Origin of the sequence: Clostridium sp. (genome assembly GCF_036569345.1) — a bacterium.
Taxonomy (GTDB): domain Bacteria; phylum Bacillota; class Clostridia; order Clostridiales; family Clostridiaceae; genus Clostridium_AD.
Genome location: NZ_DATCQT010000104.1, coordinates 1 through 57,671, shown reverse-complemented (window position 1 = coordinate 57,671; position 57,671 = coordinate 1). Strand labels below are relative to the sequence as shown.

Annotated in this window: 69 protein-coding genes and 1 pseudogene (1 of these 70 running past the window's edge); 17 read left to right on the top strand and 53 right to left on the bottom strand. The window is 30.6% G+C overall.

Going from position 1 to position 57,671, the window contains the following annotated elements:
* The 5 genes and pseudogenes from VIM70_RS10465 to VIM70_RS10445 all read right to left on the bottom strand — a co-directional run.
* Positions 1-267 carry the 5' end (the start) of a nitroreductase family protein gene (locus VIM70_RS10465; protein WP_331945698.1) on the bottom strand. It extends 333 nt beyond the left edge of the window, so only the first 267 of its 600 coding nucleotides appear in the window; it begins with the start codon at positions 265-267; its stop codon lies beyond the left edge, outside the window.
* Positions 268-358: 91 nt separating this feature from the next.
* Positions 359-805, bottom strand: coding sequence for a MarR family transcriptional regulator (locus VIM70_RS10460; RefSeq protein WP_331945697.1), 447 nt, complete (start codon positions 803-805; stop codon positions 359-361).
* A gap of 202 nt (positions 806-1,007) precedes the next feature.
* Entirely contained in the window at positions 1,008-1,436 is a 429-nt protein-coding gene (locus tag VIM70_RS10455) for a VOC family protein (RefSeq protein WP_331945696.1), read from the bottom strand.
* 110 nt (positions 1,437-1,546) lie between these two features.
* A complete protein-coding gene (locus VIM70_RS10450) occupies positions 1,547-2,944 on the bottom strand; it encodes a PocR ligand-binding domain-containing protein (protein ID WP_331945695.1) in 1,398 nt (465 codons plus the stop codon).
* A gap of 145 nt (positions 2,945-3,089) precedes the next feature.
* A pseudogene (locus VIM70_RS10445) lies at positions 3,090-3,692 on the bottom strand (4Fe-4S binding protein); the annotation flags it as partial.
* 129 nt (positions 3,693-3,821) lie between these two features.
* Here VIM70_RS10445 and VIM70_RS10440 point away from each other — a divergent pair.
* Both VIM70_RS10440 and VIM70_RS10435 read left to right on the top strand, forming a co-directional pair.
* Complete coding sequence (locus VIM70_RS10440) at positions 3,822-4,730, top strand: AEC family transporter (RefSeq protein WP_331945694.1); 909 nt, start codon at positions 3,822-3,824, stop codon at positions 4,728-4,730.
* Positions 4,731-4,744: 14 nt separating this feature from the next.
* Positions 4,745-4,882, top strand: a complete 138-nt coding sequence (locus VIM70_RS10435; RefSeq protein ID WP_331945693.1) for a hypothetical protein — start codon at positions 4,745-4,747, stop codon at positions 4,880-4,882.
* Between the two features lie 281 nt (positions 4,883-5,163).
* Here VIM70_RS10435 and VIM70_RS10430 read toward each other — a convergent pair whose 3' ends face one another.
* The 15 genes from VIM70_RS10430 to sigY form a co-directional block, all read right to left on the bottom strand.
* Positions 5,164-6,126, bottom strand: a complete 963-nt coding sequence (locus tag VIM70_RS10430; protein WP_331945692.1) for a dipeptide ABC transporter ATP-binding protein — start codon at positions 6,124-6,126, stop codon at positions 5,164-5,166.
* A 2-nt stretch (positions 6,127-6,128) separates the two neighbouring features.
* Entirely contained in the window at positions 6,129-7,106 is a 978-nt protein-coding gene (locus VIM70_RS10425; RefSeq protein WP_331945691.1) for an ABC transporter ATP-binding protein, read from the bottom strand.
* Between the two features lie 13 nt (positions 7,107-7,119).
* The gene (nikC, locus tag VIM70_RS10420; RefSeq protein ID WP_331945725.1) at positions 7,120-7,980 is read right to left on the bottom strand and encodes a nickel transporter permease; all 861 of its coding nucleotides are present in this window, start codon (positions 7,978-7,980) and stop codon (positions 7,120-7,122) included.
* A 52-nt stretch (positions 7,981-8,032) separates the two neighbouring features.
* Positions 8,033-9,037: an ABC transporter permease gene (locus tag VIM70_RS10415; RefSeq protein WP_331945690.1), complete on the bottom strand. Its 1,005-nt coding sequence runs from the start codon at positions 9,035-9,037 to the stop codon at positions 8,033-8,035.
* A 79-nt stretch (positions 9,038-9,116) separates the two neighbouring features.
* The gene (locus tag VIM70_RS10410; RefSeq protein WP_331945689.1) at positions 9,117-10,682 is read right to left on the bottom strand and encodes an ABC transporter substrate-binding protein; all 1,566 of its coding nucleotides are present in this window, start codon (positions 10,680-10,682) and stop codon (positions 9,117-9,119) included.
* Positions 10,683-11,029: 347 nt separating this feature from the next.
* Complete coding sequence (locus tag VIM70_RS10405) at positions 11,030-11,230, bottom strand: SHOCT domain-containing protein (RefSeq protein ID WP_331945688.1); 201 nt, start codon at positions 11,228-11,230, stop codon at positions 11,030-11,032.
* Positions 11,231-11,285: 55 nt separating this feature from the next.
* A complete protein-coding gene (locus VIM70_RS10400) occupies positions 11,286-11,639 on the bottom strand; it encodes a hypothetical protein (RefSeq protein WP_331945687.1) in 354 nt (117 codons plus the stop codon).
* Positions 11,640-11,868: 229 nt separating this feature from the next.
* Positions 11,869-12,165 carry a mercury methylation ferredoxin HgcB gene (hgcB, locus tag VIM70_RS10395; RefSeq protein WP_331945686.1) on the bottom strand — a complete coding sequence of 99 codons (297 nt, stop codon included), beginning with the start codon at positions 12,163-12,165 and terminating at the stop codon, positions 11,869-11,871.
* A 22-nt stretch (positions 12,166-12,187) separates the two neighbouring features.
* The gene (locus VIM70_RS10390) at positions 12,188-12,778 is read right to left on the bottom strand and encodes a hypothetical protein (RefSeq protein WP_331945685.1); all 591 of its coding nucleotides are present in this window, start codon (positions 12,776-12,778) and stop codon (positions 12,188-12,190) included.
* Positions 12,756-12,851 carry an SHOCT domain-containing protein gene (locus VIM70_RS23430; RefSeq protein WP_414648704.1) on the bottom strand — a complete coding sequence of 32 codons (96 nt, stop codon included), beginning with the start codon at positions 12,849-12,851 and terminating at the stop codon, positions 12,756-12,758. The genes VIM70_RS10390 and VIM70_RS23430 overlap by 23 nt, the downstream gene beginning before the upstream one ends.
* Before the next feature lie 15 nt (positions 12,852-12,866).
* Entirely contained in the window at positions 12,867-13,622 is a 756-nt protein-coding gene (locus VIM70_RS10385) for a hypothetical protein (RefSeq protein WP_331945684.1), read from the bottom strand.
* On the bottom strand, positions 13,609-14,535 hold the full coding sequence (locus VIM70_RS10380) for an ABC transporter ATP-binding protein (protein WP_331945724.1): 927 nt from the start codon (positions 14,533-14,535) through the stop codon (positions 13,609-13,611). The genes VIM70_RS10385 and VIM70_RS10380 overlap by 14 nt, the downstream gene beginning before the upstream one ends.
* A 1-nt stretch (position 14,536) precedes the next feature.
* Positions 14,537-14,743, bottom strand: a complete 207-nt coding sequence (locus VIM70_RS10375) for a PLD nuclease N-terminal domain-containing protein (protein WP_331945683.1) — start codon at positions 14,741-14,743, stop codon at positions 14,537-14,539.
* Positions 14,744-15,042: 299 nt separating this feature from the next.
* Entirely contained in the window at positions 15,043-15,450 is a 408-nt protein-coding gene (locus VIM70_RS10370; protein WP_331945682.1) for a hypothetical protein, read from the bottom strand.
* Positions 15,451-15,981, bottom strand: a complete 531-nt coding sequence (sigY, locus tag VIM70_RS10365; protein WP_331945681.1) for an RNA polymerase sigma factor SigY — start codon at positions 15,979-15,981, stop codon at positions 15,451-15,453.
* A 357-nt stretch (positions 15,982-16,338) separates the two neighbouring features.
* Here sigY and VIM70_RS10360 point away from each other — a divergent pair, with 357 nt between their 5' ends.
* From VIM70_RS10360 to VIM70_RS10335, 6 genes are all read left to right on the top strand, one after another.
* Positions 16,339-17,370, top strand: a complete 1,032-nt coding sequence (locus tag VIM70_RS10360; RefSeq protein WP_331945680.1) for an FIST signal transduction protein — start codon at positions 16,339-16,341, stop codon at positions 17,368-17,370.
* A 16-nt stretch (positions 17,371-17,386) separates the two neighbouring features.
* Positions 17,387-18,367: a methyl-accepting chemotaxis protein gene (locus VIM70_RS10355; protein ID WP_331945679.1), complete on the top strand. Its 981-nt coding sequence runs from the start codon at positions 17,387-17,389 to the stop codon at positions 18,365-18,367.
* Positions 18,368-18,439: 72 nt separating this feature from the next.
* Complete coding sequence (locus VIM70_RS10350; RefSeq protein WP_331945678.1) at positions 18,440-18,604, top strand: hypothetical protein; 165 nt, start codon at positions 18,440-18,442, stop codon at positions 18,602-18,604.
* 333 nt (positions 18,605-18,937) lie between these two features.
* Positions 18,938-19,135, top strand: a complete 198-nt coding sequence (locus VIM70_RS10345; protein ID WP_331945677.1) for a cold-shock protein — start codon at positions 18,938-18,940, stop codon at positions 19,133-19,135.
* A 185-nt stretch (positions 19,136-19,320) separates the two neighbouring features.
* Complete coding sequence (gene cax / locus VIM70_RS10340; RefSeq protein WP_331945676.1) at positions 19,321-20,367, top strand: calcium/proton exchanger; 1,047 nt, start codon at positions 19,321-19,323, stop codon at positions 20,365-20,367.
* Between the two features lie 42 nt (positions 20,368-20,409).
* On the top strand, positions 20,410-21,858 hold the full coding sequence (locus VIM70_RS10335; RefSeq protein WP_331945675.1) for a DEAD/DEAH box helicase: 1,449 nt from the start codon (positions 20,410-20,412) through the stop codon (positions 21,856-21,858).
* 288 nt (positions 21,859-22,146) lie between these two features.
* Here the strand turns inward: VIM70_RS10335 and VIM70_RS10330 are convergent, their stop codons facing one another.
* Positions 22,147-23,409 carry a hypothetical protein gene (locus VIM70_RS10330; RefSeq protein WP_331945674.1) on the bottom strand — a complete coding sequence of 421 codons (1,263 nt, stop codon included), beginning with the start codon at positions 23,407-23,409 and terminating at the stop codon, positions 22,147-22,149.
* A 126-nt stretch (positions 23,410-23,535) separates the two neighbouring features.
* Positions 23,536-24,189: a pentapeptide repeat-containing protein gene (locus VIM70_RS10325; RefSeq protein WP_331945673.1), complete on the bottom strand. Its 654-nt coding sequence runs from the start codon at positions 24,187-24,189 to the stop codon at positions 23,536-23,538.
* Between the two features lie 262 nt (positions 24,190-24,451).
* Here VIM70_RS10325 and VIM70_RS10320 point away from each other — a divergent pair, with 262 nt between their 5' ends.
* A complete protein-coding gene (locus tag VIM70_RS10320; protein ID WP_331945672.1) occupies positions 24,452-24,862 on the top strand; it encodes a hypothetical protein in 411 nt (136 codons plus the stop codon).
* Between the two features lie 24 nt (positions 24,863-24,886).
* Entirely contained in the window at positions 24,887-25,378 is a 492-nt protein-coding gene (locus VIM70_RS10315; RefSeq protein ID WP_331945671.1) for a hypothetical protein, read from the top strand.
* Between the two features lie 120 nt (positions 25,379-25,498).
* Here VIM70_RS10315 and VIM70_RS10310 read toward each other — a convergent pair whose 3' ends face one another.
* The 23 genes from VIM70_RS10310 to hypF form a co-directional block, all read right to left on the bottom strand.
* Entirely contained in the window at positions 25,499-25,651 is a 153-nt protein-coding gene (locus VIM70_RS10310) for a hypothetical protein (RefSeq protein ID WP_331945670.1), read from the bottom strand.
* Positions 25,652-25,751: 100 nt separating this feature from the next.
* A complete protein-coding gene (locus VIM70_RS10305; RefSeq protein ID WP_331945669.1) occupies positions 25,752-26,927 on the bottom strand; it encodes a cyclopropane-fatty-acyl-phospholipid synthase family protein in 1,176 nt (391 codons plus the stop codon).
* A 155-nt stretch (positions 26,928-27,082) separates the two neighbouring features.
* On the bottom strand, positions 27,083-27,520 hold the full coding sequence (locus VIM70_RS10300; RefSeq protein ID WP_331945723.1) for a hydrogenase maturation protease: 438 nt from the start codon (positions 27,518-27,520) through the stop codon (positions 27,083-27,085).
* A gap of 48 nt (positions 27,521-27,568) precedes the next feature.
* Complete coding sequence (hypB, locus tag VIM70_RS10295; protein ID WP_331945668.1) at positions 27,569-28,231, bottom strand: hydrogenase nickel incorporation protein HypB; 663 nt, start codon at positions 28,229-28,231, stop codon at positions 27,569-27,571.
* A gap of 54 nt (positions 28,232-28,285) precedes the next feature.
* On the bottom strand, positions 28,286-29,686 hold the full coding sequence (locus tag VIM70_RS10290; protein WP_331945667.1) for a nickel-dependent hydrogenase large subunit: 1,401 nt from the start codon (positions 29,684-29,686) through the stop codon (positions 28,286-28,288).
* A gap of 68 nt (positions 29,687-29,754) precedes the next feature.
* Complete coding sequence (locus VIM70_RS10285) at positions 29,755-30,588, bottom strand: hydrogenase small subunit (protein WP_331945666.1); 834 nt, start codon at positions 30,586-30,588, stop codon at positions 29,755-29,757.
* A 29-nt stretch (positions 30,589-30,617) separates the two neighbouring features.
* Positions 30,618-31,286 carry a hydrogenase nickel incorporation protein HypB gene (gene hypB, locus VIM70_RS10280; RefSeq protein WP_331945665.1) on the bottom strand — a complete coding sequence of 223 codons (669 nt, stop codon included), beginning with the start codon at positions 31,284-31,286 and terminating at the stop codon, positions 30,618-30,620.
* 3 nt (positions 31,287-31,289) lie between these two features.
* Complete coding sequence (gene hypA, locus VIM70_RS10275) at positions 31,290-31,631, bottom strand: hydrogenase maturation nickel metallochaperone HypA (RefSeq protein ID WP_331945664.1); 342 nt, start codon at positions 31,629-31,631, stop codon at positions 31,290-31,292.
* 87 nt (positions 31,632-31,718) lie between these two features.
* Positions 31,719-31,880 carry a hypothetical protein gene (locus tag VIM70_RS10270; RefSeq protein ID WP_331945663.1) on the bottom strand — a complete coding sequence of 54 codons (162 nt, stop codon included), beginning with the start codon at positions 31,878-31,880 and terminating at the stop codon, positions 31,719-31,721.
* A gap of 98 nt (positions 31,881-31,978) precedes the next feature.
* Positions 31,979-32,074 (bottom strand): hypothetical protein, encoded by a 96-nt coding sequence (locus VIM70_RS10265; protein ID WP_331945722.1) that lies wholly within the window; start codon positions 32,072-32,074, stop codon positions 31,979-31,981.
* Positions 32,075-32,087: 13 nt separating this feature from the next.
* On the bottom strand, positions 32,088-32,372 hold the full coding sequence (locus VIM70_RS10260) for a hypothetical protein (RefSeq protein WP_331945662.1): 285 nt from the start codon (positions 32,370-32,372) through the stop codon (positions 32,088-32,090).
* 81 nt (positions 32,373-32,453) lie between these two features.
* On the bottom strand, positions 32,454-33,461 hold the full coding sequence (gene hypE / locus VIM70_RS10255; protein ID WP_331945661.1) for a hydrogenase expression/formation protein HypE: 1,008 nt from the start codon (positions 33,459-33,461) through the stop codon (positions 32,454-32,456).
* Positions 33,462-33,479: 18 nt separating this feature from the next.
* Entirely contained in the window at positions 33,480-34,568 is a 1,089-nt protein-coding gene (gene hypD, locus VIM70_RS10250; RefSeq protein ID WP_331945660.1) for a hydrogenase formation protein HypD, read from the bottom strand.
* Entirely contained in the window at positions 34,555-34,779 is a 225-nt protein-coding gene (locus tag VIM70_RS10245) for a HypC/HybG/HupF family hydrogenase formation chaperone (RefSeq protein WP_331945659.1), read from the bottom strand. The genes hypD and VIM70_RS10245 overlap by 14 nt, the downstream gene beginning before the upstream one ends.
* A complete protein-coding gene (tatC, locus tag VIM70_RS10240) occupies positions 34,733-35,503 on the bottom strand; it encodes a twin-arginine translocase subunit TatC (protein ID WP_331945658.1) in 771 nt (256 codons plus the stop codon). The genes VIM70_RS10245 and tatC (VIM70_RS10240) overlap by 47 nt, the downstream gene beginning before the upstream one ends.
* A 91-nt stretch (positions 35,504-35,594) precedes the next feature.
* The gene (gene tatC / locus VIM70_RS10235) at positions 35,595-36,338 is read right to left on the bottom strand and encodes a twin-arginine translocase subunit TatC (RefSeq protein ID WP_331945657.1); all 744 of its coding nucleotides are present in this window, start codon (positions 36,336-36,338) and stop codon (positions 35,595-35,597) included.
* A gap of 21 nt (positions 36,339-36,359) precedes the next feature.
* A complete protein-coding gene (locus VIM70_RS10230; RefSeq protein ID WP_331945656.1) occupies positions 36,360-36,605 on the bottom strand; it encodes a twin-arginine translocase TatA/TatE family subunit in 246 nt (81 codons plus the stop codon).
* A gap of 16 nt (positions 36,606-36,621) precedes the next feature.
* Positions 36,622-37,290 carry a hydrogenase nickel incorporation protein HypB gene (gene hypB, locus VIM70_RS10225; RefSeq protein ID WP_331945655.1) on the bottom strand — a complete coding sequence of 223 codons (669 nt, stop codon included), beginning with the start codon at positions 37,288-37,290 and terminating at the stop codon, positions 36,622-36,624.
* Between the two features lie 3 nt (positions 37,291-37,293).
* On the bottom strand, positions 37,294-37,635 hold the full coding sequence (locus VIM70_RS10220) for a hydrogenase maturation nickel metallochaperone HypA (RefSeq protein WP_331945654.1): 342 nt from the start codon (positions 37,633-37,635) through the stop codon (positions 37,294-37,296).
* Positions 37,636-37,644: 9 nt separating this feature from the next.
* Positions 37,645-38,097 (bottom strand): hydrogenase maturation protease, encoded by a 453-nt coding sequence (locus tag VIM70_RS10215; RefSeq protein ID WP_331945653.1) that lies wholly within the window; start codon positions 38,095-38,097, stop codon positions 37,645-37,647.
* A gap of 8 nt (positions 38,098-38,105) precedes the next feature.
* Complete coding sequence (locus VIM70_RS10210) at positions 38,106-39,518, bottom strand: nickel-dependent hydrogenase large subunit (RefSeq protein ID WP_331945652.1); 1,413 nt, start codon at positions 39,516-39,518, stop codon at positions 38,106-38,108.
* Positions 39,519-39,561: 43 nt separating this feature from the next.
* The gene (locus tag VIM70_RS10205) at positions 39,562-40,446 is read right to left on the bottom strand and encodes a hydrogenase small subunit (RefSeq protein ID WP_331945651.1); all 885 of its coding nucleotides are present in this window, start codon (positions 40,444-40,446) and stop codon (positions 39,562-39,564) included.
* A gap of 224 nt (positions 40,447-40,670) precedes the next feature.
* Positions 40,671-42,944 (bottom strand): carbamoyltransferase HypF, encoded by a 2,274-nt coding sequence (gene hypF / locus VIM70_RS10200; protein ID WP_331945650.1) that lies wholly within the window; start codon positions 42,942-42,944, stop codon positions 40,671-40,673.
* 254 nt (positions 42,945-43,198) lie between these two features.
* Between hypF and rbr the strand changes: the two genes are divergently transcribed.
* From rbr to VIM70_RS10180, 4 genes are all read left to right on the top strand, one after another.
* Positions 43,199-43,738: a rubrerythrin gene (gene rbr, locus VIM70_RS10195; RefSeq protein ID WP_331945649.1), complete on the top strand. Its 540-nt coding sequence runs from the start codon at positions 43,199-43,201 to the stop codon at positions 43,736-43,738.
* Between the two features lie 11 nt (positions 43,739-43,749).
* The gene (locus VIM70_RS10190) at positions 43,750-43,935 is read left to right on the top strand and encodes a hypothetical protein (RefSeq protein ID WP_331945648.1); all 186 of its coding nucleotides are present in this window, start codon (positions 43,750-43,752) and stop codon (positions 43,933-43,935) included.
* A 352-nt stretch (positions 43,936-44,287) separates the two neighbouring features.
* On the top strand, positions 44,288-44,413 hold the full coding sequence (locus VIM70_RS10185; protein ID WP_331945647.1) for a hypothetical protein: 126 nt from the start codon (positions 44,288-44,290) through the stop codon (positions 44,411-44,413).
* 271 nt (positions 44,414-44,684) lie between these two features.
* Positions 44,685-45,140, top strand: coding sequence for a DUF441 family protein (locus VIM70_RS10180; protein WP_331945646.1), 456 nt, complete (start codon positions 44,685-44,687; stop codon positions 45,138-45,140).
* Between the two features lie 57 nt (positions 45,141-45,197).
* Here VIM70_RS10180 and VIM70_RS10175 read toward each other — a convergent pair whose 3' ends face one another.
* From VIM70_RS10175 to VIM70_RS10155, 5 genes are all read right to left on the bottom strand, one after another.
* Complete coding sequence (locus tag VIM70_RS10175) at positions 45,198-46,241, bottom strand: O-antigen ligase family protein (protein ID WP_331945645.1); 1,044 nt, start codon at positions 46,239-46,241, stop codon at positions 45,198-45,200.
* Between the two features lie 178 nt (positions 46,242-46,419).
* Entirely contained in the window at positions 46,420-47,712 is a 1,293-nt protein-coding gene (locus VIM70_RS10170; protein WP_331945644.1) for a VTT domain-containing protein, read from the bottom strand.
* A gap of 163 nt (positions 47,713-47,875) precedes the next feature.
* Positions 47,876-48,463, bottom strand: a complete 588-nt coding sequence (locus tag VIM70_RS10165; RefSeq protein ID WP_331945643.1) for a phosphatase PAP2 family protein — start codon at positions 48,461-48,463, stop codon at positions 47,876-47,878.
* A gap of 162 nt (positions 48,464-48,625) precedes the next feature.
* Positions 48,626-50,014: a HAMP domain-containing sensor histidine kinase gene (locus VIM70_RS10160; protein WP_331945642.1), complete on the bottom strand. Its 1,389-nt coding sequence runs from the start codon at positions 50,012-50,014 to the stop codon at positions 48,626-48,628.
* A gap of 2 nt (positions 50,015-50,016) precedes the next feature.
* The gene (locus VIM70_RS10155; RefSeq protein WP_331945641.1) at positions 50,017-50,697 is read right to left on the bottom strand and encodes a response regulator transcription factor; all 681 of its coding nucleotides are present in this window, start codon (positions 50,695-50,697) and stop codon (positions 50,017-50,019) included.
* A gap of 277 nt (positions 50,698-50,974) precedes the next feature.
* Between VIM70_RS10155 and VIM70_RS10150 the strand changes: the two genes are divergently transcribed.
* A complete protein-coding gene (locus tag VIM70_RS10150) occupies positions 50,975-52,717 on the top strand; it encodes an ABC transporter ATP-binding protein (protein WP_331945640.1) in 1,743 nt (580 codons plus the stop codon).
* Positions 52,707-54,452, top strand: a complete 1,746-nt coding sequence (locus VIM70_RS10145; RefSeq protein ID WP_331945639.1) for an ABC transporter ATP-binding protein — start codon at positions 52,707-52,709, stop codon at positions 54,450-54,452. The genes VIM70_RS10150 and VIM70_RS10145 overlap by 11 nt, the downstream gene beginning before the upstream one ends.
* Before the next feature lie 71 nt (positions 54,453-54,523).
* Here VIM70_RS10145 and VIM70_RS10140 read toward each other — a convergent pair whose 3' ends face one another.
* Positions 54,524-55,501 carry a D-glycerate dehydrogenase gene (locus VIM70_RS10140; RefSeq protein ID WP_331945638.1) on the bottom strand — a complete coding sequence of 326 codons (978 nt, stop codon included), beginning with the start codon at positions 55,499-55,501 and terminating at the stop codon, positions 54,524-54,526.
* A 33-nt stretch (positions 55,502-55,534) separates the two neighbouring features.
* Entirely contained in the window at positions 55,535-56,245 is a 711-nt protein-coding gene (locus VIM70_RS10135) for a hypothetical protein (RefSeq protein ID WP_331945637.1), read from the bottom strand.
* Between the two features lie 180 nt (positions 56,246-56,425).
* On the opposite strand from VIM70_RS10135, the gene VIM70_RS10130 reads away from it, so the two are divergent.
* Positions 56,426-56,917: a metallophosphoesterase family protein gene (locus VIM70_RS10130; protein WP_331945636.1), complete on the top strand. Its 492-nt coding sequence runs from the start codon at positions 56,426-56,428 to the stop codon at positions 56,915-56,917.
* 61 nt (positions 56,918-56,978) lie between these two features.
* Here VIM70_RS10130 and VIM70_RS10125 read toward each other — a convergent pair whose 3' ends face one another.
* Positions 56,979-57,191, bottom strand: coding sequence for a heavy-metal-associated domain-containing protein (locus tag VIM70_RS10125; protein ID WP_331945635.1), 213 nt, complete (start codon positions 57,189-57,191; stop codon positions 56,979-56,981).
* Between the last annotated feature and the right edge of the window lie 480 nt (positions 57,192-57,671).

Genomic DNA, 57,671 nt, shown 5'->3' with positions numbered 1-57,671 from the left:
GAATGAATTTATTTTATCCTCAGTAGGTGCAAATTTATCAATAGGAACTATCTTCCTTAAAGTTTCTTTTGTAATATCCCATAATTTATCGTGTTGTTTTTCTAATAATAAAACTACTCTTGTACCTTGAGAATTAAATGCTGATGGTGTATTCTTCACAGCTTTTTCAATAACTTCTTTAATTACCTCATCTGTTGTTACTTTTTCTTTACTAATTCCATATATTGTACGTCTGTCTGCCACTGCAGTGTAAAAATCTTTTTTCATATTATTATTCCTCCAATTTTATATTTTTCTTTATTATTTACAAATAGAAGTTTAAACATCCCTTTTTATTTAAGTATAAACTTAAGTTAATTTATACACCTGATAATTTTTTCAATAAACTTATTAAATTTATCTTCTCCTCTGATGTTAAGTTACTGAAGATTTCATTTATATTTTCTATATGTTTTGGAAATATTTTACTTATGAGAGTTCTTCCATCAATAGTAATACTTATCAAGTTAACTCGTCTATCTTTTGGATCAGTACATCTCTTAACAAGATTTCCCTTAACTAGATTATCTATAACAACAGTCATATTCCCACCAGTAGAAAGGATTTTATCTATTATTTCACTTACTCTTAGATCACCTTTATGATATAGTATCTCAAGTACTGCAAACTGAGAGACTGTTAACCCACCTTCTTTAATAGTTTTATATTCTCTTTTATGAACATTCTGAGTACATCTACTTAATGCTATTAATGCTTTTAAATTTAAATGTGTAGATTTTCCGTAAGTATTTTTTTTATTATCCATGTTTATAATATACTACTAACTAGTAATAACGTCAACATCTTTTTCATTATTCTTTCAAGTATTTAAAATTAAAAGTCAAATCTCTATTCTCCACTATTGTTATGTGTTAGATGTTTAATAGTAGTAGATGCAAAAAGGATATAGAACCTTTTTCTTTATGAGAAAGTCCTACATCCTTTTTTGTTAAACAATCACTTGAAAATTACAATTCCATTTCTCCATTGTCATAGCTAAATTGCCATCCAATTCCAAACTTATCTGTAAGGCTACCATAACATTTGCTAAAGAATGTTTCTTGAAGGTCCATTACTATTACGCCACCCTCTTTTAGTTTGTTGAATAAAGATTTAATTTCATCCATATTCTTACTACCTATCACAAGGCTTATGTTATTTCCTACAACAAAAGGACTACCGGGAAAAACATCTGAAAACATAACATTGCTTCCACTAATATTAAGTAGTGCATGCATTACTAATTTTTTAGCTTCCTCTGGAAGAAGAAATTGAGGGTTTGGTGGTGTATCCCCAAAAGTCATAATTTGTGGTTTTTCTGTTTCAAAAACCTGTGCGTAAAACTCTACTGCTTCACGACAGTTTCCATTAAAATTAATATAAACATCAATAGCCATTCGCTTCACTCCTAATTTAAAGTTTTTAATTATCTTTTATATGTTAATGTTTAAACATAGCTATTTTTAAGTAATTAATAAGTCAATATAACTATATTTTTATAAAATGTCTAAAAATATATATCTGAAAATTCAATTTTGATTTTCTCTATAGGATCATTCATGTTACAGTTTTCGCTTTTGGGGAATATCTCAGATTCTATGAGCCTAATAGGTAATTTTATGGTAAATTCACTTCCAACACCTATTTCACTTTCAACACTTACTTCTCCTCCATGCATTTCTACTAAGGATTTTACTAATGATAATCCTATTCCACTGCCTTCCACATTCCCCCTTAAAGAATCATCAACCTGGGTATACGTATCAAAAATTTTGTTTAACATATTCTGTGGTATTCCACTCCCTGTATCCTTTACCCTTAGAAGTATATAGTTTCCCTTATCGTAAATATTTACTCTTATTATACCTTCAGCTTCAGTAAATTTAATTGCATTTGATAATATATTCAGCATTATTCTTTCAAACTTTTCTGAATCAAAAGCTGTTATTTTTTCTTCTATATCTGTATCAAATACTATAGTTATTTTTTTAAGTTTTGCATAATAAACTACAGATAGAGTGATGTCTTCAATAGTCTTTATAATATTTTTATTAATCAATTTTAATTTATAAAAACCAAGTTCAATCTTATTCATATCAATTAGATTGTTAATAAGCCTTATCAATCTATAACAATTTTGCTTCATTACTTTTGAATATTTAGAAAACATTCCATAATCTGGAACTGCTGACTTATTATCATATTTACTTTCTAGTAGTTGCAATGCGCTAAAAATAATATTAAGTGGAGTTTTTAATTCATGAGACATAGAAGAAAACATATTTGCTTGATTCGTATTATATTTTTTAGCTTCATCTAATAATTTGTTCTGGTCTAAAATACTTTTTTCCAATCTTTTTGCATCTATTTTTAATTTTAGTTCTCCATAGCCTATTTTTGAAATGGAATTTGCAATAACAAATATAGCTTCTACTGCTGATTCCAATTTTTGCTCTTTTATAATATTAACTTCCCTAAGTGCTACAAGAAATTCCTTTTCACTAAGTTTTAGTTCTTTTATTGTATTTTTGAAATCTGAAACTAATGGTTTCCTTATTAAAACTTGTCCCCCCAAGATAGTTCCGATATGCTCTCCATCTACTACAATTGGAGCTGCAAAATCTAATAAACCTGCATGACACTTAGCGATGTATGGTTTACCCGTTTTTGCAGCAACCTCTCCACATTTTCGATGAGATTCTGCGCATCTATTATCCCCCAATACCGAATTATGTATAAAATTTGTACATACATTTGTATACATAGAAGGTTTTGTAACAGGGTTGCCATTTATATCTACAATAATGCTTGCAATATCCATGCTTTTTGCAACATTATCTTGAAAACTTTGAAGTAATTCGATATCTAAAACATCTGTTATTTTCAAGAGTTCTTTATTTTTCATATTTTTCCTCCTAAAACATTTTCTATCATATTTTAATAATCATACCATGATTTTAACAGAAAATATCATAAAATGGAATAGAGGAAAACTGCATAAGCAGGCATTATTTTTAAATACTGCTACAGGGGCTGATTGTATATAATTTTTATATATTCTCCCTAATAGGTATTCTACTTTCACAAGGTACACCTATCTGACATTTTCCACATCCATATCTAGGCTTATATTTTTTAGATGTTTTATTCAAAAATTTAGAACATATCATGTGATTTTTACCTTTTGCTATGGATATTGCATTGACCGGGCATTTTTTTACACATGCACCGCACATTGAACAATACTCATAAATGTTTTCATACTCTCTTTTGTCAGGTGACAAATATAATTCTGTGATGATACTACCAAATCTCCCTTTTGATGTTATTAATCCTTTAGAAAGTCCAAATGTTCCAAGTCCACATACAAAGGCCACATGTCTTTCAGACCAAGTGCTTGTAAATGATACTTTGGAATGCTTTGATGCCTCATTCAACTCAGTTTGTGCCCAGAATCTTTCATCCAAAGCAGGCACTAGACTATTATATCCTGCATTTATCAATTCTGACCTCAGGTTTATACATAACTTATTTATAAAAACTTGACCTTCAATACGTCCGTGCAACCATTCTTCAGAAGGCCATAATTTTTCCCTGGCATTTCCCCTTTTAACTACATCGCTAAATGGTAAAAATAACGAGATAAAACGTTTAAGCATCATTAATTAATTCACTATGAAAATATTGCCTTCTATAACTATATATTTATGATGTTTTTTTATTTAATCCCATGCTATAATATTAAATATTATGGCCGAATTATCATCACAAGGAGATAACAAATGAATACTATTAACTCTCAGTTTGCAATATCATTAAGTATTATTTTATTAGGATACTTTCTGAAGAAAGTAGGGATTTTAAAGGAAAGCGATGGAGAAGTGATTTCTAGATTAATTTTTAATGTTACACTTCCCTCTATTGTAATAAATGTTTTTAGCACTATGGAAATAGACAAAAACCTACTACTCGTTCCCATATTCTGCTTAGTCTACGGGTTAATGATGACGATAGTAGCCCTCATCGTATTCAAGGGAGAATCCAGACGTGACAAGGGAATGCTATCAATGCTAGTTCCTTCCTTCAATGTTGGACTTTTTGCATATCCTTTAGTAGAGTCAATTTGGGGCAGGTCAGGGCTTAAATATTTTGGGATGTTTGATATGGGTAATTCCTTTATTGTTTTCGCTGTTTGTTATATTGTTGCAAGCATCTATTCAAGTAGCAAAGGGGAAATCAGCTACAAGAATATTTTTTCTAAAACGTTACAATCAATACCTTTCCTTACATATATTATTACATTAACGATTAATCTTTTGGGCCTTAACATTCCAAAACCGATTATTGAAATTACGGGGGTTCTATCTAAAGCAAATATGCCCCTTGCATTGTTGGCACTTGGATTATATCTCAGTTTTTCCTTTAAGAAAGTTTATTTGAAAAATATGGCCAAGATAATTGCTTTAAGATACATGGTTGGACTTGGAGTGGGTATACTTCTTTATAACTTAGTACCTTTAGATCCAATGTTTAAAATAACCATGTTAATTGGTTTTATATTACCAATCAGTTTTACAGTAATTCCTTACTCAGTAGAATTTGGATACGATACTAAGTTTGTAGGAACTGTCAATAATTTTACAATTGTAATAAGCTTTTTACTTATGTGGGGTATTATTGCTTTTATCTAAAGGCACAAAATAATGTGATTATAAATAAAGCTACTATAGAAAGCAATGTTAATATAAGAAGTAATGTTTGTTTAGGAAATGGAGAAGATATTATTCTAATAGAAGAAGGAAAAGATATTAACGCTGATTCAAAAATATTAACAAAATTATAAAGTTAAACTAACACAAAATCCAGGTCTTTAGTTGATCATTTAGGTTCAGGAAAACCTTGGGATTTAGATAGAAAAATAAATGGGTTATTTTTATTTAATCTTACTTCAGATAAGTCTTTATTAAGAGATATAGATGTATTAAGTGATAACATTGAGTATATTTACAAATCTAAACAAGATTATGTAATAATCTCTTCTAGCGTAAATATTCCTGAAACAGACGTAATGAAACTAGAAATCATAAAAAAATAGACAACATAAAATTGTCTATTTTTTATAATTTACAAGTTCCAGCACGCTACTCTATGACCTCCACCTATATCTTCAAACTTAGGTTCCTCTTTAGTGCATTTTTCTGTGCACTTAAAGCATCTAGTATGAAAACTGCATCCAGAGGGTGGATTAATTGGACTTGGGACATCACCTTTTAATATTATTCTACTTTTCTTCTTAGTTGGATCCGGAATTGGAATAGCTGATAACAACGCTTGTGAATATGGATGTCTAGGCTGATTATAGAGTATATCTCCATCCGCAAGTTCAACCATCTTCCCTAGATACATTACACCAACCCTTGTGCTTACATGTTTAACTACATTTAGTCCATGCGCAATGAATAGATAGGTTAAATCAAATTCCTTTTGCAGATCATGAAGCAAATTTAATACCTGAGCCTGTATAGAAACATCTAATGCTGATACTGCTTCATCACAAACTATAAGCTTAGGATTTAGAGAAAGAGCCCTTGCTATACCAACCCTTTGTCTTTGCCCGCCACTAAACTCATGTGGATACCTATTTTTATGAAAACTAGCAAGTCCAACACAATTTAAAAGAGATAAAACCCTTTTTTCTATATTTTCTTTTTTTTCTGTTTTGTTTACCTTCATAGGCTCTGCTATTATGTCTCCAATGCTCATCCTTGGGTTAAGAGAAGAGTATGGATCTTGAAATATAATTTGAATGTTTTTCCTCATATTTTTTTGATCTTTTTTGGATAACTTAGCTATGTCGTGTCCTTCAAATATAACTTGACCAGATGTTGGTGCCATCAAATTTACAAGCATTTTACCAGTAGTTGATTTACCACAACCTGACTCTCCAACTAAACCTAAAGTTTCACCCTTAAAAATATTAAACGATACACCATCAACAGCCTTAACAAAATCTGTAGTTTTACCAAATACACCAGATTGCACAGGAAAATACTTTTTCAAATCTTTAACTTCTAATAATGGTTCCATATTTACACCTGCCCTTCCAGTTTATCACTGTATAAAAAACAGCTAACTTTTCTACCTTCATATTCCACAAGTTCTGGTACACTTTGTGTGCAAATGTCCATGCATTTACTACACCTATCACTAAATGAGCATCCCTTTGGCATATTCAAAGGGTTAGGTACCATTCCGGGAATCATAAATAATTGATCTACCTTCTCATCCACCTTTGGTATGGAAAGTAATAAACCTTGAGTATATGGATGTAACGGCGCCTCGAAAAGCTGAAGTGAAGTTGCTTTTTCAACGATCTTACCACAATACATTACTACAACCTTATCTGCAGTCTCTGCCACTACACCAAGATCATGCGTAATTAAAAGAATTGCAGTATTAAGTTTATCTTTTAAGTTTATAAGTAATTCCAATATTTGAGCTTGTATAGTAACATCAAGAGCAGTTGTAGGTTCATCTGCAATAAGTAATTCAGGATTACAAGATAGTGCTATAGCAATCATTACTCTTTGCCTCATGCCACCACTTAATTGATGAGGATAATCATTTATTTTCTTCTCTGGAGTTGGAATCCCTACTAGTTCAAGCATCTTAACCGCCTGCAAGTTAGCTTCTTTCTTTGTTAATTTTTTATGTCTAATTATAGTTTCTGCTATTTGCTTTCCTATAGTAATTACAGGATTTAAAGAAGTCATAGGTTCTTGAAATATCATAGATATTTTATCCCCTCTTATATCTTGCATTTCTTTCTTGCTTTTTTTTAACAAATCTTCACCTTTAAATAGAATTTCTCCACCTATAATTTCACCTGGTGGACTCGGTATAAGGCTTAAAACAGATAGTGAAGTAACACTTTTACCTGAACCAGATTCGCCTACAATTGCTAATATTTCCCCTTTATCCACTTCAAAATTGACACCATCTACTGCATTTACAAGTCCACCTTTAACCCTAAATTGAGTTTGTAAATTTTTAACTTCTAGTAACATTATGTTATCCCCCTTACTGATGAAGTTTTGGATCCAAAGCGTCCCTGAGTCCATCACCAAATAGATTGAAAGCAAGTACAGTTATAGTTATAGCAATACCAGGGAAAAGAATTATATGAGAAGCATTATAAAAATATCCACGTCCTGCCCCTAGCATACTTCCCCATTCTGCTTGTGGAGGTTGAACTCCCAGTCCCAAAAATCCAAGAGCCGCCGTATCTAAAATAGCGTTGGATACTCCAAGCGTCGCGCGAACGATTATAGGTGAAATTACATTGGGCAATATGTGTTTAAATATTATAGCTGCATCACTATTTCCAATAACCCTTGCAGCTTGAACATATTCACTATCTTTAATTGACAATATAGATCCGCGAACAATTCTCGCGTATTCAGGAATGGTAACAATACTTATTGCAATTATAGCGTTATCTATACCTTTTCCTAAAACACTCATGAATGCAATTGCGAGTAATAATGAAGGAAATGCAAGCATAATATCCATAAACCTCATAATTAACATATCTAACTTACCACCATAATACCCTGCAAGAGATCCTACAACAATACCTATAGATAGAGCTACAGCAACAGCTGTAATACCCACTCTTAATGATATTTTAGTACCATCTATTATTCTACTTAAAATATCGCGACCCTGTTCATCTGTTCCAAACCAGTGAGCCATAGATGGTTTTTGAAGACTTTGTGATAGTTCTCCTATGTTAGGTTTATATGGCATGATAAATTGTCCGAAAATGGCAACAAACAAAAGTATTATTATAATTATAAGCCCTACTAGAGCTGCTTTATTTTTTTTAAGCATATACCATGCATTTCCAAATTTTGATTCTTCTTTAGGAATTTGCTGCAACTGCGTTTGTTCTATTTCATTTAGGTTTTTAGTTTTCAATTATATCACTCCTTTAAGAATATTTAATTCTTGGATCTATAAACGCATAAATTATATCCACAATTAAATTAACAAGCACGAAAATTACTGCCATCATCATAACCGTACCTTGCACCACAGGATAATCTGTGACTAAAATTGCATCTACTACGTATTTACCAACACCTGGCCATGAAAATACAGTTTCTGTTAGCACTGCCCCACCAAGCAATGAGCCTAGCTGAAGTCCTATTACTGTTATTATTGGAATTAAAGCATTTTTAAGTGCATGTCCAAAAATAATTGGTCTTTCTAAAAGGCCCTTTGCTCTGGCCGTTCTTATATAATCCTGCCTCACAACTTCAAGCATGGTAGAACGAGTCATTCTTGCAATAATAGCTGTGGATGCTGACCCAAGAGCTACCGCTGGCATAATCAAATGCTTTAAAGCGCTATAAAACGCAGGCATGTTACCAGAAGCTAAAGAATCAAACAAATATAGCCCTGTAATTTTAATTGGTTCAAGACCAATATCTATTCTTCCGGATACTGGCAACCAATGAAGCTGCACCGCAAAAACTAATATAAAAATCAACCCTAACCAAAATATAGGCATTGATACACCTAGTAAGGATATTATCATACAAATATAATCAATAATTGAGTTTTGTTTAATAGCAGAAATAACCCCCATAATTACTCCAAAAATAGAAGAAAATATAATAGCTGATAATGCAAGTTCAATTGTAGCTGGGAACCGAGCCATTATTTCATCCCATACTGGAGTTTTTGTCATAAGTGAATCTCCCAAATTTCCATGAAGTATTCCTCTTAAGAAATCCCAATATTGAACATATATAGGCTTATTAAGTCCAAGTTGTTCTCTTAATGCCATGATTTGACTTTGACTTGCATGTTGACCAAGAATTGTTGCAGCTGGATCTGTAGTAAACAAATGCATAACCAAAAAAACAAGTATTGATACTCCAATGATAACTGGCAATAGTAAAAGCAGTCGTTTAATAATATATTTAACCATGGTTACCTCCTCAATAAATCTTAAAAAAGTGGAATACCGCACGATACGATATTCCACTTAAAAATTTTTCAGAATATACTTATTTATCTACTCCACTAAAAAATACTGATCCTGTTGGATGTACTGAAAAACCAGTAACCTTAGGTGAATATGCTGCAAGAACTTGTGAATGAGATAATGGAAGCCATGCTGCATCCTTTGAAACTATCTGTTGAAGTTCTTGATAAACTTTATCTCGTGCTGCTCCATTTGGTAATGATCTACCCTGTACAAGTAAGGCATCCACTGCTGGATTTGAATATTTAGCTGAATTCAAAGTGGATTTGATTTCATGTGAATCAAATAATGAAAGGAAATTATCTGCATCACCATTATCACCTGTCCAACCGTAGAAGAATAAATCTCCTTCTCCATTAGCTACCTTTGTTTTATAATCAGTCCAATTGTAAGAATCTATTGTTGCAGTTACACCGATTTTTGCTAAATAGTTCTGAACTGATTCTGCAAGTTTTTGTCCACCAACTGAATTATAAGGTCTTGGGTTTGAATAAGTAATAATCTTAATTTTCAAATCTGATTTACCAGCATCTTTAAGCAATTGTTTTGCTTTTGCCACATCATAGTTATAAGGTTGCACTGTCTTATCATAACCTGGTATGAATGATGGAAGTGGGCTATTTGCTACGCTTGCATATCCTTGATATAAATACTTAACTAATTCATCGCGATTTATAGCATGTGATATAGCCTCACGAAGCTTAGGATCATTAAATGGTGCTCTTGAACAATTAAAGGCCATATAATTAATATTCATTCCATCCGCTTGATATATTTTCATATTACTAGATTTTAATTTAGCTATATCATTAGGATCAACACCATCAATTATATCTGTTCCACCAGTCATTAAATCACTGGCACGAACTGAATTTTCTTTAGTAAACTTAAATACTACGTTGTCAGCCTTTGGTTTAACTCCCCAATATGAATCATTTCTCTTAAGTTTTAACGATTGATTTTTATCCCAAGATACAAAAGTATATGGACCTGTTCCAACTGGATTCTCCATTAATTTACCTTTGTATTTTGCCACCGCAGTTGGACTAAGAACTGGAGCAGCAAGAGTCATTGCGAGATTTGCAAGAAAAGGTGTATATTTACTTTTCAATGTAAATTTAACAGATGAATCGCTTATTTTTTCAATTTTAACTACTGGTCCATAAGTAAATGATGCATATGGCATATCCTCTGTAGCCTTTGGAGGAATTTGTCTTTCTACATTAAATACAACAGCATCTGCATTAAAAGGTGTTCCGTCTTGAAACTTAACATTTTTTCTTAAATTAAAAGTATATTCTTTTCCATCAGGACTTATTGTCCAATCTGTAGCAAGACTAGGTTCAATATCTGTTGAACCATCTTTGTATTTAACTAAACCTTCATAAATATTACACATAACTTTTGCTGATTCACCATCATCGACAAAAGCTGGGTCAAGACCTCTAGGATCTGCTCCTTGAGAAAAAATTATTGTCTTTGGTGTTGCAGTCTTTGTGGCAGTAGTTGAACTGCTTCCGCAACCTGTAAGTACAGCACTTAGTACAAGCACTCCTGTCAGCATAATAGCCAGATATTTTCTTTTCATAATTGTTGCCCCCCTAAAATATATAACTTCTTTTAATCCATTTATTGTAGCCTATTCTACCATCATGTATTTTAGAATGCAAGTTTTATTTTTATAAAATCATTTTTTTATGTATTGGTGCTATATATGACATAAATAATGTCATAAAGTTTATTTTTATGACTTCTATATTTCATATTCCTTCATATTGCATTTATGGCGAAAAAAAATTTATGCATCAATGTAATATGCGAACTATTATATTTTAATAGAACTATAGCATTATCTGGAAAAATTCAATAAAAAAAAGATGAATAGAGATTAGAGCATATCCTCCCATTCATCTTTTTCTTTTAATATACTTACTTTTATCCCTTTAAAATCATATTTTTCTTTTGGTTATATTCTTCTTCTGTAATTTCCCCTCGAGCAAAGCGCTCATTTAAGATATTAAGAGAACTACTACTACTACCTGTATTATTGTAGTTACCATTGCGATCCGAATGGCTTGATAATTTAAATATAGCATATACAATAATTGCAACGAGAATAATTGGTATTAACATCATAATAAAATCCTCCTTTATATTTGTGAACTTTCTTAGTTTATTAAAGTGTATCTATTTAATAATAAACTTTCCATACATTTGCTGCATGACTAGGATATTGACAAATGCTGCTTGCCCCATTTTGATACCCATATCCACCCATCATTCCTCCAAAATTATTGCTTCCACTATTGTTAAAATTTTCATTACTACCATTATACCTATTCATCATACCGCCATAGTTTTGATAATTATTTTCATTTTGTCCTCCATTCCTATTTAATGGGGAATTTGTCACCCCTTGATTATTAGGAGTAACCGTGAATGCTCCATTACGGTTTGCGTATTGAAGACTCCAAGCACCATACCCAATAAGAGCGGCCGTAGAAAAAATTAATACTAAGCTCCAACCTATCTTTGATTTCTTCATAATATCACCCTATCCTTTCATTTTATATAAATTCGCCTTTTTAATTCTAATCAATGAGAATTAATTTGTCTTCCTCGATATAAGTTCATTATATAAAACGATTGTGTGGCAATTGTGGAGAAAAAAAAGATAGAGTAATCTCTATCTTTAATAGAGTAATCTCTATCTTCGTTATTCAAGATTTATCATATCATGACAATATGAATGTAGTAATTAAAATACAATTATTCTAACAACAACTGTCGTTATCATCAGTACACCCACAATTAGGTTCACTTCCTGTAAGTTTCCCAACTATTATTGCCTGTGCACAGCCTGTTCCACTCTTAACATCAATAGCTAAACATGAGCAATTCTTTGCACATGCTCCACATTCCATGCATGAATCTTTATCAATAATTTGTGCTTTACCCTCTTTTAGTTCAAATACACCATGAGGACATACATTCAAACACATTCCACAGCCAATACATTTTTCTTGTATAAGTTTAAGGGTTACCACATTTTTCAAATACTTATGCTTCATAAATATCCCTCCTTAAAAATTGTTAGCTTACAAAATTACTAACTAACAACAGTATGCTTCCTAAAACTATTGAGATGGCGATAAATGGCAAAGCTACTTTCATTTCCTTAACAACTCCAGACAATGAAGTATAAGTTGAACATCCAGTGAAATTCATAGCATAATATGAAGCTACCGATGGTAAAATCAATATATATGCTACTGAACTTAATAAGCTAAAATTAGCACTCCCTACATTTAAAACAATTACTGCTATTGACCATAAAAGCCCAATTAGCCAACCTTTAAATGAAAATGCTCTACCTGGTATCCAGGGTAATAACATAGGTACTACTAGGCAACCTGCCAAAAGGGCTCCAATATAAGCAATTACGTCAATACTTTTAAAATTCCCTATCTCAAGTAAGTTAAATAAAAACATTATTCCAAAAACCATTAGAGAAAATTTTAAAGACCCTACAATTTCAATAGGAGTTAAAACGATTCTATCAAGAAAATTAAATCTTACTCTACGCATTTCTGATGTTGTTTTCATTTCATTATTTAGAAAGCAAGGTATATCTTCTCCTCTAACTGGTCCATAAACAACTTTAAAACCACTTTTCTTTATCATTTAATAACATTTTTTTCTTTTGGTTATATTCTTCTACTGTAATTTTCCCTCGAGCAAAGCGCTCATTTAAGATATCAAGGCACTGCTATTAAATTACCTCAACTTTGTTCATCTTATAAATAGTAGCTATTATAAAAATTATGCTACATATAATGGAAACTATTATAGTAAAAGAATATCCTTCTATTGTAAATAAATTTGCTCCTTCCACTAATTTGTATGGAATAAATTTTCCAATTGTATTTATATTTACAAAAATAGCACTTAAGAAAGTTATCATAATAGTTATAAAACCTGCTGTTACACCTTTTTTTACAAAGCTGCTAAAAAGTGTTACCAAAGTTATATTAAAAAAATAATATACAGACATCAGAAGAGTCGAGTTCAGAATACCTAATAAACTAACCTTCTCTCCTTTTAACAAAATACCTCCATAATAAGAGCATATTATAAATCCTATGAAGGTAAATATTGTTACCACAATAGTATAATGAATTATTTTAGCAAGCACTATTCCAATTGGCTTACTTCCCTTAGAATATGGGAACACGAATTTCTCTCCATTTATCTCATCATTTAAATTACTTGCCAATGTGAATATGATAAACAAGTTTCCTATTTGAAAAAGATCCTTAATGTAATTATTAATCGCACTCCTAGGTGTAGCAACAAAAAGCGAACTTAAATCTCCTGGTAATTGATTCCCTAATATTTTTGGTAGTAACTTTAACATAAATGGTTCAATAATAGCAAATGCAATTATTCCGAATGCTAGTATTATATATTTGTGTTGTCTTTTGGATTCAATTATTTCTTTTTTAAAATACGCCTTAAATGTTGTCATTTTCATTCACCATCCTTATAAAAATGTCTTCAAGATTACTTTTTCTTAAATCATAAGATAAAATAATATTTTCTCCCAACACAAGAAATTTCAAAAGTTCAGATTTAGCAATATCTAAATTATTAACATAAATAGAAGCCTTATTTTCTTTTATTAAAACTTTTTCTACCCATTTAAAGTCCAAAAGAATTTTATCTAAATTTATTTGGTATTTTTCAAACTCTATATCAAATATAGGTTGAATATATTTATTTTTTAAATTTTCTAAATTATCTGAAACGAGTATTTGCCCTTTATCCAAAATACTTACCTCATCACAAATTCTTTCTATATCACTCAAAATATGAGTCGACAAAAAAACAGTGACTCCTTCCGACTTCAAGTCTTTTATAAACTCTAGTATTTCCATTCTTCCCTCCGGATCTAATGCAGAAGTGGGTTCATCTAAAAAAACTATTTCCGGTTTATTAAATAAAGCCACTGCGATTCCTAGCCTTTGTTTCATTCCCCCTGAATATTGTCCTATTTTTTTCTTTGCTACTGCACTTAGCTTTACAACCTCCAAAATTTGTATTGTTCTCTCGCTTATACTTTTCTCTGACATATTTGCTATTTCACCAATAAAGTGTAGGTATTCATTAGCATTCATGTAATTATAAAACACTGGATTTTGTGGTAAATATCCTACTTTTTTTAATAATTGTCTCTTATTCTTTTTAAAATCCTCTCCATCTAAATATATCTCTCCACCATTAAAATTAATTAATCCTGAAAGTATATTCATTGTTGTAGTTTTCCCTGCTCCATTAGGACCTAAAAACCCATATATTGTTCCCTTTTTTATTTCAAAAGAAATATTTTTTAGAACTTCAATATCTCCATAATTTTTATTAATATTTATTACTTTAATCATCTTATTCACGCTCTCTTCCTATTAATAAAAAAGCTATTCCACCTATCACTTGAATAAAAACTATAATTAAAGCCCATCCCCACTTAGGTAAAAATTTCACTTTGTCCTTTATTAATCTATATAAACAGAAAACCACAAGACTTAGTTCCAATATAATTATAGGTGCAAGTAATTTTATTACGTCTATTAATGCCATTCCTTCAAACATATATTATTCCCCCTTTTATATTTTCATAACTATAACGTTATAATCTTCAAAAAGTTCATAAAAAATTAGCTACTAATTTCTTAGCAACTAATTCTTCCTTTTGTTATTTAAGATTACTCGTGTTACTAATAGATAAATAAGGAGATTACCTGGAGTATTAATCAATGCAAAAGTTCCCCAAAGCCAATAATATTTTACTTTACGCTTTCTTGCATCAAAAAAGACCCAAGTTCCTTGTATTAATAATATAGGAATAGCTATAACTAGTAATATAATTAGTTGATTATTTGAAATCCCCATTAAACTTCACTTCTCTTTCTTTTGCTAACTGAAATAGGTATTATTATCCAAGGAGCAATGATTACAATAAGAATCTGAGAAATAATCAGTATCTTAGAATCTATTTTAAGTATGGCCATGGCATATAAAGAAAGAATTATAAAGGATGATAATATAAACAAAATGAATTCTTTATTTTCCTTTCTGTTTTCTCTTATAAGCTCGCCTTGCTCTATTATGCTTAAGGTATCTATCGGAAAATCAAATATGTCTTCATTTAGCACATCTATTTTCGTGATCGCGGAACTTAGCTTACTTCTATATTCAGAGGCTTCATCACTATACTTTAATTTATTATCAATATTCTTCGTGGCTTCATTATAAAATTCATCAATTAAAGAGTTCTCAATTTTATCAAAATCCTTCATTTAAATAATCTCCTTTCTTTCAATTTCTTTTATTATATATTTTACTGCATTATGAAGTCTTGACCTAACTGTTCCAATGGGACAGTTTAGTATTTGTGATATTTCTTCATATTTGTAACCATAATAGTTCTTTAAAATAAATACAGCCCTTTTCTCATAGGGTAGCTTTAAAATTATTTTCATTATCTCTTTATACTCATAATTTGCTATTACAATATCCTCTACTTGTTTTCCTTTATCGGCTAAGCTTTCCTCTACTAACTGGAAATGTTTATTCTTTCTTAAATAATCTCTGTAAACATTAGTAGCTATTTTTATGAGCCATGTAGAAAATTTTGCTTTAGGCTCAAACTTATTTATATTAAGCACAGCTTTAAGTAATGCGTCTTGAATAATATCCTGTGCTAAGTTGGGGTCTCCTACCATTTTAACAACATACCCTTTTAAAATATTAATATTGTCTTGTAAAAGCGTGTTTAGAGCACTTTTATTCCCATCCTTAGCTTTATTAATAAGCTCTAGCTCATCCAATAATAATCACCCCTACTAATCCTTAAACGTAAATCTGATTAAAAAGTTCACTATATTTATATTATAGTATAAATTTTTTTTTGGATATCACTTTATACACTATCCTGGTATTAATTCCACCAATTTCTCTACAATTTTAAACCCAAATTTCAGTGTTATTTGAAGAATTTAGTTAAATAATTAACCATAAATTACATTTTAAACACCGATTGACAAATTTATATTTATATTGAATATTAATATAAATAAGATTATAATTTACATTAACAATACTATAGATTTTTATATTTATGTCATAATTTTGTCATATATTTAAGTAAATCTTACTAATTTATAAATTATAAGGAGGCATAACTGATGAATTCTTTTTTATTTTCTAATTCAAATGAAACCCTTGATTATCTAAGTAAATACCCTAATCTTTCATTTGTTATATTTGCAGGGATTCCTTTAATTCAAAATTTATCTTTATCTGTTGGAGATAACGTTATCCTTTGCTCAACTTCTGGCGAATTTTCTTCTAAAGGGTATAAAAACAATGTAATCACTGGTTTTTCATATGACTCCGAACTTGCTGAAATTGTTGAAATATTGTATCCACCTGCTAAAAGTCTTCAACAACTTCAAAAATCATATAAAAAAGTAAAAAATAATCCTAATGCTTTTGCTTTATTACTCTGTGATGGTCTATCTGCTATGGAGGAAAGCATAATAACTACTTTTTATTTTGCTGATTCTAATTTTAAAATTATTGGAGGAAGCGCTGGCGACAATCTTAAATTTGAAAAAACCCTGATTTATATTGGGAAGAAAAAAGTTCATAGCGCTGCTATTTTTTTTGATATGAAAAGACGAACACAACTCATTAAAGAAAATATTTATATTCCTTCCGGTAAAAATTTATTAGTTACTGATGCCGATCCTATTAAACGTACCGTAAAAACTTTTAACAATAATTTAGCATCTGTTGAATATGCCAAAATTTTAGGTATTAAGGAAGCCGATTTACCTAACCATTTCATGAACAATCCCTTAGGTAAAATTACTAAAGATAAAATCAATATAGCTTCACCTATGAAAATAAATCCAGATAAATCAATTACTTTTTATTCCCAAATACTTCCTAATACCTTCGTCGAGGTCTTGCAGCTTGCTAATTACAATCAAGTTATGAAGGAAACACTATCCTCTGCTGCGTTTAAACCTAGTTTTGTTTTATCAATCAACTGCATCCTTCGTTCTTTAATGTTTTTAGATAAAAATTTATGGGGAAGTGTAGATTCAAATCTTTTATCTCTTTGTAAAAATCAAACAGGATTTATTAGCTATGGTGAACAATTTTACCAAAATCACTTTAATCAAACTATGGTACTTTTACTAGTGGAATAATAGGAGGTATAATAAAATGATATTTAATTTTAAAAATAAAAATACAGACAAATTTGCTCAGATATCACCTCCACCTAATAAAGCAGATTGTAAATCATTAGAGTTCAATAATTTAGAAGAACTTTTTGAACTATCTAATCAAACAAACATACAAATTCATAATTTACTTAAAGAAGAAGGGACAATAACTTTCGGCTTTTCAGATCTGCTAAATGGTACAAGCTATACAACCAAACAAATTGAAGAAGTAGAATCTTATTTACAATCGTTATCACAAAATGCAAATGACACCCAAAAACAGGTATCTGTAGTTTTTCAGAGTTTAAGCCATTCATCTCAGGAGGTTTCTTCTGCAAAGTCTGGTATTAACAATTTAGCAGTTGAAATGAATAATGTTTCTACTGTATTTGAAAGTTTATTAAGCCTTTTTAATCAAATGCAAAACCAATATACTAACATAAATAATTTTGCTACAATTATTACTAACATTGCTAGTCAAACCAATCTTCTTTCCTTGAATGCTGCTATTGAAGCTGCTCGAGTAGGGGAAGCTGGCCGTGGCTTTTCTGTTGTAGCAAATGAGATTAAAAAATTATCTGAATCTACTAAAAATAGTGCAACAGATATAATGAATGCATTAAAAAATATGGATGTTATTATGGGTTCATTAAACAATAAATCTATTGAAGGTAAAAAAGTTATGACCAATACCGTTAAACATATTGATAATTCTACTACTCTTTTAAATAATATTGTTCTAGCAGAAAACGTTGTTAATAATAATATGCAGCAAGTTGAAGAATCTCAAAATTTAAACATACAGAAAATAGAACAAATAGCCAAAAACTTAACAAATGTTAGTGATCGTTCTAAAACTGAACGTGAATACCTTCAGAAACTTATTTCTTCAGTTCAAGTAAAGTCTGATTATTATCTTCAAATTCTTAACCATTTAAATCAAATTAATATTTTTAGTGAGCAGACAAAAACATTATAAAGGTATTAGTTATAGTGTCATTTGCAATTTAAGCCGCATATTATATACTGACTAATTATAGGAAGTGATAGTATGTCAAAGTGTGAAAAAAACCTTCATAATGATGAATGTCCTAAAGATTGGTGTGACGATCGTTTTGATCCTTGGTGCGATCCTTGGTGTGATCCTTCATGCGATCCTTCTTGTGATCCTAAGTGTGAAAAAGAGCTTGATCCTTGCTGTAAAAAAGAAGACTAATATGAAAACAGAGTTGATGTTCAACTCTGTTTTTTTGTGGTTCTCAAAAATTGTTAACCAGGAATATCTGTTTTCACAAGTTGGATATACACTCTTGTGTATGTGATTATATTAATTCACATACACACATAAGACAAAATACTTAATATAACTTGCATTATATCATAAAATGTGATACTATAAGCATGACTTAAAAGAATAGTAAATAATTGAATACAGATATATTTGAAATGTTATTTTTAAAATATAGTATTTTGATTCAAAATTAAAATTTTATTGTTTAATTATTTTAAAATTCTTTAAGAAAATTAAAATTTCGGAGGTATACATTATATGAATGGTACAGTTAAATGGTTTAATGGAGAAAAAGGGTTCGGATTTATTACAGGAGAAGACGGAGTGGATGTTTTCGCACATTTCTCTCAAATAAATTCAGATGGTTACAAATCACTTGATGAAGGTCAAAAAGTTTCTTTTGACATAGTTAAAGGCGATAAAGGACCACAAGCAGAAAATATTACTGTTATATAACAATAAATATTTTAACCATTAAATAGGAAACTATTTAATGGTTTTTTTCTATTTATGTAACTTATAAAATATATTGTGTATGTAAAATATAAATATAAGTTATAATTAAGTATTATATTGGGTAATAATATTCAATAATGTAAAAGATAACAAATGGCCTTATTATTTAGGGGGGGATATTCAAAATGAATAAGATGTATTATCTATTAATTTTTATACCTATTAGTATTTTATTTCACTTTATGCAAATAGGAGGACCTAGTGTTCAATTTTTAATAACTGCACTAGCGATAGTACCGCTCGCAGCATTACTAGGAGAAGCCACTGAAGAATTATCAAAATATACTGGAGCCAAACTTGGTGGGTTTTTAAGTGCTACATTCGGCAATGTAACAGAGCTTATTTTATCATTTTTCGCATTAAAGGCAGGTCTATTTGATATTGTTAAAGCATCAATAGCAGGCTCGATGATAGGAAATGTGTTATTAGTATTAGGTCTGAGCATGTTTATGGGAGGTTTAAAAACCAAAAGACAGACATTTGCCAAAGAGGGTGTAAACACTTCTGTAAGTTTGCTTACTTTAGCCGTAATAAGTTTAGTTATTCCTGCCGTATGTACAGGAAATTTAAGTACAACAGATTTAAACCCGGTTAACTTTGAAAACCTTAGTGTAATCATAGCAATAGTAATGCTTATAGTATATTGTTGTAGTTTATATTTTTCATTTTTTACGCATAAAGATTTATATGGTGTAGACCATGAAATTTGTGAAAAAAGATGGAAACAATCTACTGCTATAACTATTTTATTAATAGCAACATCATTTGTAGCTATTGAAAGTGAATTATTAGTAGGCAATATAGAACCAATGACTCAGCAATTACATTTATCCAAACTATTTGTCGGACTAATAATAATACCAATTATAGGAAATGCTGCGGAACATGCAACGGCAGTAACTATGGCTATTAAAAACAAAATGGACATTGCTATAGAAATAGCTATAGGTTCAAGTTTACAAATAATTTTGTTTATAGCACCAATATTAGTTTTGATAAGTTTACTATTTAAACCTATGGCACTAATATTCAATACATATGAAATAGTGGCTTTAGGCGTAACCGTAATTATAGCTAATAAAGTCTGTAATGATGGAGAATCCAATTGGTTAGAAGGACTACAGCTAGTAAGTGTTTATATCATACTCGCCGCAACATTCTTTTCAATTTAAAATGAACAGTTTAAAAACATATTAGTATTTGGAGATGATCAAATGATAAAAGAAAGTTTTAATGACTATGAGTTAAGCAGTGAGATATTAAAAGCAATTAATATGTTAAATTTCAAAGCTTTAACAAAAGTCCAGGAGCAAGTTATACCAGCAGTTTTGGCTCAAAAAGATGTAGTCGTAAAATCACAAACTGGAAGTGGTAAGACTGCAGCCTATGCCATTCCTATTTGCCAATTAGTTGATTGGGAAGAAAATAAACCTCAAGCATTAGTGCTTACACCCACAAGAGAACTTGCTATCCAAGTCAAAGAGGATATTTTTAATATAGGTAGATTTAAAAGACTTAAGGTAGCTGCAATTTATGGGCAATCCCCTTTCTATGATCAAAAAAAGGAACTTAAGCAAAAAACACATGTAGTAGTTGGTACACCTGGCCGTATTATAGATCACATAGGAAAAGATACAATTGATCTATCTAATATAAAATATCTTGTAATAGATGAGGCTGATGAAATGCTTAATATGGGATTTGTAGATCAGATAGAAACAATAATAAATAGCTTGCCTAAGCAGCGTGTGACTATGTTATTATCAGCCACAATGCCCAGAGACATAGATACTTTACGACGAAATTACATGAAAGAGCCTGTATACATTAAAATAGAGGAACAAAATAAAGCGTCAGATAACATATGTCAAGAAAGATATGACGTACTTGAACTTAGAAAAACAGAACTTTTAGAAGATATAACCATAGTAGAAAACCCTGATAGCTGTATAATATTCTGCAATACAAAACTAAAGGTAGATTCAGTTTATAATAAACTAGCAAATTTAGAGTATACTTGCAAGAAAATACATGGTGGTATGGAGCAAAGTGATAGATTAAGAGTAATGAATGATTTTAAAAAAGGCTATTTTAGATATCTGGTAGCTACAGATGTTGCAGCTAGAGGGATAGACATAGATGACATTAGCCTTGTAATTAATTATGATATACCAGAAGACAAGGAAAGTTATGTTCATAGAATAGGAAGAACTGGCCGCATAGGAAAAATAGGCCATGCTATTACTTTTGTAACAAAAAATGAGTTTAGGTTTCTAGATGATATAGAGCACTATATTGGTAAAGAGATTCTTTTGAAGGAACACCCTTCACCCGAAATCGTGAATAATTTCAAAGAAGAGTTTGATGATAAAATGAATAAAAGGCCTGAAATTAAAGAAGCGAAAGGCGCAGAACTCGACAAAGAAATTATGAAATTACATATTAATGCTGGTAAGAAAACAAAGATGAGGGCTTCAGATATCGTAGGTACACTTTGCAACATTGAAGGCATGACAAAGGATGATATAGGAATCATCAATATAATTGATATATCTACATTTGTAGAAATATTAAATAATAAAGGTGAATTAGTATTTAACGTGTTACAAAAAACTCCTATTAAAGGCAGACTTCGCTCTGTAAGTAAAGTGATATATGAATAAAAAAGTAGCAAGCATCTAATTACCTTTGTTAAATCTTCATAAAATCTTCATACCCTTAGACTATATTATAATTATAGATAGTTTAAGGAGGTGTTGAAATGACTGGTTTAACTCTAGCTCAATGCATTCATGCATGTAGTATGCATGGTCAACTATTAGCAAACTGTATAAAAATGATGTTACATATGTAGAGAAAATTGTTATACTTTCCATCAAAAGGCTCGTGATTAATTATTGTCATTAGTCTTTTTTTTTATAAATAAAAAGTGTAAGTGGCCCTGTTTAAATTTAATTTACATCCGTTGCAATTAATAGAACATCATCTATGGAGAATCCATGGATGCTCTCAAAATTCGAATAATTATTTTTTATCTTTTTATAGAGCTTTCTTGTATATGACATTCTAAAAGAATAGTATTTCTCAATATTTTTAATATACTCTTTGCTATATAAGTTATAATTCTGTGAAATTGCTTCAAAAATAAGGGAAACTAAGTTTTTCTTTAAAAAATTCTTCATTTGGGATTCCTTAGAAATAAAACCATCATCTAAATCCATTATCTTATTAGAAAAATCAAATAAAGCATTAGTAATACTGTCTAAATTCCATTTTTCAGAGGTTTGAGAAAATATAGTCATGTGCCCATTCTTTAGATCTTCTTTTGCATCCTGTAAATCATCACAAAACTGAAGTAGAGTTCCATAAGCAAATATAAAATCTGCTTGCGCATCATTCATCCCTCCATGAACCAGGTAGGCATCTGCAAGTACGGAGGTACCACCTTTTTCAGTACTTATTCCTAGGATATCCATCTCATAAGGTGATCTCATACCCTTTTGCTGTATAAGACTTTTGCATTGAGCAGCATGTATGCATAAAAGCCCCTCATATATCTCCCTATAGCAATCCCTAGGATATTGACTCTCAATTATACTAACTAATTTAAATAACCCTTCTTCGTAGGGGTTGCTCCCTTTTATTTGTTTACCTTCTAACCTTAATTTAAATCTTTCATTTATTGCTTTCTTTTCTTCAAAAGATATTTCAGTACTGTCTAAATAATTATCAGTATAGGGGTAAAGCATACTATAAGCAAAAACTGATGGGGTACACTCCACCTTAATGTCAAAAAGAACTTGAAGTATATTCATAATCCAAACATTTCTTAAGGCTTGGACCATTTTATCTAAAGTTATACTATTATCAAATTCTTTAACATCACAAATAAATGTATGAGTTATTGATGGAAGTGATTTTGAGAAATCGCCATTAATTTCCTCCTCAGTAAATCCGCAAGAATGCCCAAAGGTTTTTATCATAGACCATAAAATATTTCTCCAATCCGCTTGCTCATTTTCATTTTTAGGACATTTTTTAAGATGAAAAAATAGGTCATTTAAAAACTTATTCATATGCTTCTCTTGTAAAATTTTTTCTTTAAAACTAATTTCCACCTTCAATGTAGGGAAACATTTATCTGTATTCCACCATGATTTTATATTTTTCTCCTTAAATTTTTCTACAATATTTGATAAAATTAAGTTATCCATAATTCACCTCTATTTTCCAATTATAATAAAATAAGCTAGATTTGTATAGTACCTTGCTATACTTTTGAAATTAACTTAATATTTATATTAGTTTGTTATGGAATAACAATCATTTACAAAATTAATTCACTTAATAATGAGACCTAATATGCTTGACAATGAAATAGCTTGCATGGTGGTAACCCTTGCACCCTTAACATCTGCAATATTTACTCCAATACCCTCAATTTCACAACTAGTAAAATCTATTCCTTTAAGACTTGTGAAATTCATTTGAGATTGAATTAGATTAGACTCTAGAAATTCAACTTTTAAAAATTTTGAATTTTGGAAATCTGAAGAACGTAATTGACACTCAACAAATGCAACTTGCTTACAATTAGAATAACTGAAAAAGGCAAATTCACCATTGCAATTTTCAAAAATAACATCTCTAAGAGTGGCTTCATTTAAATTAATGCCAATAATTTTACAATTTACAAATTCTACTCTATGTAATGAAGCTTCATTAAAATCTACATTTGATAAATCACAATTTTCAAATCTCACATCCATCATTTCCAACCGCCTAAAAGTTATTTTATTGAAAATAACCTTTTTAAATATTACTTGTTTAAAAGTTACCCTGTCTGCTTCATGATTTTCTAAGGTACAATCACTAATTGTTCCAAAAGAAAATATACTCTCATCCTCAATATTTTCTTTAGACAATTCTATAATATCTAAATCGCTATCAAATCTAGGTCTTAAAATTTTTGTTTTTATTTTATTGTGTTCCATATACATTCACCTTCCATTTACTCTAAAATAAATAACCCTACAAACGGGTATGCTTTAAATAAATATTTTATTTCATAATTACAAATATAATTATAACATTTTTTTATAAATTAAAATTAAAAAAATAATGGATAAATACATATCATAAGTTTCTTTTATAACTAATTCACCCATTCCAAAAGTAATAACAATTTAAAATATAAATAACAAAATCCTTAGAACACCATATACTATATTGTAAATACTTTTAGGAGTTAATTTAATGTATATTGACAATGATTTTATTAGATTTTATGATCCAAGTTACGACTATAGTAAGCAAACTCAAGATCTCCCTTTAGGGTGCCCGTACAGAGAAATGGCTCGCCCGGCGCCCTCTCAACAAGGACAACATGGAAGACCCCCGGTAGGCCCGACTTCTCCACCTCCAAACTTTACACCACCTCAGCCTAAAACGCAACAATTTGGTGCTACCCCTTTAGCTGTAGATCAAGGTGCAATTAGATTTTGCCGCTTTAGAATGACATATATATGGCCAAGAAGGGGTGACAGTTTCTGGGCATGGCTTACATTTGTGGGTCCTAAATCTGTAGCAGGCTTTCGTTGGAATAGAAACAGATGGGTATATTTCGGAATGGATCTTAGAGATATTAGTAGTTTCCAATGCTTTTAAAAATAAAGGAATAGAGGAGTTAATATGATAAGTTTTAAACCTTTTCACGGTATGGTTACAATGATTAATGATTTTTGGATAGATGCAAGTGGAAAAGACTTAGGATGTTATAAATTAATGTCAGTAGAAAACGGTTATGGAAATTTAGTGAATTTCGTAGTGACACCAACTACTTATTTTGTAGACCATGTAATGGTGTCACCTGGCGATATGGTAACTGGATTCTATGATGCAAATGCAGCTGTTCCTCTCATTTTCCCACCACAATTCAGAGCAATTGTTATGGCAAGAGATTCACTCTATCAAAATGTGAAAGTAGACTACTTTAACGATCAATTGGTTAGTAGCGATAATAACTTAAAATTAAACATTGCCCCATGGACACAGATATTACTTGAAAACGGGCAATCCTTTACCAAAGACCCAATAAATCGAAATCTAATTGTTATTTATGGCGCTACCACAAGGAGTATACCAGCCCAAACCAGTCCCTATAAAATTATTGTTATGTGTTAGATGTTTTGAAAGAAACATAATTTAAAAAAGACTTACCAAAAGGCAAGCCAAATACATAAGATTACCTGTCAAAGCCTCAGGTAATCTTATATATTAATATATTAATATACTTCTTTGAATTTATGTTTTTACATTTCTAAGTTCGCCAATAAATCCTTCTAAATCTTTAAAACTAATAATATTCCCCATCCTCGTGTTTTGTTCATTAATTCCGCCCAGAATTTCCTCAACTGAAGCAGCTGTTTCTTGTGCCAGCTGAAATTTGAAGTCCATTAATCTCTATGGATACTTCTTCTATTTTGCTTTTAATATCCCCTAAAATATTAGAAATTTCTAATTAGCACACAAACGAGAATACATCGAAAAATTTTAATTATTTATCCATATAGTCTCTTGTCAAAGGCAAATCATTATTTACACCTTTAGCAAATAATATCTGATGAAGATTGATATTGCCACAATTAAAAGATGCAGCACAAGAATTTAGATATAGTCTCCACATCCTTATAAAGGTTTCATCTTTACTTTTCTCTATTATAGGAAGTGCTTCTTCAAAATTTTCAGCCCAATGTTCGAGTGTCTTTCCATAATGTCTCCTAAGGCTTTCTAAATCTATTAATTCAAAATTTTGCTCTGCTATATCAGTTATAATATTCTTGATTCCAGGTACATGACCACCGGGGAAAATATATTTGTCTATCCATGTATTGTTACCACCTTCATTTACTCCTGTTATACAATGAAGTAGAGAAAGACCTTTGTCCTTCAACAAATTTTTTACTATACTAAAATATTCAGACAAATTTTCTTCTCCTACATGCTCGAGCATTCCTATACTAACAATTCTATTAAAACTTACATCTCTTATTTCTCTGTAATCTTGAAGCCTAACTTCAACTAAATTTTCTAGTCCTTCTGCTTTTATTCTTTCATTAACACTTTGAAATTGTTCTGAACTTAATGTAATTCCAATAGCCCTCACCTTATATTGTCTTGCCGCCCTAATTATAAGTTCTCCCCATCCACATCCTATATCAAGTAGGGATTGTCCTTCTTCTAAGTTTAATTTTTTTAAAATATGATTTATTTTATTGATTTGGGCTTCATTTAATGAGTCTAGATCATTATTAAAATATCCACAAGAATAATTCATGCCGTCATCCAACCATAACTTATAAAAATCATTACCAATATCATAATGAAATTCTATATTATCTTTGCTTCTTTTTATGCTGCTTTTTATTTTTTTTATTAGCTTTTGATATATTGCACTTTTTTTCAAAAAGCTTTCTTTGTTGTTATATAAGGACTCTATAACAGTCTGTATACTCCCCTCTATATCTATTTTTTTTGTCATATATCCTTCTCCAAAAGCTACTGATGGATTATTCATAATGTCCCCTTTTAGAATTGGCTCATTAATAATAATTTTAAATTTCCTCTTACCTTCTCCGTACTTTTCTTCACTCCCATCCAAAAACTTAATTTCAAACGGATCAGAAAACATGTTTTTTAATAAAGTTTTATAAAACAATTTATCTGCAAACAAAATTTATCACTCCTCAATTATATGTTAAGGTAATGACTGATAACCATAATTTACTATTAATTAGTTATGTACCTTATAATTATAATAATCAATCTTCTTAGGTATACCATTCTTTTAACTAGCAGTCAAAATCAATACTCGTTTACTTTCTTTCTCTAATTAATAATAAAACTCAATATCTTGTTAGCTATGTCTTCTACTTGCCCCTCCAAAATATGACTTAACCCAATATTTATATCTATATTGGCAATTTCTATCCCTATAAAATAACCCTTAATATTCATTTTATACATATTCACTAATTCAATTAATCCTAAAGAGTGAATAGATCTACTTTGCCCTTTAACCTTTTTTATGTCATCTAAAGTTTTAAAAATTACTGTTCCCGGTAAATTCCCATAATATGTTGAATCAATAATATAAAATACATCTTGCTTGTTTAATTTTGAAAAACAAAATTCCACATCTGTTTCCCCAATAATCGTCTCTATATCTTTATCCTCTAGTTTATTTTTTATTTTTTCTAGAATTATCACTGCTACTGCATCATCCATCATTAACCTGTTTCCTATAGCAATAACTTTTTTACCTATATTAGTTCAACCCCTTTCTAAAAAAAATCCTGCTATAAACAGGATTTCTTATTTGTGGATACTTATTTTTTTATTTACCTCATGCAAAACCCATTCACTCAGTTCATCTACTCCTTGGTTTTTTGTACATGAGGTTTGAAAAATCTTTGCCTTAGAATTTATTAGTTTAATATCTTTATAAAACTTTTCTTCCTTAAAATCCGTAAATCTAATTAAATCAATTTTATTTAAAATTATTGCTGAGCTTTTTTCAAACATAAGTGGATATTTTAAAGGTTTGTCATTTCCTTCCGCCACGCTAAGAACGCAAATCTTTATATCCTCACCTATTTCAAATTCAGCAGGTGAAGTATTGCATCCCACATTCTCTATAACAATTAGATTTACCTCTCTTAAATCAAAATTCAAAGATGCCTCCCTTACCATTCCTCCATCTAAATAGCAAGGCCCTGCAGTATTAATTTGCACTACTGGAACTCCCATAACTTCAATTCGTTCTGCATCCTTAGTCGTATATATATCTCCTTCAATTACTGCCATATTCAATTTTTGTTTAAGCTTTGGAATTAACTTCTCAAGTATTGAGGTTTTACCAGATCCTGGAGCACTCATTAAATTTATAACAAATATACCCTCTTCATCGAAAAGTTCCTTATTTTCTGCATGAATCTCCTCATTAGTATTTAACATATTAATCTTTATTTCACTCATCTCTATTCTCCTTCTATTATATAAAAATATATCTTATATTTTATTTCAAATATCTTAAGTAATATTTATATAATAGGGCTCACCGTATTCTGTATTAACATGGGTAGCACAAGATATACAAGGATCAAATGAGCGTACAATGCGACCTATCTCCACAGGATTTTTAATATTTTGAATGTCAGTTCCAATGAGAGCGCTCTCAAGAGCTCCGCGCTGCCCCATCTCGTCTATCGGTGAAAGATTCCAAGCACTAGGAGTAACTATGTCGCAATTTTTTATAACTCCTTTTTCTATAGTAGTCCAATGACCAAGGGCTCCACGTACAGCATCACAAAGTCCTATTCCCTGTGCGCTATCTGGAATAGTATATTTTTCCTGTACTGCTGGTATAGGCTCTATGTTATCAAGTATTATAAGCATTTTTTCACAAAGCTTTTTTCCTTCTAATACCCGAGCTTTAAGCCTATCCATGGTGGATATACTATTTCTATAAGAACCTGATAAAATCATACGAGCAAGTGGACCAACCTGTACAACTTTGTCTTTATACCTAGGTGCTTTGATAAATGTGTAGGCTCCCGGCTTTTTAATATCTGTTTCAGTTGGATAATTTGATGGAACCTCACTAGATTTAGAACCTTTATACCAAGAAAATGCTGAACTCTCTGTTATTGCTTTTATATCTAAATTAGCTACCTCACCGTCAATATAACTTGAGGGCAAAACGTACTGCATTTCTTTATTACTCAAATCATGAAATAGTCCATAGGTCAAAAGATTTTTTGTTCCACCACCAATTTTAAAATACTCCGGGTAATAATGAGCTATGATATTTATATCTTCAACCATATTTTTTTTCATAAACTCACTAATAGAATAAAGTATGGATTTCAGTCGTATAATTTTAGAAGCATCCATGTTTGCAGTAGTTCCACCCACAAATACACCATGATTGTGTGGTACTTTCCCACCTATAAGGGCTACAATTTCATGAGCAAGGCGACTACATTCTATCGCCTTCACATAATCTTTATTTATTTTTTCTGTGTATTTCTCAGAAAGTCTGAAATCATAGTCTGAACTTCCTGGAACCACTGTTATATTTACATAATCGGGAAATACAAAAATACAAATTTGCCTCATTATATTTTGAAGATACTCAGCTCCATGTGCAAAATTTCTGCTTTTTACTCCGTTCTCATTTGGCGTTACCTTTAATGCATCTTCTAGTGCCAAACTTGCTACTAAGCCATGTGATGTAGAACATATTCCACATATTCTTTGCGTAAAATATACAGCATCTAATGGGGGACGTCCTATTAACATCTTTTCAAAACCTCTAAACTGAATCCCACCACTTTTAGCATCCACTATTTTATTTTTTTTAATTTCTACTTCTATGCTTAAAGGTCCCATAATTCTAGTTATAGGATCTATAGTTATTTTGGTAGTCACCTTAGTCACCTCACCTTGGAATAAATTTTAACTATTAATTGTTATCAACTCAAATTTTTAAGAATTCTTCAGTACTTAACAAAAGGCTCCGTACCATCCGGGAAAAATTCACTAGCGCAACCTATGCAAGGAGTATTAGCCTCTACTGGCCAATTAATTCTCGAATTCCACAATCCAAGCGGACAATAAGCTTTCGTAATAGGTCCCCTACATCCAACCTTTATCATGCACTCCTTTTCTCCTAACTTGTCTGCAAATACTTTATTATCAAAATATGAGCGTCTTGGGCAATTAGTATGGTTGCTTTCTTTAAAAAACATTATTGGTCGTCCCTTTTCATCTATTTCAACCTTTTTATTAAGAATAATGCTAGCTATAGTTCCCATAACCCACAAAGGGTTTGCAGGGCAGCCCGGAATATTTATTACATCACGTCCAAGAAATTTTCCTAAACTTATGCATCCTGTTGGATTAGGTTTCGCTCCAGATATTCCTCCAAATGAAGCACAAGTTCCAATAGCTATTATTGCTTTTGCTTTCTGCGCCGCTAAATTAATAGCTTCCGCTGTTGGTATTCGAATGCCTTTATAGGTTGCAAATATATTATAGAAGCCCTCATCCATATTAGTAATGGCACCTTCAACTCCTAATATAAAATCTGTATTTAAAACTTCTAAGAATTTTTCATAGGCGACTTCACCTTCTTCTTGCATTAGGCTAGGGCTAAATTTTAAATCAACCATTTCTTGCTCAAAATAAAGAACATCTGGCTGATCTGCATTAAGAAAAGAAATAATATTTCCCATGCATCCGTTAGCCTCCATCCATACAAAATTAATTTTTTTCGACGTGCCTCTATGGATTTCATCTATGGCATTTTTTATAAGTTTTCTTTCATGCAAAATACTCCCTCCTAAATTGAAAAGTTCATTTATTTAAATTTTATTTTTTTATCTTGTATTTTTTTAATCAGCCATGAACATATTTCATCTATACCCTGATTTTTAACACAAGATGTTTCGAATATATCCACATTAGCATTTAAAGATTTTATATCTCTATAAAACTCTTCTTTATTAAAATCAGTAAATTCTATTAAATCTAGTTTGTTTAGAACAATAACACCACTTTTTTCAAACATCAGTGGATATTTTAAAGGTTTGTCATTTCCTTCTGTAGTGCTCAAAACACAAATTTTTATATCTTCACCAATTTCAAATTCTGCGGGGCAAACCAAATTACCTACATTTTCTATTACTAGTAAATCAATCTTATCAAGGGTTAATGTATTTAATGCATTTTTTATCATTTCTGCATCAAGGTGACATGCTCCTCCTGTGTTGATCTGAACCACTGGAACGCCTTGTGCCTCTATTCGCATCGCATCTTTCGTTGTATAAATATCTCCTTCAATTACAGCAATATTTATATCATTTTTAAGCTTAGCTATTATTCGCTCAAGTAGCGAAGTCTTACCTGAGCCAGGTGAGCTCATTAAGTTTATTACATAAATCCCCTTTTCATCTAGCAATTTTTTATTTATGGAGGTAATCTCATCATTCCTTTGAAGTATGTTCATAACAATCTTTATTTCACTCATATTTTAATCTCCTTCTATTGTATTTACATAAAGCTCATACCCACTAATAATACTAGAACAAAATTTATTACACCATGGACAAAGTTTATTAAAATGGTCTATTGGAAATTGTTCTTTGCATTCAAAACATTCTGCTACCGCTCTTACTTTCTCTATTTCTAAAGTTGAACCTTCAAGCATTGTGTCCATAACGCAGATTTCAAATGCAAAGTTTAAACATTCTGCCACAAGACCAGATAACTCACCTATTTTTAACGAAACCTTGTTAACTTTAGTTAATTTATTTTCAATTGCTTTTTCTGATACTATTTGGATTACATTTTGAATTATAGACACTTCATGCATATTTATCTCCTAATTAATTTGTAATTGTTTCTTTATTAGTATATATGTTAAATAATTCATTAAAATGTTTTTACGTGCATCTTAATTCTATTGTTTTCTACACTCACTCCCATGGTTAAAAATTTTTTCATCATAACAAAAAAAGACAACAATTTTAAATTGCCATCTCTTCATTATTTGATTAAGCCATGTCTGCATATTAGCAGCTATCTTAGCTGTTTCAGTATATCTAGCAATATGTCTATCCATGTCTATCCATTACAGAAACACCATTTCTATAATCTCCACTAATCCAAGTTCTCATCTATTATCATTCCTTTCTTAAATAAATTAATGTTGGAATAGACTTATAATAATGGATTGGTTGGGAAGTTAGGGTTTGAGCATCCTATGCAAGGATAATTAACATTCATACACCATGATTGTCCATTATTCCATTTCATTGATGTACAAACATTATCGGTGGTACCCATTACATCCCAATGATAGGAAGCATCCAGTTGCTGCTCCTATTTGGCTAGCATTTCCAGTTCCTTTTCGTGGACACGTACTATGTACAGTTGCCCCATAATATTTAGTAGGTCTGTTATTACTATCTAATGCTGGATTACCAATTAAAATCAGATCCAAAAGAGATTGAATCAAAACAGTAGGATGAACAGGACAACTTGGTAAATTTACTATAGGGTTAGTTGTTTTCCCAGTTAATATAGTTTTAACACTTTGGTCAAGAGTTTGCATTGCAAGATCACCTGAAGCAGTCATAATTGTGCTGTTATATTTCATACTTATTTTATTTAAGAGAACATCATCAATAGTGGTTTAGCATATTCGTGGAAGCTGAATTCCAGATGGCATGTCAACTAACCTTTTTCCACCCACTACTGTATTTAAATAAACTTTTTGTCCCAATTCTTGCGTAACTTTACCAATAATTACGGCCTTTGAACCCAGTGGATGTTTTCTCATAACATTAAGTACCTTTTGCGCATAAGCTTCTGGTACAAAAACACAAAGTTTTCCTTCGTTAGCAATATATAATGGATCGAGTCCTAGCATCTCAGATGCTCCTTTTACCTCTTCCGTAAGTGGCAAATTATTTTCCTCAAGAGCAATCGTCACATTGCTAAATTCACTAATTTCATTAAGAACGGCTGCAACTCCACCTCTAGTAGCGTCTCGAATAACATGGATTCCCGAGTAGGCTTCAAGCATTGTGTCTACTAAGGAATTAAGGCAAGCGCAATCGCTTTTTAAATTTCCTTCAAGACCGAGTTTATTTCTTTCACACATTATTGTCATTCCGTGGTCACCTAATGTACCATTTATTATGATCATGTCTCCAGCGGTTGCATTGGAACAATTAATATCGACATTCTCATAAATTCTACCAATACCAGAAGTATTAATAAAAATTCCATCCACACTACCTTTTTCTACAACTTTTGTGTCTCCCGCTACAATCTTTACACCTGACTTATTAGCTTCATCAGCCATTGTCTTCACAATTTCTTCTAATTTTTTAATAGAGAAACCTTCTTCAATAATAAAAGCACTTGTTAGGTAAAGTGGTTTTGCTCCACTTACGGCTAAATCATTTACTGTACCGCAAACTGCTAATTTACCAATATTACCACCATTAAAAAATATTGGATTTACTACAAAGGAATCTGTAGTAAAAGCAAGTTTTTTAAAATCTATATCTATTTGAGCTGCATCATTCATTTCATTTAGAATATCATTTCCAAAGTATTTAAAAAACACATCATTAATCAATCTATTAGTTTGTACGCCGCCACTTCCATGACTTAGAGTTATAGTGTCATTCATTTGTAATCCCCCTTATATTTATTTATCTTTGTGGTATCTATAATATGCTGCGCAGGTACCTTCTGATGAAACCATGCATGAACCAACTGGATTTTCTGGCGTGCAGAGTTTTTTGAAAAGCGGACAATCTGTTGGTTTAATTTTCCCCTTAAGTATTTCTCCACATTTGCAACCAGGACTACCATCGTATTCTTCATAATTTATTTTAAAATGCTTAAGTGCATCAAAATCTTCATATTCACTATTAAATTCCAGACCACTTTTGGGTATTCTACCCATTCCTCTCCAACTACTATCCACAATGTTAAAAGTTTTTTCTAAATATTCTAAGGCAATAGGATTACCCTCACTTTTAACTATCCTTTTATATTCATTCTCAATCCTATATTCCTTTTTGCTTATTAAGCTTACTAGTGTATTTAAACCTTGAAGTATGTCTATAGGTTCAAATCCTGTAACTACTCCAGGAATATTATAATCCATGCTTAAAAATTCATAGGGTTTCGTGCCATTAATTGCACAAACATGCCCTGGTAATAAAAAACCGTCTATGTTCAATTCTTTATCTTGTACTAAAGCTTCCATAGCTGGTGGGACAATCTTGTGAGCCGTAAAGAAAAATAAATTTTTTATATTATTTTTTTTAGCTTCTATAGCTGTAATCGCGGTCATAGGTGCAGTTGTTTCAAAACCTACTGATAAGAATACTATCTTTTTAGAAGGATTTTCTAATGCCATCTCGAGGCAATCCATTGGTGAGTACACTATTCTTATATCAACACCTTCTGCCTTTGCCTTGCTTAGGGAACCTTTTTTCCCAGGTACTTTCATCATATCTCCAAAGGTTGCAATAATCACATCTTTTTTTTGTGATAGCGTTAGAGCTGTATCTATATAGCTCTGAGGTGTAACGCATACAGGGCAACCTGGCCCTGATATCAAATTTACATTTGGAGGAAGTACATCCCTAATACCATATCTGAATATAGCCATAGTATGTGTACCACAAACCTCCATAATGTTTATTTTTTCATTAGTAATATTATTTAATTTTTCTACGAGTTTCTTTGAATATTCATTGTTTCTAAATTCATCAACAAACTTCATTTTCAATAAGCTCCTTAAAAATATCTATTGTTATTTTTGCTTCATCTTCATCTATCATTTGTATTGCACAACCCGCATGTACAAGTACATATTCATTAACGTTTGCCTCTGGCACTAGATGCATAAATACCTCTCTTTTCATGTTTCCAACCTCTACAACGCCCTTATTTCCGTCTAAACTTAAAACCTTTCCTGGAATTGCTAGACACATTTTTGCTCCTCCTTTTTCTTCTTTCATTTAAATATATTATCCAGATACTTACTTCATACATTAATAAGACAGGAACCGATACTACAATAAATGTAAGAAAATCTACTGATGGTAATAACACTCCCTCTACCACCAGTACTCCTAATATAACCGGAATTTGTTTTTTTCTTAAAATTTTAGAACTTATAAGAGAAAGCTTACCTAATATAACTAATACATATGGTATTAGAAATATAATACCCATATAAAGGCAAAAAATTCCTATGAAATTAAAATATATGCTACCATTCAGCACTGGTATAAGGTAAGTCTTCCCATAGGAAATTAAGAAGCTTAATGTGTGTGGCAATATCATTGTGTACCCAAAAACTACACCAATTATAAATAAACTTAAGAGAATAAAAACATTCTTATACAAAAACTTTTTTTCTCCCTTTGATAAACCAACTCCTACAAACGCCAATATTTCATATATTATAATAGGACTAGTCATAATTAGTGCAGCTATAAGGGATACTTCAAGTCTCGTAACAAACCCTTCTGTTAATTTAAAATATACTAGGCTTAAGTTGAACTTCGCTATAGGTTTCATAAGTATATGAATTAAATAATTAACCTTATCATAAATAAGAAAAGCAGCAGAAGAAATACTGAGGAGACATATTATTATTCTTTTTCTTAATTCATGTAAATGATCTACTACAGACATTTCATTTGCTGCCATACTTTCACCTCATAATATTTGTATTATAGTTATTCTGAAAGTTCTTTAAGGTTACTTAAAGTTCTTTAAGGTTACTTAAAGTTCTCTAAATTTATTTAAAGACTTTGCTTTCCTTGCGTTTATCCTTTTTTTCAAGTAAAAATATAGACCAAATACTTATTTCATAAAGAATTAAAATCGGACAAGTTACAAGTATAAAAGTAAAAGCATCCAAAGATGGAGCCATTAAAGCTATACTAACGAAGGATAACAAAATTGCTATCTTCCTTTTTCCTTTGAGCATCTTTGAAGTAATAACTCCAATTCTTGATAAAGCTATCAATATTAAAGGAAGTTCAAATATTAACCCTACACACAAAAGCAATGTTCCTATAAATGAAAAATATTCATCTGCTGATAGTGTAGGTTTCATAAACTCAGTTCCACAATCAATAAGAAATTTTATTGTAGAAGGTAGAACTAATTTATATGCAAACGTCATACCTAAAGCGAAAAGGACAAAAGACAAAGGTATTATAAGAAATATTAGAAGTCTCTTAGTTTTTTTAGTTAGTATAGGTCCAGTAAATCGTATTATTAAAAAAATAACCACTGGTAAGGCTAATACGAGTCCTCCTAAGACAGAAACCTTTATCTTTGCCATTAAACCTTCCGCTGGGGTCATAAAATGTAATTGCACTCCATTCAGTGGTTTTGTAAGTATATTAATTAACAGATTTGATTCGAGATATACAAGAGAGGTCGCCGCTATAACAATTAAAATTATCCAAAGGATAATTTTTCTAAATTTCTCAAGCCAATGAGCAGCCTGAACAATTAGTTCGCTTTTTATCATAGTTTTACTCCCTAAAAATTATTATTTTACTTCTTCTTTTTTAGTTTCTTCCTTTTTAGTCTCTTCTGTTTTAACTTCTGCCTTGGTTTCTGCTTGGGTATCTGCTTTAGCTTCTGTTTTATCACTCATTAACTCAGATGAAGCCTTTTTAAATTCCTTTATTGTTTCACCAACTGACTTACCCAGTGATGGTAACTTTCCTGGTCCAAAAATTACAAGTGCAATAACTAATATTATTGCGAGCTCCGGAAAACCTATTCTTGGCATAATAAAATTCCTCCCTTTATTTAACCTTTAATTTTTTATTTTCAATTTTACTTTTTAACCATGAACATATTTCATCTATACCCTGATTTTTAACACAGGATGTTTCAAAGGTATCGACATTAGCATTTAAAGATTTTATGTCTCTATAGAACTCTTTTTTATCAAAATCAGTAAATTCAATTAAGTCTAGTTTGTTTAAAATAATCGCACCACTTTTTTCAAACATCAGTGGATATTTAAGGGGTTTGTCATTTCCTTCAGTAGTACTCAAAACAGAAATTTTTATATCTTCACCAATTTCAAATTCTGCTGGGCAAACTAAATTACCTACATTTTCGATTACTAACAAATCAATCTTATCAAGGGTTAACTCATTTAATGCGCCTCTTATCATTTCTGCATCAAGGTGACACGCTCCTCCAGTGTTAATTTGAATCACTGGAACGCCTTGCGCCTCTATCCTCTGTGCATCTTTAGTTGTATAAATATCTCCTTCAATTACAGCGATATTTATATCATTTTTAAGTTTAGCTATTATTCGTTCAAGTAGTGAAGTCTTACCTGAACCAGGCGAACTCATTAGATTTATTACATAAATGCCTTTTTCATCTAATAATTTTTTATTTTTAGAAGTTATCTCATCATTTGTTTGAAGAATGTTCGTAACTACCTTTATTTCACTCATACTTTAATCTCCTTCTATTGTATTTATATAAAGCTCGTATCCACTAATAATGCTAGAACAAAATTTATTACAGCATGGACAGAGTTTATTAAAATGATCAATTGGGAATTCTTGCTTGCACTCTTTGCATTCCCCTATTGCCTTGACTTTTTCTATTCCTAAAACTGATCCTTCAAGCAGTGTATCTACTATACAACTTTTAAAAGCAAAATTTAAGGATTCTGGCATTACACCAGATAACTCACCTATTTTTAACGATACTTTGGTAACTTTAGTGAATTTGTTTTCAATTGCTTTATCTGTTACTATTTCAACAACATTTTGAATTATAGAAACTTCATGCATATTTATCTCCTAATTAATTCTCAATTCTTTTTTTATATTAAAAATTATCTCTGGAATCTTAGAAACCATTGTTTGAGTCATTTCTAGTTCTAAGGATATTTTTTCTGGTTCTATTCCAAAAATAACAACTTCAGGATATTTATTCATCATATTTGCCATTTTTACAACATCCAGTATCTGTACATCATGTATGGAAATATTTTCCTTCAGGTAATTTTTAATATCTTCAGGTTTTATTTTGTATATTGTACCAGGTGTTAAACCTGCCCTTAGACAATCTATAACTATAACTTTTTTGAAATCAAGAAAGAAACCAAGAGTATCCAATGTGGAAGTACCTCCATCTACTAATTCAATAGTAGATGGAAGTTTTTCATTTTCCAATTGTTTTATCACATGTACTCCCACACCATCATCTTGAAGTAAAATATTACCTATACCGATGATGACTGTATCTTTCATATCTAAACTCAAATTGGTTGTACAATAAAGTTTGACATTTCAATTCCTTCTGGAGATATTACATGAACAGAGCACCCTGTACAAGGATCAAAGGAGTGTACTATTCTTAAAAGCTCCACTGGTTGTACAGTATTTGTTACATGAGTTCCAATTAAAGCCTTTTCAATAGGTCCAACCAGTCCTGCATCATCCATTGGTGAAGCATTCCAACAAGTTGGAGTTACTATTTGATATTTAGATATTTTAGAACTTGCAACAGAAACCCAATGTCCGAGAGCCCCTCTTGGTGCCTCTGTTAAGCCTATTCCACTTCCTGAAACTGGTACCCCAAGATTAGTGAATGCACTTGCACCAGCTACTATTTGATTTAGCCATGTCTGCATATTAGCAGCTATCTTAGATGTTTCAGTATACCTAGCCAAATGCCTATCCATTACAGAAACTCCATTTCTATAATCCCCACTAATCCAAGTTCTTGCGAGGCTTCCTGCTTCATAAGCTAAACCGCTGTATCTTGGAGCTTTAAGCCAGGTATAAGCGCCTGTTTTTCCGTAACTTGGGGTTGTTAACTCATTTGCTGGATTACTACCTGATGGTGATGAATACCAAGAATGTCCTACCTGTTCGTTGATATTGGTTTGGCTAAAACTTCCTACAATTCCGTTAGTAACTGTACCAGCAGGGAATAATTTAGTTCCGGTAGCATTTGTATCAAATACTCCATAAGATATTAAATTACCGTAGCCCTTGCCAACTGTGTAATAATCACTATATGTTGATGCCAATTTATTAACATCAGTTTTATATGTATTTGTAATAAATGTTATTATAGTATTTAAATAATTTCTAAAATTTGTTATGTTCGTTGCAGTTGGAAGAGCAGTCACACCTCCAGGAACTACGTTACCCACATGTGGAAGTTTACCACCAAAAATTGCTCCCATTTCATGTGCTTGTCGCCTAATTGACAACGCTGTAACATAATTGTTTATTAATGTTTGGCTATCAGTAGCATTAAATCTGAAATCTTGGCTATACCCTGGCGTCCAAGGGTGGACTTGCGGTCCCTGAACGTAATCCATTAATGCTAGTTGATAGAAATGTAATATGTTACTAGATATAAAGTTAGCCCCTTGTATTAGGTCTCTTAAAAGAAGAGCTTGTAAATTTGGAGTAAATCCTGAAGCAGCTTCAACAGCCTTTGAGGATGCAATGGCATGAGATACTGGGCACACTCCACAAATTCTTTGTGTCAAGAATGCTGCATCTTTTGGTACTCTGCCTACAAGCATGTTTTCAAAGTCTCTAAACAAATTACCCGTAGCTTGCGCAGCTGTTACAATATTGTTAACATCAAGAGTAACTGAAACCTTTAAATGTCCTTCAAGTCTAGTTATTGGATCTAATACTATAGTACTCATCTATTATCATTCCTTTCTTAAATAAATTAATGTTCGGATAGGCTTATAATAATGGACTTGTTGGGAAGGTTGAATTTGCGCATCCTATACAAGGATAATTAACATTCATACACCATGATTGTCCATTATTCCATTTCAATGATGTGCAAACATTATCAGTGGTTGTTCCTTTACATCCAAATGCTAGGAAGCATCCAGTTGCTGATCCTATTTGGCTTGCTTTTCCAGTTCCTTTTCGTGGACACATATTATGTACAGTTGCCCCATAATATTTAGTTGGTCTGTTGTTTGGATCTATTGCTGGATTACCAATTAAGATCAAATCTAAAAGAGATTGAATCAAAACAGTAGGATGAACAGGACAACTTGGTAAATTTATTATAGGGTTAGTTGTTTTCCCAGTTAATATAGTTTTAACACTTTGACATCCTGTAGTGTTTGCTCCTGCAGCCGAAACTCCACCAAATGAAGCGCAAGTTCCTGCGGCTACTACATATTTTGCCATTGGACCATATTTTAAAACAGCTTGTTGCATTGTTAATGGAACTCCATTAACCTCGCCAATTATACAATAGTTTCCACTTGCACCTGTAGGTATTGCACCCTCTATAACAAGTATAAATTGACCTGAATACTGAGTGGCACTTTGGTCAAGGGTTTGCATAGCAAGATCACCTGAAGCAGTCATAATTGTGCTGTTATATTTCATACTTATTTTATTTAAGAGAACATCATCAATAGTGGTTGGATTAGTTACATTTAAAGTAGAGATAGTACATCCAGAGCAACCTGCACCTTGAATCCAAATTATTGGTGGATCAGTTTCTGCTGCAAGAACAGTGTTTACATTTGCAAGATCAAAATCTATATTTAAAGCAACTCCTGCCGCAATAGACCACTTTAAAAAATCTCTTCTACTTATTTTCATAATTATCCCTCCTTAAATTGAAAAATCTGTCGACGGTTTTCCATTGCCTTCAATATACACGAAAAATATGTCGCAAGTGTTGTTATCATGTTAATTTTTGTTAAGTTGTGTTAAGTGGTATTAAATTAATCATCAAACACACATATTATAGTCTTTGATATATTTCTCCCTATATAATAAAAAGATAGCAGCTTTTTAAAACTGCTATCTTTTTATTATAAATTTTATAAATCATTTTCAATTATTTCATTAGCTATAATTATCTGCCCAATTGCTATTCCTCCATCATTAGAAGGTAAGTCCTTATGCGTATAAACTTCAAAATTATTCTGTTTGAGATTGCGATATATTTTCTCCATTAAAAAAGAATTTTGAAAAACCCCTCCACTCAATGCAACTCCATTTATACCTGAATTTTCTCTAATTTTATTGCATATATTTACAGTTATATTAACAATAGTATTTTGAAATTTAGATGCAATAATTTTAGCTGAAACACCTTTTATTTTATCATTTAGTGCCCCAATAATTATTTCATATGGCTCTATAATATACATATCTCGCTTTATTACTTTATAAGTATATGATTGTTCAATATCCATTTCTGACATAGCTTCAAGTTCAATAGAAGCCTGTCCTTCATAAGTAACTTCATCCGTGATTCCAATTATACTTGCCATAGCATCAAAAAGTCTGCCCATGCTAGAAGTCTCTATGCAATTTATATTTGAATTTATAATTTTAATAAGGTTAATAGCCTTATTACCATATAACTTAAAAATCATATCATCAATTTCTTTTTTGCTTTTTTGTAAACTTAAGGATTTATAAATATAAGAAACTGCCATTCGATATGGTTCTTTAATAGCTTTTTCTCCTCCAGGCATTTTTATATAATCAAGATGTGCCACTCTTGTAAATTCAAGCCGGTTACAAATTAAAAATTCCCCTCCCCATATTTTTCCATCAGTGCCATACCCAGTTCCATCAAAACAGACTCCAATAACCTTTTTCACTAAATTATTTTCAAACATGTTACTAACTATGTGCGCATGATGATGCTGCACCGCAATTTTAGGCAGATCATATTCTAATGCATATTTAGTTGACATATATCCTGGATGCATGTCAAAAGCTATATATTGTGGAGAAAAAGAAAATATTTTTTTAAAATGATTCACATTTTTCTTATAATGTTCATAGGTTTCTAAATTTTCGAGATCACCATTAAATTGACTTAGAAACAAAAAACCCTCTTTACTGATACAAAAAGTATTCTTCATATTGGGGCCACAAGCTAGAATATTTTTCATATTACTCCATTTAAAAGGTTCTGGTACAAAACCCCGAGCTCTCCTTATGATAGTCTGCTTTTCATCTACAACCTTTAATACAGAATCATCAACTGGTACATGTATTTCACGGTTATGCATTAGAAAATAATCCACAATACCTGAAAGGCCCGCCCTTGCAGAATCATCTTTATACTCTATCGGTAGCCCATTAACATTTGCACTAGTCATAATAAGCACTTTTATTTTTTCTGAAAACAATAAAATATGAATAGGTGTATATGGAAGCATTACCCCCATAGTATTCTGATTAGGTGCTATATTTTTAGGTAAAGTGCTTTCTTTTTGATTTAAAATTATAATCGGTTTTTTTATTCCAGTAAGTATTTTTTCTTCTAACTTGTTTACTTTGCAATATTTATTAACAGTTTCTATATCCTTTATCATAACCGCAAGAGGTTTAAATGGTCTTTTTTTTCTATCTCTTAATTTTCCCACAGAAGTTTCATTCAGTCCATCACAGGCAAGATGGAAACCTCCTAGACCTTTTATTGCAAATATCTTACCTTCCATAAGCATATTTTGAGTAAACCTTATAGGATCTTCTATATCTATTCTGTTTCCTTTAAAGTCCTCTATCCAAATCTCAGGACCACACTCAGCGCAAGCATTTGGTTGTGCATGAAATCTCCTATTTGTAGGATCTAAATATTCACTATTACACGACTTGCACATTTTAAATTCACTCATTGTAGTATTACCCCTATCATAAGGCAATTCTTTAATTATAGAAAACCTGGGGCCACAATTTGTACAATTAGTAAAAGAATAACCCGTTCTCCTATTATTTAAATTTAGTATATCTTCTGAGCAATCACTACAAGTAGCTATATCTGGAGATATAAATGTTATTTTATCTAAATTCCTTTCACTTTCTTTGATTTCGAAATTAGAATAATTTAATACTATATCATCTTTTATAGTTATTTTTTCTATTCTAGCAAGAGGTGGTGAATTATTTTCAACACATTTCACAAATTTATCTATATCTTCCTTAAATCCCTCAACATCTATATAAACGCCCTCAGAATTATTATTCACCCAGCCTTTTAACTTGAAAGCTTTTGCTAAATTATATACAAATGGACGGAACCCTACACCTTGAACAATTCCTTCAACCACAATAAAACTTCTCTTTTTATCCAAAATACACATCCTTTTATATTTTTTGAGTTTCATAATTCACTCTTATTCGACAATTTACCATAAAATAATAGGACATGCAAGCAAAAAAATAAAGGAAACAAAATATACACTATCTTCACTCTTAATATATTCCTATAATCACTTTGTCATTCGAATATATGACATCGTAATTAGTAGATGTCCTTTTTTTAAAGTAACATTTAAAAACATAATGAATAGAATAATAAAGAAATTAATTTTTTTGGAGGAATAAAATGCAATTAAATGGTAGTAAAACTGAAAGAAATCTTCTTAGTACTTTTGCTGGAGAGTCAAGAGCAAGAAATAAATACACATTTTATGCTGAAAAAGCTGAGAAAGAAGGATATGAATATATAGCCTCTATTTTTGAAGCTACTGCAAATAATGAAAAGGCACATGCAAGAGAAGTTTTTAATAGGTTTCTTAAGATGAATAAAACTACAGCAGACAATTTGATGGATTCTGCAAAAGGAGAGGCTCATGAGAGTACTACCCTTTATAAACAATTTGAAAATGAGGCAAGAGTAGAAGGTTTTATGGAAATTGCAGATTTCTATAAAGAATTACGAGAAGTAGAAGAAAATCATGAAATGAGATTTTTGAAAATATATCAGAATCTTGAGGCAGGCATGATGTTTAAAAGGAATTATGATGCAAAATGGCAATGTATGAATTGTGGATATATTCATATAGGAAAAGAAGCACCTGATTTTTGCCCACTATGTAAGTTTCCAAAGGCTTACTTTAAAATCTATTGTGATGACTACAAATAGGAGGTTATAATATGATAATTAATTACCCAACCCACTATTTAGTACAAGTGCTCCCTGTAATGTCTCTAGATGAGGATGAACCTATATATAATATTGATGATTGTGAATCATTTAAAACATACAGAAATATGAATAAAGATATTTTTTACGATGTTGATGAAGAGTACGTAAATAAAACTATTACTAAAGATATCTAATGTTTCTAATGTAAAACAGCATAGTTAATTCAAAATTGTGCTGTTTTTCATATTATAAATGTATAATAAAAGTTTTTCTTTTTCTATATTTTTTTGCTATATACACCACAAATACATAAACCATTCACAACCTCTCCACCCATATTTCACTGATGTGGTATAATAGTTATAAATTGTTAACAATATTGACACCAAAAAGAAATAATTATTTAGTATTATAGTTAATAGAAGATATTACTTCAAACATAAAATAAACTATACCAAAATATCACTTAGAATAAATTACATGAGGTCAATATTAGGTTGAATTTTATAAAATAGCCTTTAATGGCGGAAATGGAGACAATTTTTTATGATACCTGAAAACAAAAATGTGTCTGAAATGTCGACGACTACTTCAATTTTCATTACACTGTCCATTGTCGCTTCTGTTCTAGCACTAGTGGGAGTTAAAATACTGATAACCACTATGTTATAACTTAGGGATACTTCTACCCCTGATATTAATTAATATCAGGACAATTTCTCCAAATATTTTGCTATATGTGAACAAAAGATGAATGTTTGATTTTTATTTCAATAATGAAAATCCAGTTTAAACTTATACCTATAAGCTAGACACTTGATAAAAAGTGTCTAGCTTATAGTTTTTTTTGTATAATTATTAATTATAATAGAGTCAAGATTGAACATTTCGAATAGTATATTATAAGCTGAATTTTTTTAATATATTTCAGGAGATGATCTATTTGAGTCCTACTATTATTTTATTGTTAATTCTAGCTGCTGCTATATTTGGAAAAGCTAACTCAGTTGCTATTGCTACATGTATCCTACTTATACTAAAACTCTTAGGTTTGGACAATTATGTGTATCCTACCTTAGAAAAAAATGGAATGACATGGGGACTTATACTTCTTATAGCCGCCATACTGATACCTATAGCAAACGGTAACATTTCAACAGATAATATAAAAAGCATATTCACATCATGGATAGGCTTGGCAGCTTTACTTCTTTCATTTTTAACAACGTATTTAAGCGGACAAGGGCTTAACTATCTTACCGTTCAAGGACATAGTGATATTATGCCCGCCATGATAGTAGGGGCAGTTGCTGCAGCAGCCTTTTTAGGAGGAGTGCCAGTAGGACCACTTATTACATCAGGAATGTTAGCTGTATTTGCAAAAATGATTCATAAATAGCATTCAAAAAAACATCTAGATAACAGGTAAATCTGAAATCTAGATGTTTTATACCAATTATTTTTCTTGTTTTACTAGAGCAGTTATTATAGCTGAACTTGCTATAAATAGCAACCCAGTTTGCGGTGCAATCATTGTAAAGTCAACCAATCCATGCCCGATTACTACAGCTTGAATACCCGCTAGCATCGGAACCAACCTACATTTCTTTGTATGAAGTATCTTTAAATCTCGGAACAAATTAATTTTTAAATAAGAATATATTAAAAGCCCACCTATTCCAAGTGTAGTCGTAATAGTAATCCATATATTATGGCCATGGTATAATGTTGCATAATAGTAGCCTTTCATGAAGTTTGCCCCATGCTCAGTTATGCCCATAAGCCCCCAGCCCGTAAAAGGCTTAAGTTTTATCATTTTTAAACATCCTTTCCATATTCCAAGACGACTTATAAATGAGTCATCAAAATTATGGCCAGTTACATTTTTCAATATTTGTGATGGTAAAAAGGCAACTAAAGCTGTAAATATAAATACTGATATAAAAATCCATCTATCTCTTTTATTACCCTTAAGGAGATAATAAATAAAAACTCCAAACAGTAGACCCATAAAAGCGCCACGAGATCCCGTTAAACACAATGCAATAACAAACAAAAATGTTGCGCCCTCATAGAATAATTTAGTAGATTTAGATGTAGTGCTACAAAAATAAATACCTACAAGAATCATTATGGCAAACCAATTGCCCGCTACATTGGGATTTCCAAATGTACTATATATTCTATCATTAAATACTGGCTGAGACGTAATTTCAAGAAATTTCGCCCAAATATTAAAATGAAAATACACATTCATAATTTTTTCAACTATTCCAAAAATTGCTGAGAACATTGAAACATAAACTAAATGCCTACATATATCTTCTACCTTATTTTCATTTTCACAATAATTTTGTAGGAAAATACTAATAATTAGATAAATAAGCAGAGCAAAGGATGTTACAATTGATGGAACACTATGATTTATAACACCTACTATAATTGACCAAATAAATAGTATACAAAGTCCTATATTCCAATGATTTTTGTATATGTTCATTTTTTTAAATAACACCATATATGTCATATATATTGCTGGTATTATGGTCGTATAAGGAGAAATGACTGTTAATAAAACTAGAATGACGATAATAAAACCACCTTCACTTATATATCTCTATATCTTTTATATTTTTTTATAATTTATTCTTATGACTTAAGAATTTTTTACTATTACCTTATAAATTTATTTTAGGTAATATACGATAAATTTCCAATAAAATAATATTTATACTAAGCCATACCCCACCAAAAATATACCCCGCATAAACGTCACTTGGATATTGGGTTTGAAAGAATATTGGATTTAGACCTACAACTAAACAAATAAATAAAGCTATACTCAAGGCTACAGTTTTAGGCCAAGCTCTTTTTACATGGCACACTATTAGATAAACAAAAAAACCATATGCAACAATTGCCATAAAAGATTGATTACTTGGGAAAGTAAATAAACTATTTCCTACTTGGCCAATTGAAGAAGGTCCTAAACGTCTAAAAATATGCCTTAATATGTATTGTAAAACTTCACCACCACCAATTACAATAAATAGAAATTGAATTTCAAGAATTCTATTTCTATTTCTTCTTATAATCCATATAAAGATGAAAATAGTTAATGGTAATAATACTCTAACTGAGGTTAGTAATCCAAAAAAGCCAATCAAAAATGACCATTTGGAGGTAAAAATTGCTTTTACTAAATAAGATACAATAATATCAAATTGATCAAATTCATGTGCTAAATAATCTTGTATTACACCAATTACAAGAACTAAAAAGCCTAAAAAAGCAACTGCTACACCAGCTATAGCAACTTTCATTTTCCCCATAGAATGAAATATAGTTATAGTTCTACTTAGAATTTTATAAGTTGTTTCTATAATTCGTGTCTTATGATTTCTATAGGCGTAAATACTAATTAAAATTATAGATATAATTAAACTTCCAATAATCAAATATTTTGAGATATAGCCATGAAATTTATCCCAATTAGGTCCAAGAACCTTTCCAAGTGAAATAAAAGTAGCAGTCCACAAAAACGCTCCAAAATATGCGTTTACTGCAAATCTTTTATAAGGAATTTCAGTTATACCTGAAAAATATCCTGTTATATGTCTAACTCCAGGAATAAAATATGCTAAAATTAACAATTTATTTCCAGATGATTTAAACCACTTTGATGTTTTTTCCATCTTATCCGGCCCAAGATGAATATAGGAACCATATTTTTCAAAAAATCTCGTTCCTAATTTGGTACCAACGAAATACGATATTGTAATTCCCGATATTACTCCAGCACTGGCAACTATGATACTTATAATCCAGTTCATTTTAGATTGATAAACAAGAAAACCACAGTATGTCATCATTAACTCTCCTGGAAGAGGGAATGCAATTAATTCAAGTACTAAAGCACTAAATAAAATTATATATCCATAATGATTAATTAATCCAATAGTAAATTGCAAAACATCACGCCCTATCCTTAATATTTAAAAAATGTGACAACTAAAACTTCCATACAATTATAGTTTCCATTTTATCATATATTTAATTAATTTAATAATAATTAAATTAACTAACAATAAATACTATTATAAATGACCACATATATGAATATAAAATCATGCCTTACATATATTCTTCCTGATTTACACAATGAATATTCTGTTTAATGCTCGCCGACCTATTATAGCTTACTTTGTCAAACAAGTAAATTATTATCCCACTACATGTAAGCCCTAAAACTGTCCCTGCCAAAACATCTGTAGGATAATGTACATATAAATAAACCCTTGAAAACCCTATTAAAGTTGCTAAACCGAAAAACTCAGCAGCATAATTTTTAAAATAATATGATAATATTCCAGCAACTGCAAATGACGACGAAGTGTGCCCTGACGGGAATGAATAGGATAAAGGTTTTTTAATTAAAAGGTTAAATGCTGGTATATTTGATGATGGCCTTATACGTTTAACCACATTTTTTATTATTTCTTCTCCTAAAATTGCACTTAGTATTAAAGCTCCTAAAGCCATAAATCCTATTTTTCTATATTTTTTATTTATCATAAGTAACGCTATAATTATAATCCATATCAATCCACCGTTACCTAGGTTCGTTAATATAACCATTACTTTGTCCATAATAATTCCATGCATATTATCTTTAATATACAATAATGAAAAACTATCAAATCTTTGTATAAAAGATATCATTTTCATCATTTTCCCCTTTCGTTTGACGGTGTTCTGTAATTTTACCCATAATTCGTATTATATGTTTATAAGATTAAAAACAGATTAAAAAAGTCTTAGATTTACCTTAAATATAAAATAGACAACAATAAAAAATATCTAGATAGCAGATAAATCTGAAATCTAAATATTTAATATAATCGTTATTTTTGTTCCTATTCCTTCTGCACTCTCTACATTTATGATTCCCTTATGCACATCTACAATCAGTTTAGCAATAGATAATCCAAGGCCTGTGCCACCTTTTTCTCTAGATCTAGATTTATCTACAGTATAAAATCTTTCAAATATATTTTGAATTTCATCTTTTGGTATTCCTATTCCACTATCACTAATAATAATTTTCACTGTTTTACCTTGAATCTCCGAGCTTATATCAATCTTTCCTTGCTCTGGCGTGAACTTAATACTATTATCAATGAATATTCTCAGCATCTGCTTTATCATTTGATAATCTGCAAAGATACTAATAATATCATTTCTGTCACTTGATATTATATGAGTGTGATCTATAATCATGCTTTCACTTATTACTTCGCAAATAAGCTCATTAAGATAAAATTGATTTTTCACTATTCTTTGACTTATACTATTACCCTTGGCAATTATTAATAGTTTTTCAACTAAATTTGCCATATTACTTGTTTCAAGCTTAATAGCATGAATAGATTTTTCTAAGGCCTCCCTATCATCTTTCCCCCATCTATCAAGTAAGTTTGCATACCCTTGGATAACTGCAATAGGAGTTCTAAGTTCATGAGATGCATCAGAAACAAATTGATTTTGCCTGTCGAAAGCTTCCTGAAGCCCATCTATCATTTTATTAAAAGTATTACCTAGTCGTTTAAGTTCATCATCTGGACCAGTAACCTCAATTCTTTCCTTTAAATTATTAATACTAATATTATCCGCAGCTTTAGTTATTTGATCAATAGGTTTTAGCATTTTTTTGCTTATGCTATACCCAAATATAATTGAAGCAATAATACCTATAAAATCAGCTATTGCCATCATAATAAATAAAATTTCTAAAAAGTCATACTCGTTGTCCATATTCTTCACTATTTGAATATAAATATATCCATATTCTTTAGTATCAATTTTTAAATTTTTATATACCAGATGCTTATTGTCTTCCTTAGAGATTATTGTTTTATCAAAAGGTTCTTTAACTTTAATATTGTAATTAAATTGGTCTGACATGTTTAGTACCTTTTTATCTCCCTTTAATATCCTTATTGATATATTTTGTTTAGATGGAACATCTGAAATCAATTCTTTGCTCAACAAATCTACATGCTCATTTACAGGGGTAACCTTATTTAACACTATTAATTTAACATCTTCTATTTCTTTATTGGCCTGACTATACAAGTAATATTTTATTCCGTATAGAATCGAGGCATTTAAAATGAGTAATACTAATGAGAACATTAAAGCATAAATTATAGTTAATTTCATAGAAATTTTTGCACTTTTAATAATTTTAGAATTCATAAGCTTAAACTTCATAATTAATCACCTTTAATAACATATCCTACTCCTCTTATAGTACTTATAAGTTTATCTTCAAAACCATCATCAATTTTACTTCTCAAATATCTTATAAACACATCTACTACATTTGTATCCCCCAAGTAATCATAACCCCATACCTTCTCTATTAATTGAGCCCTTGTAAGCACAACATTTTTATTTATTATAAGCATCTCTAAAAGGTCATACTCCTTTTTCGTAAGTTCAATTTCCTTACCACTCCTCATTACATTATGAGCCCTATTATCCATAACTATATCCTTCACTTTAATTTCATCAGTATTATCACTAGTAGGTTTATTCCTTTGATACACCCTGATTCTTGCTAATAGTTCTTCTATTGCAAATGGTTTAGTGAGATAATCATTTGCACCTACATCCAATCCTAAAACCTTGTCCGCTATGTCGCTTTTTGCCGTAAGCATAATTATAGGTACTTGAGACGACAACCTTATTCTTCTACAAACCTCAATTCCATTAAGCCCCGGTATCATAATATCAAGAAGTATTAAATCATACTCATTTTTTTCTGCTATACTAAGGCCTTTGCGTCCATCGTACGCCACATTAACTATATATCCTTCATGATTTAACTCCATCTCAATAAACATTGCCATTAACTTTTCATCTTCCACTAAAAGAATTTTAAAATTATTCAAACTATCACCTTCCTTTTATAGTAAAATATTTACTATATTTTATCTATAAGAAATATATTTACAATATCTATTTTAGTTTTAAGCTTTTCATCTATATCATTATACTACTTTCAAGATTGTGTTTCATAGAGTAAATTCAGAATATTACATTGAAATTATATACCCAATTTGCTGAAACAATAGTACAATTAGTTAGATATCTTGTGTCATAACTGTAATTTTATACTAACAATATAAAGCAATGTGAAATTTTTATATAAAGGGGATTTTGATTATTATGGTAAAGCTTACGATCAAGCCTATGAATGGACCAGATAAAATTATTAACTATTGGAAAAAAGAGAAATTTATTGTAACATGTATTATAATAATTGGGCTTACCTTTAATATAGCAACAATTGTAGGTCCAATTTACCAGGGTAAGTTGATTGACTCCATTACTTATGGTGACAACCTATCCTCCGTAATATTATTGGCACTCACTTTTGTTTTCCTTATAGCAATGATTCAATTAATGCGCTACTTTAAACGTTTTTATATAAGACGTTTTGCTAATAGTACAAATGCTACCATGAGGCTTATGATATACAATAATATAATGCATAAAAGCATTGAAAAGCTAGATAAAGAAAATATAGGTGATCTAATGACTAGAGCCATCTCTGATGTTGACATCTGCGTTGAAGGTATGCGTAAATTTACTACAGAGATATTCGATACTGGAGTATTAATGGTTTCTTATTTTATATCAATGCTCTTTTATGATGTAAAAATCACTGTACTTTCTGCCTTTTTTATTCCAATTGCCATGGTGCTTGCTGAAAAATTAAAAATCATTATATATAAATACACTATTGATTTTCGTACCAAAACCAGCTTTGTTGCAAACATTACATATGATACAATCGAAAACGCCATGCTCTATCGTGCAAACGGCATGGAAGATCAAAATATAGACAAGTATAATGTTGAACTTACGGATTTGCAAAATAAAGCCATTAAAGCCACCATCTTAGAAAATTCCATGCAACCAATTTATAATATTATTGCGTTGTTTGGAATAATTACGGTAATTTACCTTGGAGGCACAAAGGTTATTAACGGTGGATGGACAGTAGGTAACTTTTCTACTTATCTCATTATGTTCGCTGCAATAGCAACTAAAGCAAGTAAAGCAGCTAATCTATTTAATTCTGTGCAAAAATCACAAATATCATGGACACGAATTAAACCCTATCTTACCTTTTACCAAATCAAATCAACCACTTCTTGTATTAATGTAAATAACACAAAACTAACGGTTAACAATTTCAGCTTTCGCTATCCTTCAAGTAAAAACAGCATATTTGAAAATGTTAGTTTCGAAGGAAAGCAAGGCGAAATCATAGGTATTACCGGCTTCATAGCTTCAGGTAAATCTACACTTGGGCTTTCTCTGCTTGGATTATATCCCTATTTAGGTAGTGTGAAGATAGATGGCACTGAGCTTAAGGACTACTCCGAATATGAGCGAAGCCAGATGATTTCTTATCTTTCTCATAAACCACAATTACTTTCTGATAGCATCTATAATAATATAACTCTTGGTATTAAAAAAGATATTTCGTCAGTTCTGAAGGATGTATGCTTTGATCATGATTTGGAGGCTATGCCTCTTTTAGAAAACACTTTAGTTGGTAATAGTGGAATTAAATTAAGTGGTGGTCAACAGGCAAGGATTGCACTTGCAAGAACCCTACTTAATAAAAATAAAATTATAGTTTTAGACGACCCATTTTCTGCAGTGGATATGAAAACCGAAGAGGAAATTTTAAAAAATCTTAAAAATAATTATAAAGATAGTTTAATTATACTTATTTCACACAGGTTAACTATTTTCAACAGAATAAACAAAATTTTGTTTATAGGCATTAATAAAACAGCAAGTTATGGTACACATACTCAGCTTATGAAAAGCAATACCGTTTATAGCTCAATATTCAATTTACAGTCTACTGTTGGTGATAATTATGAAAAGTAGCCTCGTTTATAATTCTATTATAAAAACTATAAAAAAAAGTATAAAAATTGATATATTATTGGTCATTGCTGTTTTCGGTGTTGTTATAGGAAGTTTAATTCCTCCTCAAATTTTAAAACACATTATTGATAACAACCTTGTACCAAAAAGAAGCGACAAACTGCTTAACTTAGCCATAATTTATATGGGAGTACTACTCTTTATAGGTATCTTCGATTTTTTGAAAGAGGCCCTACTTACAGTTTTAGGTCAAAGAATAACCAAAGAAATTAGGCTTGAAATGATGAAAAAGCTTAAAAAAATAAATACAATGTTCTTTTCTGAAAACGGGACAGGTGCAGTTGTCTCAAGGTTTACAAATGATGTTGATGCCATTAATTCCATGTTTACAAGCGGTATTATTGGAATGATGGTAAGCTGCCTCAAAATTGTAGGAATTGTTTTTTCTATCTGGACGTTTAGTGCAAAGCTTGGAATTGGTACTTTACTATTGCTGCCTATTATCTATGTTATTACTCGTACATTTCAAAAGAGAATGCTAAATGCTCAACAAAAGAATCGAATTTTAGTTAGCAAAGTAAACAATCATATTGCAGAAAGCCTAAATAATGTACAGATGATAAAATCTTACAGTAAAGAAAACTATATGGAAAAAAACTATACTGGGTATTTGCTAGATAACTACAAAACCGTGGAGAAAGTAAATTTCTACGATTCTGTATTCTCTCCCATCATACAGCTTATTCGTGCTTTAGTAATTGGACTTATTGTAATCCTATCCACAAAGCAGCTAAACTATTTAGGTATATCACTAGGTATGGTTGCAGCCTCCATTGAATTAATATCCAATTTATTTACACCAATTGAAAATTTGGGTATGGAGCTTCAAAATATTCAACAAGCAGTATCCGGTGTTCATAGAGTGAATGACTTTTATAATCTGCCAGAGGATCACAACGAGGATAGCATACTTAAAGCTGAGGATATTATTCCAAGTCGCGCGACTATAATACTATCTTTTAATGATGTAACCTTTCAATATGAAAAAGGAAACGATATTTTGAAAAATATAAGTCTTCATTTAAACCCACAAGAAAAGGTAACCTTTGTGGGCAGAACAGGTGTTGGAAAATCCACATTATTCAAACTAACTATGGGATTTTTAAAACCCTCAAATGGCAGTATTACAATAAATGGAATTAATGTTTGTAACATATCAAACTCCGAAAAACGTAAAATGTTCGGATATGTTGACCAAAACTTTCATATGATAAACGGCACAGTGGCCGATCAAATTAGTCTGCAGGATAAGAAAATTAAAAAGGAACAAATTGAAAATGCACTTGCCTTTGTGGGACTAACTGATTATATAATAACTTTAGAAAATGGAATTGATACACAAGTAAATAGTGATTGTGTTTTTTCACAAGGTCAAAAACAACTCCTTGCTATTGCTAGAGCAATTGTAACAGACCCACCAATTTTACTACTTGATGAAGTCACTGCAAATCTTGATTCCATAACAGAAAAAAGATTTATATCAGTACTTCAAAAGGCAAGTAAGTCTCACACTATATTATCTATAACTCACCGTTTATCTTCTATAGTTACCTGCGACAGGGTGGCTATTTTAGAAAATGGCATGATTAAAAATACAGGTTCCCCAGAAATGCTTTTAAAAAGTAATAATTGGTATCGTAATCATGTTGAACTGGAAAAATTGACACGTAAATAAAAGACTAAGAACTACCATCACAAATCTGTTTGGTAGTTCTTAGTCTTTTATTCTTATATGAATTAATCTGATTATTTCAGTACTTCCTTATTAATACAATTATCTGGCCTTTCACCTGTAAGCACTTTAATAATGTTGTCGGCTGCAATTAATCCCATGTTTGTTCTTGTTTCCATTGTAGCTGAAGAAATATGTGGAACAATAACAACATTGTACATATTTAAAAGCTCTGGTTCAATGACTGGCTCATGTTCAAATACATCAAGTCCGGCTCCCCATATTTCACCCTTCTTAAGCGCTCTAACTAAAGCTTTTTCATCAATTACAGGACCACTGCATGTATTAACAATGATTGAAGAGTTTTTCATAATAGAAAATTCTTTATCACTAATATAATGCACTGTAGAGGGCGAAATTGGTACATGTAATGAAACAAAGTCCGCCTCCTTTAACAATATTTCTTTATCGACGTATATGGCACCTAGTTCTTTCTCTATTTTATGATTTCTTAACAAATCAGTGTAGAGTATCTTCATATCAAAAGCCTTAGCTTTCTTTGCAAAATTAAAACCAATTTGCCCTGCTCCCACAAGCCCCAATGTCCTACCAGTAATCTCTTTGCCTAGAAACATCATAGGATCGCAAGACTCATAAGCTCCATTCCTTGTAAATTTATCTGCGGCTACAATTCTTCTTGATACCACCATAAGTAGTGTCCATGCAAGATCAGCAGTAGCATCGTTAAGCACTTGAGGGGTATTTGTAATTATTACTCCACTTTTAGTTGCCGCTACTAAATCAATGTTGCTACTAGTAGCACCGTAGTTAGCAAATATCTTGCACTTATCGCCCGCTGCCTCAATCACCTCTTTATCAATATTATCACTTAAAAGACATAATACTGCATCCCTGCCTTTTACCTTCTCTAGTAGTTCTCCTTTTAATAAAACTCTATCACGAGGATTAATTTCCACATCAAAATGTTTTTCTAAAACCTTAATAGCCTCATCTGGAATTCTTCTTGTTAAGTAGACCTTTTTCTTATCCATATATTCCACCTCCTATAAAACTACAAACGATATTCATGACCTCTCAAATATAAGTTCATTTTTAAGTTTTCCAACTTCTTTTATAATGTTCATTTTTCTAAGACAATAGGTGATTTTCCTTGCCTTAAATACATTGATTTTTAGGGCTTTAGCCAAATGTTTATTTGTAAAATTTTCTGGTAATTCTTCAGGTAAAAATCTTAAGAAATCTTTTTCTTCGTTAAATGTTATTTTTTCAACTACCTCTATAAGTTTTCTATCAACTATGCTTATACCTTTTCTTCTCCAACTTCCTTTTCCGTCTTTGCATCTTATTTCTTCTTCCTTAGTCATTAAAATTTCTAATATAAAATTATCTGATACCATCAAATCAGGTATTCTAATTAACTCATCAAATAAATCCACCAATTTACCTTTTTTAGGCGATTTACGTCTTGTAATTATCGTATCTTCACATTCTGTTGTAACTATATATTTTTCAATAGCTATAGGATGTACTAGCATAACCTTATTATATTTAATAAGATCCCTAAGCTTACCCCTTATTGCACTAAAATTTTTGGTTTGTATTTCAATTAATGAATCTTCCCTCACTAAATCAATTACATATTTATCTACTTTTACTTCAAATCGATCGCCTGGCATAACATACCATTGTTTAATGGATGAATGCAAAGATTTCTCGTTTTTTATATTTATTCCATTTTGTTCATAAACTAAAACTACACTTTCTAAGTCTCCCATTTCTTCTCCCAACACTATTTTAAACATTTAAAAATTATTACCAATATTAAAAATATATAAAATTATTATAACAGAAATATTATATAATTAAAATCGTAAACTGTAAATTATAGGAATTCGAATATTATTTTTGTATCAAAGCATACTATAAAATAATATACTACTAGAAGGTGATGAAATATGAAAATTGCGATATTATCAGATACTCATGCGAAAAAACATAATGATAAACTTTTCAAATTAATAGATAACTTATCTGAAGAAGTGGACATGATAATTCATGCAGGTGATTATATCTCGACCAGCGTAGTCTCAAAATTAAAAGAGCATAAGAACTTTGTGGGCGTATGGGGAAATAATGATAAAGGATACATCAGAGATTTATTAAAAGAAAAAGTCATTTTATCTATAGACCGTTATAAAGTTGGTATATACCACGGTGATGGTAAAAGTAAAAATACACTTAACACAGCTTATGATAAATTTATTAATGATAAGGTAGATATAATAATCTTTGGACACTCACATCAACCACTTATTTTAACTAAAAACAAAATACTAATGATAAATCCAGGTTCACCCTCTTGTAAAAGACGCGAACCATGGTATTCTTATGTTATTTTAGAAATACAAGACAAGAAAATAAATGCTCAATTAAATTTTTTTAATTAATATAAATATTGGCATATTTCTCGAATATAAAAACGCCTACCGATTGGTAGGCGTTTTTATATTAATCTTCCTCTATTTCAGTAACTTCATACCCTACTTCTTCAATAGCTTCTGTAATATCATTATCAGTGACTTCATCATCAAATTCACCTACTGCACATTTTTCCTCTAAATCAACTTTTACTTTCATAGCACCAATGTCTAATAATGCCTCTTTTACATGACTTACACAATGTGAGCAACTCATTCCATCAATATATATTTTTTTCTTCATTTAAACTTCCCCTTTCAATTGTTAATTTATAGTATTATATATTTAAATTTTGAATTATATAATCATTAATTTAATTTTATATTAATCCCTTAATTTCATTTTGTCTACATGTATTTACTAATATTATAATTAACTAAAAATAATAGTTAATTATATAATCCTTAATTAAATATAAAACTACCAAAAATGTATAAAAATTCAATGATTTTTGGTTTACCTAAAATATTATATCCAAAAGTACTAAATTAATTCTTTTTAATTTAATTTGTCTTATCATTAATGCAATTACAGGCAAATCGTATCATATATGTTAATATTATACAATAAAAATATACGTTTTTATAAAATTATTAATAACTAAATATTAGTTTATTTCTAAAAATTTACATCAAAAATAAGTAATAAAGCGCACTTTAATTCCTTAATTTACATATTTCAACATAATATTCAAAATAATTTTTTACATAATCACATTATAAT

What these genes read in the sequence shown, in the direction of transcription:
- VIM70_RS10460 (WP_331945697.1), bottom strand. Translation starts at nt 805, where the DNA reads ATGGATAATAAAAAAAATACTTACGGAAAATCTACACATTTAAATTTA.
- VIM70_RS10455 (WP_331945696.1), bottom strand. Translation starts at nt 1,436, where the DNA reads ATGGCTATTGATGTTTATATTAATTTTAATGGAAACTGTCGTGAAGCA.
- VIM70_RS10450 (WP_331945695.1), bottom strand. Translation starts at nt 2,944, where the DNA reads ATGAAAAATAAAGAACTCTTGAAAATAACAGATGTTTTAGATATCGAA.
- VIM70_RS10440 (WP_331945694.1), top strand. Translation starts at nt 3,822, where the DNA reads ATGAATACTATTAACTCTCAGTTTGCAATATCATTAAGTATTATTTTA.
- VIM70_RS10430 (WP_331945692.1), bottom strand. Translation starts at nt 6,126, where the DNA reads ATGGAACCATTATTAGAAGTTAAAGATTTGAAAAAGTATTTTCCTGTG.
- VIM70_RS10425 (WP_331945691.1), bottom strand. Translation starts at nt 7,106, where the DNA reads ATGTTACTAGAAGTTAAAAATTTACAAACTCAATTTAGGGTTAAAGGT.
- VIM70_RS10415 (WP_331945690.1), bottom strand. Translation starts at nt 9,037, where the DNA reads ATGGTTAAATATATTATTAAACGACTGCTTTTACTATTGCCAGTTATC.
- VIM70_RS10410 (WP_331945689.1), bottom strand. Translation starts at nt 10,682, where the DNA reads ATGAAAAGAAAATATCTGGCTATTATGCTGACAGGAGTGCTTGTACTA.
- VIM70_RS10405 (WP_331945688.1), bottom strand. Translation starts at nt 11,230, where the DNA reads ATGATGTTAATACCAATTATTCTCGTTGCAATTATTGTATATGCTATA.
- VIM70_RS10400 (WP_331945687.1), bottom strand. Translation starts at nt 11,639, where the DNA reads ATGAAGAAATCAAAGATAGGTTGGAGCTTAGTATTAATTTTTTCTACG.
- hgcB (WP_331945686.1), bottom strand. Translation starts at nt 12,165, where the DNA reads ATGAAGCATAAGTATTTGAAAAATGTGGTAACCCTTAAACTTATACAA.
- VIM70_RS10390 (WP_331945685.1), bottom strand. Translation starts at nt 12,778, where the DNA reads ATGATAAAGAAAAGTGGTTTTAAAGTTGTTTATGGACCAGTTAGAGGA.
- VIM70_RS10385 (WP_331945684.1), bottom strand. Translation starts at nt 13,622, where the DNA reads ATGACAACATTTAAGGCGTATTTTAAAAAAGAAATAATTGAATCCAAA.
- VIM70_RS10380 (WP_331945724.1), bottom strand. Translation starts at nt 14,535, where the DNA reads ATGATTAAAGTAATAAATATTAATAAAAATTATGGAGATATTGAAGTT.
- VIM70_RS10375 (WP_331945683.1), bottom strand. Translation starts at nt 14,743, where the DNA reads ATGTTTGAAGGAATGGCATTAATAGACGTAATAAAATTACTTGCACCT.
- VIM70_RS10370 (WP_331945682.1), bottom strand. Translation starts at nt 15,450, where the DNA reads ATGAAGGATTTTGATAAAATTGAGAACTCTTTAATTGATGAATTTTAT.
- VIM70_RS10360 (WP_331945680.1), top strand. Translation starts at nt 16,339, where the DNA reads ATGAATTCTTTTTTATTTTCTAATTCAAATGAAACCCTTGATTATCTA.
- VIM70_RS10355 (WP_331945679.1), top strand. Translation starts at nt 17,387, where the DNA reads ATGATATTTAATTTTAAAAATAAAAATACAGACAAATTTGCTCAGATA.
- VIM70_RS10350 (WP_331945678.1), top strand. Translation starts at nt 18,440, where the DNA reads ATGTCAAAGTGTGAAAAAAACCTTCATAATGATGAATGTCCTAAAGAT.
- VIM70_RS10345 (WP_331945677.1), top strand. Translation starts at nt 18,938, where the DNA reads ATGAATGGTACAGTTAAATGGTTTAATGGAGAAAAAGGGTTCGGATTT.
- cax (WP_331945676.1), top strand. Translation starts at nt 19,321, where the DNA reads ATGAATAAGATGTATTATCTATTAATTTTTATACCTATTAGTATTTTA.
- VIM70_RS10335 (WP_331945675.1), top strand. Translation starts at nt 20,410, where the DNA reads ATGATAAAAGAAAGTTTTAATGACTATGAGTTAAGCAGTGAGATATTA.
- VIM70_RS10330 (WP_331945674.1), bottom strand. Translation starts at nt 23,409, where the DNA reads ATGGATAACTTAATTTTATCAAATATTGTAGAAAAATTTAAGGAGAAA.
- VIM70_RS10325 (WP_331945673.1), bottom strand. Translation starts at nt 24,189, where the DNA reads ATGGAACACAATAAAATAAAAACAAAAATTTTAAGACCTAGATTTGAT.
- VIM70_RS10320 (WP_331945672.1), top strand. Translation starts at nt 24,452, where the DNA reads ATGTATATTGACAATGATTTTATTAGATTTTATGATCCAAGTTACGAC.
- VIM70_RS10315 (WP_331945671.1), top strand. Translation starts at nt 24,887, where the DNA reads ATGATAAGTTTTAAACCTTTTCACGGTATGGTTACAATGATTAATGAT.
- VIM70_RS10310 (WP_331945670.1), bottom strand. Translation starts at nt 25,651, where the DNA reads ATGGACTTCAAATTTCAGCTGGCACAAGAAACAGCTGCTTCAGTTGAG.
- hypB (WP_331945668.1), bottom strand. Translation starts at nt 28,231, where the DNA reads ATGAGTGAAATAAAGATTAATATGTTAAATACTAATGAGGAGATTCAT.
- hypB (WP_331945665.1), bottom strand. Translation starts at nt 31,286, where the DNA reads ATGAGTGAAATAAAGATTGTTATGAACATACTTCAAAGGAATGATGAG.
- hypA (WP_331945664.1), bottom strand. Translation starts at nt 31,631, where the DNA reads ATGCATGAAGTGTCTATAATTCAAAATGTAATCCAAATAGTATCAGAA.
- VIM70_RS10270 (WP_331945663.1), bottom strand. Translation starts at nt 31,880, where the DNA reads ATGGATAGACATATTGCTAGATATACTGAAACAGCTAAGATAGCTGCT.
- VIM70_RS10265 (WP_331945722.1), bottom strand. Translation starts at nt 32,074, where the DNA reads ATGAAATGGAATAATGGACAATCATGGTGTATGAATGTTAATTATCCT.
- VIM70_RS10260 (WP_331945662.1), bottom strand. Translation starts at nt 32,372, where the DNA reads ATGCAAACTCTTGACCAAAGTGTTAAAACTATATTAACTGGGAAAACA.
- hypE (WP_331945661.1), bottom strand. Translation starts at nt 33,461, where the DNA reads ATGAATGACACTATAACTCTAAGTCATGGAAGTGGCGGCGTACAAACT.
- hypD (WP_331945660.1), bottom strand. Translation starts at nt 34,568, where the DNA reads ATGAAGTTTGTTGATGAATTTAGAAACAATGAATATTCAAAGAAACTC.
- VIM70_RS10245 (WP_331945659.1), bottom strand. Translation starts at nt 34,779, where the DNA reads ATGTGTCTAGCAATTCCAGGAAAGGTTTTAAGTTTAGACGGAAATAAG.
- tatC (WP_331945658.1), bottom strand. Translation starts at nt 35,503, where the DNA reads ATGGCAGCAAATGAAATGTCTGTAGTAGATCATTTACATGAATTAAGA.
- tatC (WP_331945657.1), bottom strand. Translation starts at nt 36,338, where the DNA reads ATGATAAAAAGCGAACTAATTGTTCAGGCTGCTCATTGGCTTGAGAAA.
- VIM70_RS10230 (WP_331945656.1), bottom strand. Translation starts at nt 36,605, where the DNA reads ATGCCAAGAATAGGTTTTCCGGAGCTCGCAATAATATTAGTTATTGCA.
- hypB (WP_331945655.1), bottom strand. Translation starts at nt 37,290, where the DNA reads ATGAGTGAAATAAAGGTAGTTACGAACATTCTTCAAACAAATGATGAG.
- VIM70_RS10220 (WP_331945654.1), bottom strand. Translation starts at nt 37,635, where the DNA reads ATGCATGAAGTTTCTATAATTCAAAATGTTGTTGAAATAGTAACAGAT.
- VIM70_RS10215 (WP_331945653.1), bottom strand. Translation starts at nt 38,097, where the DNA reads ATGAAAGATACAGTCATCATCGGTATAGGTAATATTTTACTTCAAGAT.
- VIM70_RS10210 (WP_331945652.1), bottom strand. Translation starts at nt 39,518, where the DNA reads ATGAGTACTATAGTATTAGATCCAATAACTAGACTTGAAGGACATTTA.
- VIM70_RS10205 (WP_331945651.1), bottom strand. Translation starts at nt 40,446, where the DNA reads ATGAAAATAAGTAGAAGAGATTTTTTAAAGTGGTCTATTGCGGCAGGA.
- rbr (WP_331945649.1), top strand. Translation starts at nt 43,199, where the DNA reads ATGCAATTAAATGGTAGTAAAACTGAAAGAAATCTTCTTAGTACTTTT.
- VIM70_RS10190 (WP_331945648.1), top strand. Translation starts at nt 43,750, where the DNA reads ATGATAATTAATTACCCAACCCACTATTTAGTACAAGTGCTCCCTGTA.
- VIM70_RS10185 (WP_331945647.1), top strand. Translation starts at nt 44,288, where the DNA reads ATGATACCTGAAAACAAAAATGTGTCTGAAATGTCGACGACTACTTCA.
- VIM70_RS10175 (WP_331945645.1), bottom strand. Translation starts at nt 46,241, where the DNA reads ATGAACATATACAAAAATCATTGGAATATAGGACTTTGTATACTATTT.
- VIM70_RS10165 (WP_331945643.1), bottom strand. Translation starts at nt 48,463, where the DNA reads ATGATATCTTTTATACAAAGATTTGATAGTTTTTCATTATTGTATATT.
- VIM70_RS10160 (WP_331945642.1), bottom strand. Translation starts at nt 50,014, where the DNA reads ATGAAGTTTAAGCTTATGAATTCTAAAATTATTAAAAGTGCAAAAATT.
- VIM70_RS10150 (WP_331945640.1), top strand. Translation starts at nt 50,975, where the DNA reads ATGGTAAAGCTTACGATCAAGCCTATGAATGGACCAGATAAAATTATT.
- VIM70_RS10145 (WP_331945639.1), top strand. Translation starts at nt 52,707, where the DNA reads ATGAAAAGTAGCCTCGTTTATAATTCTATTATAAAAACTATAAAAAAA.
- VIM70_RS10140 (WP_331945638.1), bottom strand. Translation starts at nt 55,501, where the DNA reads ATGGATAAGAAAAAGGTCTACTTAACAAGAAGAATTCCAGATGAGGCT.
- VIM70_RS10135 (WP_331945637.1), bottom strand. Translation starts at nt 56,245, where the DNA reads ATGGGAGACTTAGAAAGTGTAGTTTTAGTTTATGAACAAAATGGAATA.
- VIM70_RS10130 (WP_331945636.1), top strand. Translation starts at nt 56,426, where the DNA reads ATGAAAATTGCGATATTATCAGATACTCATGCGAAAAAACATAATGAT.
- VIM70_RS10125 (WP_331945635.1), bottom strand. Translation starts at nt 57,191, where the DNA reads ATGAAGAAAAAAATATATATTGATGGAATGAGTTGCTCACATTGTGTA.